The 44214-nt window shown below is 43.8% G+C and carries 37 protein-coding genes and 1 pseudogene; 28 read left to right on the forward strand and 10 right to left on the reverse strand.

Annotated elements, in window-relative coordinates; translation table 11 throughout:
• The first annotated feature begins 125 nt into the window (after nt 1-125).
• On the forward strand, nt 126-1142 hold the full coding sequence (locus AB5026_RS11535; RefSeq protein ID WP_114002018.1) for a glycosyltransferase: 1017 nt from the start codon (nt 126-128) through the stop codon (nt 1140-1142).
• Nucleotides 1143-1168: 26 nt separating this feature from the next.
• Here the strand turns inward: AB5026_RS11535 and AB5026_RS11540 are convergent, their stop codons facing one another.
• Nucleotides 1169-1858, reverse strand: a complete 690-nt coding sequence (locus tag AB5026_RS11540) for a phosphatase PAP2 family protein (RefSeq protein ID WP_237971362.1) — start codon at nt 1856-1858, stop codon at nt 1169-1171.
• Between the two features lie 73 nt (nt 1859-1931).
• Nucleotides 1932-2864, reverse strand: a complete 933-nt coding sequence (locus AB5026_RS11545) for a diacylglycerol kinase family protein (RefSeq protein WP_368213357.1) — start codon at nt 2862-2864, stop codon at nt 1932-1934.
• A gap of 180 nt (nt 2865-3044) precedes the next feature.
• Here AB5026_RS11545 and AB5026_RS11550 point away from each other — a divergent pair, with 180 nt between their 5' ends.
• From AB5026_RS11550 to AB5026_RS11575, 6 genes are all read left to right on the forward strand, one after another.
• Complete coding sequence (locus AB5026_RS11550; RefSeq protein WP_118752572.1) at nt 3045-3719, forward strand: response regulator transcription factor; 675 nt, start codon at nt 3045-3047, stop codon at nt 3717-3719.
• 154 nt (nt 3720-3873) lie between these two features.
• Entirely contained in the window at nt 3874-6069 is a 2196-nt protein-coding gene (locus AB5026_RS11555) for a DNA topoisomerase 3 (protein WP_368213358.1), read from the forward strand.
• A gap of 48 nt (nt 6070-6117) precedes the next feature.
• Nucleotides 6118-6564 carry a DUF6483 family protein gene (locus AB5026_RS11560; protein WP_015527020.1) on the forward strand — a complete coding sequence of 149 codons (447 nt, stop codon included), beginning with the start codon at nt 6118-6120 and terminating at the stop codon, nt 6562-6564.
• Nucleotides 6564-7235: a YkgJ family cysteine cluster protein gene (locus tag AB5026_RS11565; protein ID WP_118752570.1), complete on the forward strand. Its 672-nt coding sequence runs from the start codon at nt 6564-6566 to the stop codon at nt 7233-7235. Before AB5026_RS11560 ends, AB5026_RS11565 begins: the two co-directional genes overlap by 1 nt.
• 79 nt (nt 7236-7314) lie before the next feature.
• Nucleotides 7315-8214, forward strand: coding sequence for a LysR family transcriptional regulator (locus AB5026_RS11570; protein WP_015527022.1), 900 nt, complete (start codon nt 7315-7317; stop codon nt 8212-8214).
• Between the two features lie 326 nt (nt 8215-8540).
• Nucleotides 8541-9329, forward strand: a complete 789-nt coding sequence (locus AB5026_RS11575) for a shikimate kinase (RefSeq protein ID WP_021652296.1) — start codon at nt 8541-8543, stop codon at nt 9327-9329.
• A gap of 141 nt (nt 9330-9470) precedes the next feature.
• Here the strand turns inward: AB5026_RS11575 and AB5026_RS11580 are convergent, their stop codons facing one another.
• A complete protein-coding gene (locus tag AB5026_RS11580) occupies nt 9471-10379 on the reverse strand; it encodes a LysR family transcriptional regulator (RefSeq protein ID WP_021652297.1) in 909 nt (302 codons plus the stop codon).
• 286 nt (nt 10380-10665) lie between these two features.
• Between AB5026_RS11580 and AB5026_RS11585 the strand changes: the two genes are divergently transcribed.
• The 5 genes from AB5026_RS11585 (at nt 10666) to AB5026_RS11605 (ending at nt 17360) form a co-directional block, all read left to right on the forward strand.
• Complete coding sequence (locus AB5026_RS11585) at nt 10666-11505, forward strand: sugar phosphate isomerase/epimerase (protein ID WP_147603350.1); 840 nt, start codon at nt 10666-10668, stop codon at nt 11503-11505.
• A gap of 113 nt (nt 11506-11618) precedes the next feature.
• On the forward strand, nt 11619-13544 hold the full coding sequence (locus AB5026_RS11590) for an FAD-dependent oxidoreductase (protein ID WP_015527026.1): 1926 nt from the start codon (nt 11619-11621) through the stop codon (nt 13542-13544).
• A 114-nt stretch (nt 13545-13658) separates the two neighbouring features.
• Nucleotides 13659-14540 carry a shikimate dehydrogenase gene (gene aroE / locus AB5026_RS11595; protein WP_015527027.1) on the forward strand — a complete coding sequence of 294 codons (882 nt, stop codon included), beginning with the start codon at nt 13659-13661 and terminating at the stop codon, nt 14538-14540.
• A gap of 5 nt (nt 14541-14545) precedes the next feature.
• Nucleotides 14546-15745 carry an MFS transporter gene (locus tag AB5026_RS11600; protein ID WP_021652301.1) on the forward strand — a complete coding sequence of 400 codons (1200 nt, stop codon included), beginning with the start codon at nt 14546-14548 and terminating at the stop codon, nt 15743-15745.
• Nucleotides 15746-15977: 232 nt separating this feature from the next.
• Nucleotides 15978-17360, forward strand: coding sequence for a hypothetical protein (locus AB5026_RS11605; RefSeq protein ID WP_368213361.1), 1383 nt, complete (start codon nt 15978-15980; stop codon nt 17358-17360).
• 236 nt (nt 17361-17596) lie between these two features.
• Here AB5026_RS11605 and aroD read toward each other — a convergent pair whose 3' ends face one another.
• The 3 genes from aroD to AB5026_RS11620 form a co-directional block, all read right to left on the reverse strand.
• Nucleotides 17597-18358, reverse strand: a complete 762-nt coding sequence (aroD, locus tag AB5026_RS11610) for a type I 3-dehydroquinate dehydratase (protein WP_015527030.1) — start codon at nt 18356-18358, stop codon at nt 17597-17599.
• Between the two features lie 37 nt (nt 18359-18395).
• A complete protein-coding gene (locus AB5026_RS11615; protein ID WP_161208694.1) occupies nt 18396-19274 on the reverse strand; it encodes a shikimate dehydrogenase in 879 nt (292 codons plus the stop codon).
• 222 nt (nt 19275-19496) lie between these two features.
• On the reverse strand, nt 19497-21494 hold the full coding sequence (locus AB5026_RS11620; RefSeq protein ID WP_368213362.1) for an FAD-dependent oxidoreductase: 1998 nt from the start codon (nt 21492-21494) through the stop codon (nt 19497-19499).
• A 386-nt stretch (nt 21495-21880) separates the two neighbouring features.
• Between AB5026_RS11620 and AB5026_RS11625 the strand changes: the two genes are divergently transcribed.
• The 10 genes and pseudogenes from AB5026_RS11625 (at nt 21881) to AB5026_RS11670 (ending at nt 30099) form a co-directional block, all read left to right on the forward strand.
• Nucleotides 21881-22384, forward strand: coding sequence for an NUDIX domain-containing protein (locus tag AB5026_RS11625; protein WP_059086843.1), 504 nt, complete (start codon nt 21881-21883; stop codon nt 22382-22384).
• Nucleotides 22385-22694: 310 nt separating this feature from the next.
• Nucleotides 22695-23060, forward strand: a complete 366-nt coding sequence (locus AB5026_RS11630) for a BMC domain-containing protein (RefSeq protein ID WP_015527035.1) — start codon at nt 22695-22697, stop codon at nt 23058-23060.
• Between the two features lie 11 nt (nt 23061-23071).
• Nucleotides 23072-23503 carry a BMC domain-containing protein gene (locus tag AB5026_RS11635; RefSeq protein ID WP_265191207.1) on the forward strand — a complete coding sequence of 144 codons (432 nt, stop codon included), beginning with the start codon at nt 23072-23074 and terminating at the stop codon, nt 23501-23503.
• An 18-nt stretch (nt 23504-23521) separates the two neighbouring features.
• Entirely contained in the window at nt 23522-24052 is a 531-nt protein-coding gene (locus AB5026_RS11640; protein WP_021652307.1) for a EutP/PduV family microcompartment system protein, read from the forward strand.
• Between the two features lie 129 nt (nt 24053-24181).
• Complete coding sequence (locus AB5026_RS11645; protein WP_015527038.1) at nt 24182-24364, forward strand: hypothetical protein; 183 nt, start codon at nt 24182-24184, stop codon at nt 24362-24364.
• A complete protein-coding gene (locus tag AB5026_RS11650; RefSeq protein ID WP_265191208.1) occupies nt 24357-25808 on the forward strand; it encodes a sodium:alanine symporter family protein in 1452 nt (483 codons plus the stop codon). Before AB5026_RS11645 ends, AB5026_RS11650 begins: the two co-directional genes overlap by 8 nt.
• Nucleotides 25809-25811: 3 nt before the next feature.
• Complete coding sequence (locus AB5026_RS11655) at nt 25812-27422, forward strand: amidohydrolase (RefSeq protein WP_021652309.1); 1611 nt, start codon at nt 25812-25814, stop codon at nt 27420-27422.
• A 230-nt stretch (nt 27423-27652) separates the two neighbouring features.
• A pseudogene (locus tag AB5026_RS11660) lies at nt 27653-27922 on the forward strand (DEAD/DEAH box helicase family protein); the annotation flags it as partial.
• 449 nt (nt 27923-28371) lie between these two features.
• Entirely contained in the window at nt 28372-28788 is a 417-nt protein-coding gene (gene tnpA / locus AB5026_RS11665; RefSeq protein ID WP_110925733.1) for an IS200/IS605 family transposase, read from the forward strand.
• 54 nt (nt 28789-28842) lie between these two features.
• Complete coding sequence (locus AB5026_RS11670; RefSeq protein WP_368213364.1) at nt 28843-30099, forward strand: RNA-guided endonuclease InsQ/TnpB family protein; 1257 nt, start codon at nt 28843-28845, stop codon at nt 30097-30099.
• Between the two features lie 121 nt (nt 30100-30220).
• On the opposite strand, the gene AB5026_RS11675 is transcribed toward AB5026_RS11670, so the two are convergent.
• A complete protein-coding gene (locus AB5026_RS11675; protein ID WP_044961974.1) occupies nt 30221-31084 on the reverse strand; it encodes an AraC family transcriptional regulator in 864 nt (287 codons plus the stop codon).
• Between the two features lie 201 nt (nt 31085-31285).
• On the opposite strand from AB5026_RS11675, the gene AB5026_RS11680 reads away from it, so the two are divergent.
• The 6 genes from AB5026_RS11680 to uvrB all read left to right on the forward strand — a co-directional run bounded on the left by AB5026_RS11680 (nt 31286) and on the right by uvrB (nt 41153).
• A complete protein-coding gene (locus AB5026_RS11680; RefSeq protein WP_110102506.1) occupies nt 31286-34324 on the forward strand; it encodes a glycoside hydrolase family 2 TIM barrel-domain containing protein in 3039 nt (1012 codons plus the stop codon).
• 169 nt (nt 34325-34493) lie between these two features.
• Nucleotides 34494-35891: an MFS transporter gene (locus tag AB5026_RS11685; protein WP_110102505.1), complete on the forward strand. Its 1398-nt coding sequence runs from the start codon at nt 34494-34496 to the stop codon at nt 35889-35891.
• A gap of 351 nt (nt 35892-36242) precedes the next feature.
• Nucleotides 36243-37043, forward strand: a complete 801-nt coding sequence (locus AB5026_RS11690) for an AraC family transcriptional regulator (protein WP_015527044.1) — start codon at nt 36243-36245, stop codon at nt 37041-37043.
• Between the two features lie 161 nt (nt 37044-37204).
• Nucleotides 37205-38017 (forward strand): HAD-IIA family hydrolase, encoded by an 813-nt coding sequence (locus AB5026_RS11695; protein ID WP_021652318.1) that lies wholly within the window; start codon nt 37205-37207, stop codon nt 38015-38017.
• A gap of 32 nt (nt 38018-38049) precedes the next feature.
• Nucleotides 38050-38598, forward strand: a complete 549-nt coding sequence (locus AB5026_RS11700) for a hypothetical protein (protein WP_015527045.1) — start codon at nt 38050-38052, stop codon at nt 38596-38598.
• Between the two features lie 566 nt (nt 38599-39164).
• Entirely contained in the window at nt 39165-41153 is a 1989-nt protein-coding gene (gene uvrB / locus AB5026_RS11705) for an excinuclease ABC subunit UvrB (protein ID WP_138277199.1), read from the forward strand.
• A gap of 86 nt (nt 41154-41239) precedes the next feature.
• Here uvrB and AB5026_RS11710 read toward each other — a convergent pair whose 3' ends face one another.
• From AB5026_RS11710 to AB5026_RS11720, 3 genes are all read right to left on the reverse strand, one after another.
• Nucleotides 41240-41509 (reverse strand): hypothetical protein, encoded by a 270-nt coding sequence (locus AB5026_RS11710; protein WP_173739611.1) that lies wholly within the window; start codon nt 41507-41509, stop codon nt 41240-41242.
• Nucleotides 41510-41626: 117 nt separating this feature from the next.
• On the reverse strand, nt 41627-43222 hold the full coding sequence (locus AB5026_RS11715; RefSeq protein WP_243874515.1) for a response regulator: 1596 nt from the start codon (nt 43220-43222) through the stop codon (nt 41627-41629).
• A partial coding sequence (locus tag AB5026_RS11720; protein ID WP_368213367.1) for a sensor histidine kinase occupies nt 43197-44214 on the reverse strand: 1018 nt, incomplete at its 5' end. The genes AB5026_RS11715 and AB5026_RS11720, both read right to left, overlap by 26 nt.

Genomic DNA, 44214 nt, shown 5'->3' on the forward strand with positions numbered 1-44214 from the left:
GTATCCTCTCTGGAAGAAGCACCGCAGGGGGAGTTCCTGTTTGTGGATAAGAGAGAATCCGATAAAAAATATGCAATACCATCTGCGTTTCGCGCATACACCAGATATATGAAGGAGGAAAACTCATGAAACTTTTGAGCGTAGCAATACCATGCTATAATTCAGAGGCTTATATGTCAAAATGCATCAATTCCCTGCTGATCGGAGGAGAGGAAGTGGAGATCATCATTGTAGATGATGGCTCCAGTGACCGTACTGCCGAGATCGCAGATGATTATGCCGAGAAATATCCAACTATCGTAAAAGCCATACATCAGGAAAATGGCGGCCATGGACAGGCAGTCAACACAGGGATCAAAAACGCAACAGGACTTTATTTCAAGGTTGTGGACAGTGATGACTGGGTAAATCAGGACGCCTACTATGAGGTCCTGAAAACACTTTATGAACTGACACGTGGGGCTGAGACCGTGGATCTTCTCATCAGTAATTTCGTTTATGAGAAGCAGGGAGCTACCCGCAAAAAGATCATGCAGTACAGACACTGTTTTCCGACAAACCAGATTTTCGGATGGGATGAGGTACGCCACATGAAAAAAGGCCAGTATCTCCTTATGCATTCCATGATATACCGTACAAAACTTCTCCATGACTGTGGAATGGAGCTTCCGAAGCATACGTTCTACGTAGATAACCTGTTTGCGTTTGAGCCGCTTCCCTATGTAAAAAATCTCTATTATCTGGATGTAAATTTCTATCGATATTTTATTGGAAGAGATGATCAGTCTGTCAATGAGAAAGTGATGATCAAGCGTATCGATCAGCAGATCCGTGTAAACAAACTGATGGTGGACGCCTATCTGAAGGCTAATGTGAGCAACCGCAGACTTCGTGCTTATATGTTCAGCTATCTGGATATCATCACAACCGTTTCTTCGATCATGCTGGTAAGAGCTGCAACGCAGGAATGCCTGGATAAAAAACAGGAGCTGCAGGATTACATCAAAGACCAGAATATGGGACTGTACCGGAAGCTTCGGAGAAGTCTCTTCGGAAGGGTGTCCAATCTTCCCGGAAGAGGTGGAAGAAAGATGTTTGTGGCAGCCTATAAGATCTGTCAGAAGTTTTATGGATTTAATTAAAAAAAAGCCCCCAACGGGGCTTTTTTTTATAAATTCTGTTCCGGCTTCTTCTTACGCATATGGGATAGAGAACGCTGTTCCTCGTAATCATCCACTCTCTGTGGATAGAACAGGAGATGTCCGAACAGTGCCAGTGTGGTGCCAAGACATACATCGATCACAGAATGCTGCTTGATAAACATGGTGGACAGGATGATCAGAACAGAAAGGATCAAAGCTCCTCGCTGAAGCCATTTCCTGTCTTTTAGTGCCTGGCAGTGATGAATGGCAAAATAAACAGCCAGGGAATTAAATACATGGATACTTGGCAGGATATTGGTGGGAGTATCTGTCCGATAGATCTCAGCCACCAGTCGTGTAAAGATGTTGCTTCTGGGGAATACCGCAGGGCGGAGATACTGAACGTTCGGATAGATGTAGGAAACAACAAGGAAAACCGTCATTCCCATCATCAGGTTGAAGATCAGCTGGAAATATTCCTTTTTATTCTTATTGCGAAACAGGAAATACACAACCGTCATTACCACATATGGAAACCATAAAAGGTACGGAATAATAAAAATCTCGCAGAACGGGATCATATCATCAAAAACAGTATGTACAACATGGTAGGCTCGTACAGGCCGCTGCTCCAGATATCCAAACAGGATAAGATAGGCAACGAAATAGATCGCTATGATAAAACCGTGCCTGTATTTTTTTATTTTACTCAACATTTTGCCGCTCCTTTTCTTGAGGTATGGCTGATGTCAGCCTTAAGCTTCTTTTTTGTTAAGTATCTACCTGCTACTATAACACAGGCATTATGATTTTTAAAGGTTTCTTTTCAATGGTCACAGAAAATTCACGCTGGATTCCGCCGGATTCTCCGTCTTTATGCACAGGAAGGGAATGGGCACTTGTAATATGTACGTTCCTGCACTGTAAAATATGTACACCGCGAATGCGGGTATGTTTTCCCCAGAGAGCGCTCGGCAGGCAGAACAGCATTTTCAGCTTGGAGATTCCTTCAATAACGATCACATCCAGTAAACCATCCTCCGGACTGGCGTTTGGACAGAATTTAAAGCCTCCGCCTTCATATTTCTGGTTCATTACAGCCGCAAACCAAGTCCTGCTGAAGGTTTGTGGCTTGTTCCCGTCAAGTGTTATCGTGACCGGGGACGGAGTAAGGAAGAGAAATTGCTTCAGTGCCACCATAAGGTAGATGAGTTTACCCATATGGAGACGGTTGAGAAATTTTTTGCCAGGTGTGATCAGGACTTCCTGACAGATTGCCGCATCGTAGCCCATTCCTGCACTGATGCCGAAACGGTAGGAATGGCTGCCAAGGTGGAGAACAGGAACATCCATGAAAATGGTCCGTCTGTTCTCAAGAATAGAGCGAAGCGCTTCAAAAGGATCAAAGGGCAGGCCCATACTGCGGCAGAAATCGTTGCCGGACCCGACCGGGATAAATCCGAAAACAACCGAAGACAGATCGATGATCCCGGTAAGTACTTCATAAATAGTGCCGTCACCGCCTACTGTTACCAGAGTTACCGGATTCTCCGGTGTTCCGGCAACACTGATCCTTCGTGCCAGTACTGTGGCGTGTCCCACATATTCTGTGAGAAAATACTGATATGAGATCCCCTGACTTTCCATGATGCTGCGAAGCCGGTTCCAGACATTACGTCCCTCACCGGATCTTGAATTGGGATTCACAATAAAAGAATACATAATAAAAAACCTCCAAACAACTCTCTGCTTTATCATAACATTGACGTTCGGCTTTTACAAATTAAAATTTCTTAAGGATTTCTATATTTTACATAAACTTAACCTTTTTTCTATGTTGGATTTTACGAATGCACTTTATACTTGCACGTATCAGATGAAAAATGAAGCTGGAGGAAAATTATGATATATCTTGTGGAAGATGATGAAAGTATCCGTGAACTTGTTGTATATACATTAAACAGTCAGGGTCTGGAGGCACAGGGTTTTGAACGGCCATCACTTTTCTGGAAAGCGCTGGAAAAAGAACTGCCTTCACTGGTGCTTCTGGACATTATGCTTCCGGAGGAAGACGGACTGTCTATTTTAAAAAAAATCCGTATCCGTCCGGATGTGCGGAAACTTCCGGTGATCATGCTTACTGCAAAAGGAAGTGAGTTTGATACCGTGGTAGGTCTGGACAGCGGTGCAGATGATTACATTCCGAAGCCGTTCCGCATGATGGAACTGATCTCCAGGGTACGTGCCCTTCTTCGGAGAGCAGAGGACAATGGCGCAGAGGAGTATCGTATGGAAAATCTTTATGTATGTCCGGGAAGACATGAGGTAACTGTTGATCAGGAGCCTGTGAATCTGACACTGAAAGAATACGAGATGCTTTGTCTCCTTTTGAAAAACAGTGGTACGGTTCTTTCCAGAACACAGCTTTTAAATCAGATCTGGGGATATGAATTCGATGGGGAGAGCAGAACCGTAGATGTACATATCCGTACCCTTCGCCAGAAGCTTGGCCCGGCAGGAGATCTGGTGGAAACAGTTCGTGGAGTGGGCTATAAGATCAGTGGAAAATGTGCATGAACAGCTGCTGAGAGTAATATGAAAGTAAAGAGCATTTCGACGGAAAAAGGCTTCGGCCCTTTTCTGGACGAAGTGCTTTTTTCATGCTATAATAGTTGAACCCCGGAGCCATTAGGAAACAGGCTCCAAAGAGTAAGAGGTGAAAGAAAAAAATATGAAATCATTAGTAATTGCGGAGAAGCCATCCGTTGCCAGAGACATTGCCAGAGTCCTCCACTGCAGTCAGAAGGGGAACGGAACCCTGGAAGGAAAAGCCTATGTAGTGACCTGGGCCCTGGGACATCTGGTAACACTGGCAGATCCGGAAGAATACGATAAAAAATATACCAAATGGGAGCTTTCCACGCTTCCCATGATGCCGGAGAAAATGAAACTGGTGGTGATACGCCAGACCTCCAAGCAGTACAATGCGGTGAAAACCCAGCTTTACAGGAAGGATATCGGGGAGATCATCATTGCCACAGATGCCGGACGTGAGGGAGAACTGGTAGCAAGGTGGATCCTTGCAAAGGCAGACTGCCATAAACCTATTAAGCGTCTGTGGATCTCATCCGTAACGGACAAAGCAATCCGTGACGGCTTTGCCCACCTTAAAAACGGCCATGATTATGATGATCTTTACCGTGCGGCACAGGCCAGGGCGGAGGCGGACTGGCTGGTGGGAATGAACGGGACCAGAGCGCTGACCTGTAAATATAATGCCCAGCTTTCCTGCGGACGTGTGCAGACCCCCACCCTTGCCATGATCGCAAGAAGAGAGCAGGAAATCCGGGAATTTAAGCCGGAGGATTATTACGGGATCACTCTGCAGGCGGGAAATGTACGCTGGACCTGGCGTGACGGAAAAAGCGGAAGCCTCCGCACCTTTAAGAAGGAGCGTGCCCAGGAGATCCAGACAAAGGCAGGAAAAAGCAACCTTACCATAACAAAGGTTTCCAGAAAGCCGAAGAAGACCTATGCGCCGGGGCTTTATGACCTGACCACTCTTCAGAGAGAAGCCAATCAGAAATACGGCTTTTCTGCAAAGGAAACTCTGAATATCATGCAGAGGCTCTACGAGAACCACAAAGTCCTTACCTACCCAAGAACGGATTCCAGATATATAGGAAAAGATGTAGTTCCTACCATTAAAGAGCGTCTTCAGGCATGCGGGACAGGTCCTTATCGAAAACTTGCCGGTGCGCTGGTCAATAAACCGATCCAGATCAGTGCTGGCTTTGTGGATGACAAAAAAGTCAGTGACCATCATGCCATCATTCCTACAGAACAGTTTGTACAGCTGGATCATATGACCAACGAGGAACGGAAGATTTACGATATGGTAGTACGCCGTTTCCTGAGCGTGCTGTATCCGCCGGCTGTATATGAGCAGGTAAGCATGGAAGGAACTGCAGCAGGAGAAACTTTCGCTGCAAGCGGACGTATTATAAAAAGTGCAGGGTGGAGAGAGGTTTATGAAGGCGGCTGGCAGGATGAGGATGAAGAGGAATCCGGTGATAAGCTGAAAGACCAGAAGCTTCCGGAGCTTACGGAAGGTCAGATACTTACAGTGGAAGGAGCAGCTCTTACAGCAGGCAAAACAAAACCACCGGCCAGATTTACAGAGGCCACACTTCTTGGTGCCATGGAAAATCCGGTTCATTTTATGGAAAGCCACGACAAAAAAGCGGCAAAAACCCTTGGTGAGACCGGTGGACTTGGAACGGTAGCCACAAGAGCGGACATCATCGAGAAGCTTTTCAACAGCTTTATGATGGAAAAAAGAGGCAATGAGATCTACATTACCTCCAAGGCGAAACAGCTTCTGGAGCTGGTTCCGGAAGAACTGAAAAAGCCGGAGCTTACCGCAGACTGGGAGATGAAGCTCAGTGATATTGCAAACGGAAAGCTCCGTCAGGATAAATTCCTCACAGGGATCCGTAAATATGCTTGTGAGATCGTAGATGAGATCAAAGGCGGACAGGGAACCTTCCGCCATGACAATATGACAAACAAGAAGTGCCCTAACTGCGGCAAACATCTCCTGGCAGTCAACGGAAAGAATGCCAAAATGCTGGTGTGCGAGGACCGGGAATGCGGATACAGAGAGACAGTATCCAGGACCACCAATGCGCGCTGTCCGAAATGCCATAAGCGTATGGAGATGCTTCTGAAGGGAAAAGAAGAGACCTTTGTATGTCAGTGCGGCTATAAAGAAAAGCTTTCATCCTTCCAGGCAAGACGAGCCAAAGAGGGTGCAGGTGTGAATAAGCGTGATGTGCAGCGTTATCTTAAGAAACAGCAGAAAGAGGCCAATGAGCCGGTGAACAATGCATTTGCACAGGCGTTGTCAGGAATTAAACTGGATTAAATAAATTGCCTGTCCAGATATCCGGGGTTCGGATGAGCGGAGGACCGGATGCAGATACGTCGGTCGGAGAAATGTGTCTGGCAGAACAGGACAGCAGAAAGAGAGGAAAACGATTTGGGATTACAGGATGACAGAATGTCAGGAAATATTCAGGATATCGCAAGACTGATCACAAGACTTCTTCTTAAGGGAGATATGCCGCAGTATACACTTCCTGCAGCAGAGGCAGATTATACAGAGGCAGACCAGCTTTTTAAGAAGGTTATCGGACTTGCTGATGAGGGTGACATCAACGGAGCGGAAAATGAGCTTCTTATGAACATGGAGGAAGATGATCCGGATTATCTGGAGCTTGCCCTTACCTTTTATCTGCATCTCAATGATATGGACGTAGATTACCTGGATGATCACGATTATTCCAGGGAGGAGATCCTGGACGGGTTGAAAAGCCTGGCTGAGGACTGGGGAGTTACAGGACTGGAGGCACTTGTCTAATGCGGCGGGAGGTTACACTGGAGGAAATTTCCGACGGTCGTTTATACGAGGCAAATGACATGGTAAAGGCAGACTGTCAGGACTGTAAGGGCTGTTTTGACTGCTGTACGGGAATGGGAGATTCTGTTGTACTGGATCCGCTGGATGTATGGCGGTTAAGTCAGGGACTTCACTTAAGTGTGGACCAGCTGCTTGCCGGAAAAATAGAGCTTGGCGTCACAGACGGAAATATTCTGCCGCATCTTAGGATGACAGGGGCAGAGGAACGATGCGTATTTCTGAATGGCAACGGAAGATGCTCCATCCACAGTTTCCGTCCGGGCTTCTGCCGTTTGTTCCCGCTGGGAAGATACTATGAGGACGGTGGTTTTAAATACATCCTTCAGATCCACGAGTGCAAAAAGACCAGCCGCAGTAAGATCAAGGTCCGGAAATGGGTAGATACTCCGGATTTTCGAAATTACGAAAAATTTGTCTGTGACTGGCATTATTTTCTTCTGGATGTCCAGTCGGTTCTCTATGAGAGCGAGGACAGTGATCTGATCCGAAACCTGAACATGTATGTGGTAAACCAGTTTTACAGGAAGCCTTATGATGAGAAGCGGGATTTTTATGAGCAGTTTTATGAGAGACTTGCGGCGGGAAAAGAACTCCTGAGCCTTGGAGTGTGAAACAGACCAGGCAGCGAGGTGTCTGAGCTTACCTGCCTGAAAGTCTCTCGCGCGGAGGAAAGAAAGGATTTTTTGACATATGAACTTAAATCAGCTCACATATTTTGTGACTCTTGCCCAGATCGAAAATTATACCAGAGCAGCCAAGCGGTTGGATATAACCCAGCCAAGTCTGAGCCATGCGATCTCCAACCTTGAAAAGGAACTGCAGGTTCCACTTTTTGAGCGTCACGGAAGAAATGTGACCATGACCAAATACGGGGAAATGTTTCTGAAATATGTGCAGGACTCCTTACATATCCTGAATCTTGGTGTGGAGAGGATACAGGAAGCGGCAAGGATTCCGGGAGGAAGTATTTCCATCGGGTATATCCATACCCAGGGACGCAGATTTATCCCGGAGCTTGTCCGGGGCTTCCTTAATGAACAGGAGGGGAAGAAGATTGATTTCCGTTTTCAGAATGCAGCTACCGGAAGTCTGATCCGGGGTCTGAAAGAAGAGAAATTCGACGTGATCTTCTGTTCCCGGGCAGAGGGTGAGAAGGAGATCAGCTTTGTGCCGGTGTCAGAAGAAAAGCTGGTGGCTGTAGTGCCTGAGAACCATGCTCTTGCAGACCGAAATTCAGTGACCATAAAAGAGCTGGGGCAGTATCCGCAGGTGACCTTTACCCCTGCAAGCGGACTGTATTTTGTGATCCGGGAGCTTTTCGAAAAGGAAGGACTTTCACCGGAGACGGCCTTTGAGGTAGAAGAGGATGGTGCACTGGCAGGTATGGTGGCGGAGGAATTTGGTGTAGGCATTGTGCCGGATGTACCGGTGATCCATACACTTCCTGTGAAAATCTTAAATATTGAGAATCTGCACTGCCGTCGTTACATATACATGGGAATGATGAAAAACCGGTATCCAAGTGCGCTTGTGGAGCAGTTCCGGGATTATATATACAAGCATTACCGGATCTATGAAGTGATACAGTAGAATCTTGGTGATAAAATTTCTGTAAAAAATCTCTGCTTCTATAATAGGGCGGAGATTTTTTTGACACAGATCCTGGCGTGAATACTATAGCAATTCCATAAATTACTGCAAACAATCCAGTCCATCATAGCGTGAAGTCCTGCGTCAGATATCTTTGCCGTGCCTAAAAATTATAAAAATAATCTATAGATCACATGCGTAAATTCAATGAAAATTTGGGTTGAGATAAAAATGACCAGTTGGTATAATAAGGACAGATACTTGATTTAAAGTGATAAAGTGATGACGGAAATCCGTAATAAAATGAACGAAGTAAAGGAGATATTATGAACCAGTTAGAAGTATTAAGAGAAAGCCTTGGACAGTGCGATGAGATCATCCTGGACGCACTCCTTATGAGAAACAGGATCGTAGAGGACATCATGGTATACAAGGAAGCTAACGATCTTCCGGTACTTCAGCCGGAACAGGAGGCGAAGCAGAAAGGATGGCTGGAAGCCAGAATGGAAGGCAGACGTCATAAGAAAGAGGTCAATGATGTTTTTGCAAGCATCACACAGAACAGTAAAAGGATCCAGTCCAGAAATCTTTTCAATTATAATATCTTCCTGATCGGATTTATGGGAGCTGGTAAATCTACGATCTCCGATTATCTGAAGAATGTTCTTGCCATGGATGTTGTGGAGATGGATCAGTGTATCGTGGAGAGACAGGGAATGAGCATTTCCGATATCTTTGAGACTTACGGTGAAGAGTATTTCCGTGAGCTCGAGACAAATCTTCTGATCGAGATGCAGTCCAGATCGAATGTTGTAGTATCCTGTGGCGGTGGTGTTCCGATGCGGGAGCGCAATGTTACCGAGATGAAAAAAAATGGCCGTGTTGTACTTCTGACTGCAAAGCCGGAAACTATTCTGGAACGTGTAAAGGATAATCATGACCGTCCTTTACTTGAGAACAACAAAAATGTTTCATTTATCGCTGATCTGTTGGAAAAACGTCGCGCGAAATATGAGGCAGCAGCAGATATAGTTGTTGAGACAGACGGAAAGAGTGAGCTTGAGATCTGCGAGGAGCTGATCCACAGACTTCGTGAGGCAGAGGCAAATAAATAACTGCTGATCATAAAACAGAATAGTTTTACATATAAAAGGGACAGCTGTCCGATAAACCGTACAGAAACAGAACGGAGATCGGACAGCTGTCCTTTATGATATAAAAGATCCGGACCATATATTTGCAGATGAACAGATCGTTTAATTGGTCTTATAAAAAATCTCCCTCGAGGTTTCCTCGATCACAAATTTCTTAAAGGCTTCCACGACCGGCGGATGGTATACATCCTTCAGCATGGCCATGTAGAAATTCCGCTGCCAGCTTGGAGAGACAAGGGGCAGGATCTTAAGGTTCAGAGAGTGCAGGATCGGGATATCCGGTGCAATGCAGATGCCGAAATCATTGGCAACAAACCCTGCGGCAACCTGATCCTCATCGATCTCAAAAGCCACATCCGGGTACTGACCAATGCTCTTAAATAACTGGTCAATGATCTGGCGGAGACCGCTTCTCTTCTTGAAGATGATCTGCTTGTATGGAAGCGTTTCCTCCAGATGGATCTCGGATTTCTCAGCAAGAGGATGTTCCGGCGGAACGATGACGACCAGATCCTGCTTGGCAACCGGAATAAATTCGATCAGTGGTTCGTCGTCAAATTTGGAACAGAAGCCGATATCGTATTTCTTCTCTTTCAGTCCGGTGAGGATATCGCCGGTAAGAACCTTATCACAGAACAGATTGAAATGGATCTGTTTTCCCTTATTGGCATTAAGAAAGCTGCGGATGATCTTTGGCATAAAGTCAACACCCAGAGTTCTGAGAAAAGCCACATCGATCTGTCCTTCTCCCTTTCCTGCAAGCTGGAGACCGTTTACGGAGGAATCCAGCCGGTTCAGGGTTTGTTCCACATCCTCCAGAAAAGACTTGCCATATTTGGTGAGAGAAACATTCCGTCCGTTTTTTTCAAATAATTTCACTCCAAGCTCTTCCTCCAGAGAAGAGATCGCGTGACTTAGGCTGGGCTGTGTGATGGCCAGAACATCCGCAGCTTTTGTATAATGTTCCAGATGAGCCAGTGTCACGAAATAGCGAAGATGATACAGATTCATTTTTTAATACTCCTTTCGTAAGTTTATCTGAATGTTTTACTTCGAACAGATCCCCGGTAAGTCTGACAGACATAAGAGATTTGCCGGGCCGTATGCAGTGACGGCGGCAATACGGCTGAATATGTTTTATATAGTATAACATGATATATTGATAAAATCTATGGATTCTCCTGGTACAATCAATTTGTTTTGTATTTAACAAAGTTATATAATGCTTATAGAAAAAAGATACAAAATAATTTAAAAAAAACAAATAAAATTATTTAAATTTTCAGGAGGAATTATCATGTCAAAAGAATTTCCAATCACAATCAGTTCCTGGACAATGGGAGATCAGTGCAAATTTGAGGACCGTGTAAAAGCTGCCAAAGAGGCTGGCTATGAGGGAATCGGCCTGAGAGCAGAAACCTACGTAGATGCCCTGAATGAGGGACTTTTCGACGAGGATATCCTGGCAATCCTGGATAAATATGACATGAAGGTAACAGAGGTTGAGTACATCGTGCAGTGGGCAGAGGAGCATCGTTCCTATGAGCAGAAATACAAAGAACAGCTCTGCTTCCATATGTGTGAATTATTTAACGTAAAACAGATCAACTGCGGACTGATGGAGAACTATTCCGTAGAGTACACAGCACAGAAGCTTCGTGAGCTTTGCCACAGAGCAGGCAAATACATCATCGGTGTTGAGCCAATGCCATACAGCGGAATCCCGGATGTGAAAAAGGGCTGGGCTGTTGTAAAAGCTGCTGACTGCGAGAATGCGAAACTGATCCTTGATACATGGCACTGGGTAAGAGCAAACCAGCCGATCGAGCTTTCCGTACTTGAGGGAATCCCGGCAGACAAGATCGTATCCATCCAGATCAACGATGTATGGGAAAGACCATATGCAACAACGATCTTAAGAGATGAGTCCATGCATGACCGTCTTGCTCCTGGAACAGGAATCGGAACAACAGTACCGTTCGTAAAAATGATCAAAGAAAAAGGCATCAGACCAAATGCCATCGGCGTAGAGGTTATCAGCGATGCAAACCTTGAAAAAGGTATCGAGTATGCTGCAAAACATACATATGAGAACACAAAGAAGGTACTGGAAGAGGCTTGGCCGGAAGTACTGTAATTAATATAAGAAACTAATATTTCAGACGGGCCCCTGTTTCCGACGTCATACCGGTGACAGGGCGTTACCGTGAAAGAAACAAAAAGATTGTTTCAAAGGAAAGGAGAACGCATATGAAATTCAATGCGATGTTTCAGCCGATCGAGATCGGTCCTATGACAGTAAAGAATCGTTTTGTTGTTCCGCCAATGGGAAATAACTTTGCAAACACAGACGGAACAATGAGTGAGCAGTCCGCTGCATATTACAGAGAAAGAGCAAAAGGCGGATTTGGTCTGATCACCATCGAGGCTACTGTAGTTCACAAGGGCGCAAAGGGCGGCCCGCGTAAACCATGTCTTTATGACGACTCTACGATCGAGAGCTTCCGCAAGGTTATCGACGGATGTCATGCAGAAGGAGCAAAGGTGTCCATCCAGCTTCAGAACGCAGGTCCGGAAGGAAATGCAAAGAACGCAGGAGCACCGATCACAGCAGCAACCAGTATCCCGTCAGTGTGCGGCCGTGATATTCCGAAGCAGCTTACAACTGAGGAAGTTTATGAGCTGATCAAAGGCTACGGTGAGGCAGCAAGAAGAGCAATGGAAGCAGGAGCAGATGCTGTTGAGATCCATATGGCACACGGTTATCTGGTAAGTACCTTCCTTTCTCCGAGAACAAACAAGAGAGTGGATGAGTTTGGCGGATGCTTTGAGAACCGTATGCGTTTCTCCCGTCTGATCATCGAGGAAGTTAAAAAAGCAACACAGGGAAAAATTGCAGTTCTTGCAAGAATCAACTGTGCAGACGAGGTTCCGGGCGGACTTGATGTCCACGACAGTGCAGCGATCGCAGCATATCTGGAAAGCTGCGGACTGGACGGACTCCATGTATCCCGTGCCGTTCATATCAAGGATGAGTTTATGTGGGCACCGACTGTTATCCACGGTGGATTCTCTGCAGCAGAGGTTGAGGAGATCAAACGTGCGGTAAATATTCCGGTGATCACAGTTGGACGTTATACAGAGCCACAGTTCGCAGAGCTGATGGTAAAAGAAGGAAGAGCAGACCTTGTAGCATTCGGACGTCAGAGCCTTGCAGATCCGGCTATGCCGAAGAAAGCACAGGAAGAGCGTCTTGAGGATATGACTCCTTGTATCGCCTGTCTTCAGGGCTGTGTTGCAAACATGTATGCAGGAAATCCGGTATGCTGTCTGACAAACCCATTCCTGGGTCATGAGGCAGAGCCGCTTGAGAAAGCGGAAGAGCCGAAGAAGGTTATGGTTATCGGTGGCGGTGTTGCAGGACTTTCCGCTGCATTTATCGCAAAAGAGAGAGGACATGAGGTAACGCTTTATGAGGCAGGAGATGTTCTCGGCGGAAACATGAGACTTGCTGCATATCCGCCGGGAAAAGGTGACATCACAAACATGATCCGTAGCTACATCCATCGCTGCCAGAAGGATGGCGTTAAGATCGTGATGAACTGTGAGGTAACTCCGGAGCTTATCAAAGAAGAGAAGCCGGACAGCGTGATCATTGCCACCGGTTCCAAGACTCTGATCCTTCCGATCGAGGGAATCGACAATCCGGCTATCATCCACGGCTCTGACCTTCTGGATGGCAAGAGAGCAGCAGGCAAAAAGGTTCTCGTTGTCGGCGGTGGAATGGTTGGATGCGAGACAGCTGCATTTTTAGGCGAGCAGGAGCATGATGTAACTGTTATCGAGTTCCGTGATACCGTAGGTGCAGACGTGATCCACGAGCACAGAGTATATCTGATGAAGGATTTCGAGGACTACGGAATCAAGGAGATCACCGGAGCAAAGGTATGCAAATTCTATGAAGACGGGGTAGAATATGAGACCGCTGACGGAGTACGTCACGAGTCAAGAGGATATGATTCTGTGATCCTTTCCATGGGATTCCGCAACTACAATCCTCTGGAAGAGAAGATCAAAGACCTTGTACCTGAGACACATGTGATCGGAGATGCTATCCGTGCAAGACGTGCACTGGATGCAACAAAAGAGGCTTATGAGGTAGCTTCCAGGATCTGATCTGCCAATCTATCCAATAAACCGGACAGTACAAAAATTAAAAAGATGACCTGTCAGACACCGGAGAAAATATATCCGGTGTCTGACAGGGGAAAATGCAGGAGGTAAAAAGAAATGGAACAGAGAATTAAAGGAACAACTGGTTTACTTGCACTGATCGGAAGCCCTGTAGGACATTCCGGATCCCCGGCTATGTACAACTTCAGCTTCCAGTACCATAACCTGGACTATGCTTACATGGCATTTGATATCAAAGAGGATCAGGTTCCGGCAGCTCTTGATGCAATGCGTCTGTTCAAAATGAGAGGCTGCAATGTAACCATGCCTTGCAAGAACAAAGTAGCTCAGTGTGTAGACGAGCTTTCACCGGCAGCAAAGATCATCGGTGCTGTAAACACCATCGTAAATGAGGATGGAAAACTTGTTGGACATATCACAGACGGTATCGGATTTGTCCGCAACCTGAAAGAGCACGGTGTTGATGTAAAGGGCAAAAAGATGGTAGTCCTCGGAGCAGGCGGAGCAGCTACAGCTCTGACTGTACAGTGTGCCCTTGACGGAGCAGCATCCATCGCGATCTTCAACCCTGACGATCCATTCCTTGACAGAGCAAAAGGAACTGCTGAGAAGCTTGCAAAAGAAGTACCGGACTGCAAAGTAAGCGTATATTGCCTTGACGATCAGGATAAACTGAGAGAAGAGATCGCAAACGCAGATATCCTCGCGAACGGAACACTTGCAGGAATGAAACCACATGATGACATCACACTGGTTGATAAATCCATGTTCCATAAGGATCTTGTTGTTGCTGACTGCGTATACAATCCGGCCGAGACAAAGATGGTAAAAGAAGCAAAAGAAGCAGGCGTGAAGCTTGCGGTAGGCGGAAAAGGAATGCTTCTGTGGCAGGGTGCAGCATCTTACAAGCTTTACACAGGTCTTGAGATGCCGACAGATGAGTACCAGAAATTCCAGGCTGAGAACGAAGGGAAATAAGAAAAATGAGCCAGACAGGTAAGAAAAATTTAGTGATTACTTCTATCGCACTGTATTTTACATATTTCATCCATGGAATCGGAGCTTCCATCATGGGTCAGTACAAGCCGGAGCTTGCGGCTCACTGGGGAGCAAAGGCTTTAAGTGATGGAACTATGGATGTCAGCATGGTAGTATCTGTAATTGCCGCACTTGGACTTGGAAGACTGATCTCTCTTCCGTTTTCCGGTCCCCTGTCCGACAAATTCGGACGCAGATTAAGCGGAATCATCGGCGTGATCTGTTATGCAGCATACTTTATGGGAATCGCATTTGCTCCGTCTATGGGAGTTGCCTACGCCTTTGCCATTGTAGGCGGTATCGCAAACTCCTTCCTGGACACCTGCGTAAGCCCGACATGTATGGAGATTTATGTAAACAATCCTTCTGTAGCGAACCTGTTTACAAAATTCTCCATGTGTATCAGCCAGTTTCTGCTTCCTTTCCTCATCGGATTTGTAGCAGCGGCGAATATGTCCTACAGAACCATTTTTATTGTTGCAGGTGCTGCGATCTTTATCGATGGAATCCTGATTCTGTTCCTGCCATTCCCGGAGAGAAATACAGCAGGTACAGTAAAGAAAGAAAAAGCAAAATTAAAGATCACTCCTGCAGCTCTTGCAGCAATCCTCATCGGATTTACAAGCTCTTCTACATTCATGCTGTGGCTGAACTGTAACCAGGAGCTCGGAAAGCTTTATAACTTAAGTGATCCTTCCAAAATCCAGTCATTCTATGCAGTAGGAACCTTTGCAGCAATCCTGTGTTCCTCTGTATTTATCAAAAAAGGACTGAAGGAGATCAATATCCTGATCATTTATCCACTGATCTCTTTCATCATGCTGGGACTTTGCTACTTTATCCAGAATCCGACAATCTGTCTTATCGGTGGATTTGTGATCGGTTTTGCAGGCGCAGGCGGTGTGCTTCAGCTGGCTGTTTCCACAACTGCGGAGTTCTTCCCGGAAAACAAGGGAACTGCAACATCCATGGTCATGATCGCATCCAGCGTTGCGAACTACACCATTCTGACACTGGCCGGCTACATTACAAAGACTGCCGGAACCAGTGCTCCGAGAATGATCCTGCTTCTCAATATGGCAGTGACATTCATAGGAATCCTTCTTGCACTGTTCGTTAAGATGAACCGTGGAAAAGAGGCTTGACTGAATCAAGGAAATCCCTTGGGGTGAATATCCGTTTGACTACAGTAAAAAAAGTGAATCATTGTATGGATACAGACAAAGATGACTGAATCTGTGCAAAACAAAGTTCCAATTCGGGAACAATTCCCGGATTGGACTTTACCGTTTTTGAAAATGTTTGTTAATTAACAAACTTACAAAATAAAAGATACTATATATGTATTATCAAAAAAAACGACAAAGGAGAATCGTTATGGCACGTGCAGCAAGACAGCGAAGAGAAAACGAACTGCCCTACATTCCGTTTGGGCCATTTCAGATTCGTTTTCCGTTTATTCACTATAAAATTGAGTCCGTAGAGTTTATCCAGGGCCTGATCCTCGGGGTTACGGCACTGGCGGCGGTTCCTTATCTGGAACAATATCTGGGATTGCCTTATGAGCTGGCATGGAGCTGTGTGATCATAGAGACCATGCTGTATATGCTACACAGCTTACTTGGTGATCCGGTTGTACCGGGATGGATCACACCGACCCTTCCGCTGACGATCGTATTCCTGGAAGGCTTCCCTATGGGAAAAGAACGTATCCAGGCAATGATCGCCCTGCAGATGCTGGTTGGTCTCGTGTTCATATTTATGGGCATCACCAAGCTTGCGGATAAATTTGTCCATGCAGTACCAAATTCTGTTAAGGGTGGTATCCTTCTTGCTGCGCCGGTGACGGTTATGGCAGGACAGCTGGGAGAGGGCGGCAACATGCATAAGTATCCGCTGGCGATCGTTGCCGGTGTAGGCCTTCTGATCCTGATCAGCTTTTCAGATAAATATCAGGAGAAGAGAAAGAACAACAAATTCCTGGATCTTGTTGCCAGGTATGGAAACCTTTTCCCGTATCTGATCGCCATGGTGGTAGGTCTTCTTGTAGGAGAACTGGATGCGCCTGGTTTGGAGCTGGGAACCTTTATCAAGATCCCACAGTTCAAAGAGATCATCTCACAGGTAAGTATCTTTGGTGTGGGAATCCCGCCGGTCTCCATGTTTGTCAAAGCGCTTCCTCTGGCACTTGTATGCTATGTTATCGCATTTGGTGATTTTGTTACCACAGAGACACTGGTTACAGAGGCACGCCAGTCCAGAGATGATGAGTACATTGATTTCAATTCCAGCCGCTCCAACCTGGTCAGCGGCATCAGGAACCTGATCCTTTCCGTCATTGCCCCGTTCCCGCCGCTTTCCGGTCCGTTATGGGTTGGAATGACAGTATCTGTTTCCATTCGTTACAAAGAGGGAAAGAAAGCTATGAAGTCTCTGATCGGCGGTATGGCATCCTTCCGTATTGCAACGTTTTTAAGTGTGCTGATCATTCCGGTTGTAAGCTTCTTCCGTCCGATCTTCGGAGTCGGTTCCTCCATTACTCTGATGTTCCAGGCCTTTGTCTGTGCAAGGATCGGTATGGATTACTGCAGAACAGACCGTGACAAGATGATCGCAGGTGTTATGGCAGCTGTGCTTGCAACCCAGGGAACTGCATGGGCATCCGCATGGGCCCTGGCTTTAGGCTTCGGTCTGAATATCTTCCTTTCAAACTGGGATCCCAGAAAGAAAGAGGAGAATGCCATCGAGGATAAAAATTGATCAGAGGAAGAACAAAGATATAAAAAACAGAAAAAGAAGAAGTGTGCTGGATGGGTCAGCACACTTCTTCTTTTTGTCATGAGATTTGTTGTTTTTAATTATTATTTTAATAGATTTGCTATTATGGGATTAAAATTGCAAAAATTTGTTACATCAATTGGGTTTAAAAACTGGTTTATAATTCGCGTTCTGTTACAAAAATCTACCGTAGATCCTTTTTATGGGAGGTTACAGGATCATAGGCTTTTGTGGATAATGTCAAGAACCTGTGCAAGCTCGTTGACATTGATCTGTCCCGGTGCGGAAGCTTTGGTAGCTGCACCGAAGGTAAGGGCGGAACCGAAGGTTTCGCCAGCGAGACGGCTGACAACACCTGTACCTGCCATGGACATGGTAATGATCGGGCGGTCGGCGAACTGCTCGGACATTTCCAGCGTGGCACTTAAGAGTGTAAGCACGTCCTGTTTGTTTCTTGGCATAACAGCCATTTTCGGGATATCTGCGCCATAGTCCTGCATCATGCGAAGACGGCGCACGATCTCATCTTTCTCAGGAGTTGCGTCAAAATCATGGTTGGAAGCGATGACCTTTACGCCATAGCTGTGTGCTTCCTGGATCATGCTTTTTACGATCTCCTCACCTGTGAAGGCTTCTACATCAATGAGATCTACATAGCCGCTTTTTGCGACAGCCATGTTGAGTGCTTTGTAAGCTTCGTTGGAGATCGCTTTTTCTCCGCCTTCTTTTGCAGTACGGAAGGTGAAGAGAATCGGAGTGTCCTTTAAAACGGTCTGGAGATCTTTTGCCACATCCAGAACCTTGTCTGTGTCAAAAACGTCCTCAAACCAGTCAACACGCCATTCCACAACGTCTACGGGGATCCTTGCGAAGGTCCCTGCCTCAAGGAGGATATCATCCTTTGTCTGTCCCACGATCGGGACACAGATCTTCGGTCTTCCCTCTCCGAGTGTGATATTTCTTACCTGAACTGTTTTCATAATGGTCCTTTCTGATACGACAGGAACAGATAGCAGTTTAGTCGTCGTATCTGATGTTAAGAATCTCTTTCATATGTTCGATCGGCATCGGTTCGCCGGTCCACAGTTCAAATGCAGCGGAGCCCTGGAAAAGCATCATGCCAAGGCCGTTCATTGTCTTGCAGCCAACTTCCTTTGCCATAGAACGCATAGCAGTTTCAAGAGGGGAGTAAGGCACGTCAACAACGATAAGCTCCGGGCGGAAGTAAGACTTGTCCGGAACAACGGACTGACCTTCCAGTGGTTTCATTCCAACACCTGTCGCATTTACGAAAATATAACTGTCAGCCATTTCTTTTTTCAGCTGGTCAAGATCTGCCAGATCATAGAGAACAGCATGGCTTGAAGTTCTGGTGTTGATCTTTTCTACCGTAGATACTGCACGGCCCCAGAATTCATCTTTGCGGTTGAAGATCACGATCTCGCCTACACCGTCAAGTGCTGCCTGGATCTCGATAGCAGTTGCGGCACCACCTGCACCTACGATGGTCATTTTCTTTCCGATAGCGTCGATGTTATTGTCTTTCAGTGCTGCCATAAATCCGATACCGTCTGTGATATGGCCTGTAAGATGACCATGATCATTAACGATGGTGTTTACAGCGCCGCACATTTCTGCTGCCGGTGAAAGCTCGTCAAGGTACTGGCCTACCAGAGTTTTGTTCGGCATGGAAACGTTGGAACCTCTCATTTTCAGAGTACGGATTGCTTTTACAGCATCCTCGATCTCGTCTGCACCAACCTCAAATGCAAGATATGCATAATCATAGCCAAGCTTTGCAAAAGCTTCATTCTGCATGGCAGGAGAGCTGGAGTGGCGGATCGGATATGCCATAAGACCAATCAGTTCGGTATGTCCTGTGATTCTTTCTGACATGGTAATAACTCCTCTCATTGGTAAAATCTGGATGAAGATTTGTCTTTTTTAAACCTCCCACCACATAGATCTGAAGAAGTTGCGGACATTCTCCGGACGGCTGCGGGGGAGGAAGACGTGGAAAATCTATGTTACGGATCACCGAGTGAACTGTAACAGATCTATATACACTTTCCGGGAGAAGGATTGAAATGTTCCCAGAAAGGGTATAGCGGAAAAATATTAAAGGTATCCCTTCTGCTCAAGAACGGTAAGGACATTGCGTCCTTCCTGGGTACCGTCAATGATTCGTCTTGCTCTCTGGCTGTCGCCGATGTTTATGATCTCAACATCCTCAGAAGAAAATTCCTCTGTGAGGTTCTGGTAAAGCTGTCCCTGAGCTCTCATTCCGAGACATACGAAGCCGTACTCAAATGGAAGCTCATAAGGCTCACCGTCGCCCCTGACAAGGAAGGAAGAATCCTTAACCTCAAGGAGAGCAGTTTTTGTAAGCTGATGTACATTGTGTTTTTTCATCATGGTCTTTGTGTCATTTTTGCTTACCGGGTCAAGATCACGTCCGATCTGATCCATCATCTCAACGATAGAGATGTCTGCGTTTCTGTCAGCAAAGAATTCCACAACATCAAGACCTACAGCACCGCCGCCTACAACTACAACCTTTTTGCCTTCCAGATCCTTCGGAAAATCATTAATGTGGCTGATCATACCAAGAATAGAATAAATATTATGGTTCTCGTTGTCAATACGATCCTTCAGTCCTGCGATCGGAGGCAGAAGCGGAGCGGAGCCGGTGGAGCTTACGATGATATTCGGATGGAACTTGCGGATGTTTTCCGGTGTTCCTTCTGTGTTTTTGAAGATGTAAAGATTATCAAGCTGTTCTGCACGATGCATGAGATAGTGCGGGAAATCAGCAAGACGGTTCTTTGCAGGGATCTTTGAGATCAGAGATGCAAGTCCGCCAAGCTCATTGCTTTTTTCCAGAAGGAAGGTATTGCATCCAACCTCTGCGGTTGTACAGGCAGCTTCCAGTCCGGCAGTGCCACCGCCGATAACGACCACGTTGCAGTTTTTATTTACATGTTTTTTCTTATATACATCGCCCTCAAGAACCGATGGGTTTACAGTACAGCGGATCGGACGGTTTACACCGATACGGTTTCCGGCACAGCCAACGTTACAGGAGATACATTTGCGGAGGTCACACTCATGACCTGTGGCAACCTTGTTTACCCATGCAGGGTCTGCGATCAGACCACGGCCCATACCGATCAGGTCTGCATCACCGTCAGCCAGGATACGCTCAGCAACCTTCGGGTCACGGACATTACCCATGGAGATACATGGCTTGTTGAATTTTTCTCTTACGGCCTTTGCCATGTAGGAACGCCATCCGTCCGGGAGATAATTTGCATCGATCTGGTACTGGATGGAACCGTTAAGTCCGCAGGAAACATCGAAGATATCAACCTCTTCCTGAAGATAATCCAGGTATTCCAGAGTATCCTCCAGTGTATTTCCGCCTTCCATCAGCTCATCCGCACTGAGACGGAGCATGATCGGGAAGAAAGGTCCTACCTGTTTCCTTACCTCATCGATGACCATACGGCAGAAACGGGTACGGTTCTCAACAGATCCGCCGAACTCATCGGTACGCTTGTTTGTGATCGGGGAGAGGAACTGACTGATCAGATAGGAGTGTCCTGCATGGATCTCTACCGCGTCAAAGCCAGCTGTCTGTGCACGTTTTGCAGCCTCACCGTATTTTTTTACGATGTGAAGGATCTCGTCTTTGGAAAGAGGACGCGGGATCTCGCCGCCTTCTTTGGATGGAACGTCAGATGCGGAAACCGGCTGCATGTTGGTCCTGGAAGAAACAGCGGAAGCTCCGGCATGGTTGATCTGGATCGCAATCTTTGTTCCGTATCTATGAATATTTTCACAGAATTTGAAAAGACGTGGCAGATAGTTGTCATGATCGATGCGCAGCTGTGTGGTTCCGTTGGAGCCCTGCGGGGAATCGATGCTTGCGTTCTCTACGATGATGAGACCTGTGCCACCCTTTGCACGCTGCTCATAATAATTGATATGAAGAAAACTCATTTCGCCGTTCTGTTCACCGTAGTTGGTGCCCATCGGCATCATAACAATACGGTTCTTGATAGTCATATTTTTAACGGTTAATGGGGAAAAAATATGCGGATAATCATTCTTCATCTGAAAAAAACCTCCCTGGTTATTTTAAATAGAATCGTTTGTTTGTGTTAATTATATAACAGAATAATCTATAAAACTAATTCATAATACGAGCGATATAATAAAAATAATCTATAGATTTTTGCATATCATCTTTCAGGCTGCAGGTACTTGCATGTTTATAATGTGAAAAAAACAGATGTAGAAGGGTAACTGGTTACTGAGAACGGAGTGAACGGTAACGCTAACTGGAAAATGGTATCGGATCCAGGGGTTTACATATATGATTTTAACGTGTTATCATAACAAATAAAAAAGATACAGAAAACGGAGAAACGGGCAGGCTGAAACGGATCAAATGTAAGACTGTATTTCCGCGTTCTGTAAAAAGACAGGAGATAGATAAAATGGAATTCTGGGATATTTACGATGCAGATAAGAAACCGACAGGACGAACTATGAAGCGCAATGACTGGTGTTTAAAGGATGGAGAGTATCATCTGACAGTTTTGGGCGTGGTAGCAAGACCGGACAAGACCTTTCTTATTACCAAACGTGTGATGACAAAGGCCTGGGCTCCGGGCTGGTGGGAGGTTTCCGGCGGTGCAGCCCAGGCAGGAGAGGCTTCCCGTGATGCAGTACTCCGTGAGGTGAAAGAGGAGACCGGACTGGACGCCAGTGAGGCAGAGGGCGGATACCTTTTTACATATAAAAGAGAGAATCCTGGGGAAGGAGATAATTACTTTGTGGATGTGTACCGTTTTGTCATGGATGTGGAGGATAAGGATCTGAAGCTTCAGATGGAAGAGACAGACGGATATATGTTTGCAACCCTGGAGCAGATCCGGGCGTTTGCCGCAGAGGGAAAATTCCTACATTATGACAGTATTAAGAAGGTGTTTGAGTTTTGAGCAGATTCCTGACTGGTTTTCCGCGAGGATTTGAAAATAAATGTTGTTTTTTGTGGATTTCTATTTTTAAAAACGTTGTTTTTTGACTTGTTTTCGAAGAATTGTCTTGACATTAAAATTGGTAAATAGTAAAATTAAATCAGATGAACTGCCAGACTGTTTTTTGACCATGAGCAGGTAGCAGAGCGGATTTCAAAGATCTGCCTGACTTTAGGAAGCTGTAAGCCGGATGAATGAAATCCGGCTTATAAAATTATCCAATATTATCAGATCGAGAATAATATAAAATTTTGAAAGCGAGGAATCATCAATGGCGGATGAACATAGAGATCAGATCAGAATCGTACAGGAAACCGTAGCCGGTAAGGAGATCACATTTGCCCATATCATGGGTGGTCCGGCACCAATCATATATCAGAAGCTTGGACTGAATCCGCAGGTGGACTATGGATCATCTGCAATTGGTATCATGAACATGACACCTTCCGAGTCTGCTGTGATCGCATCCGATATTGCTGTGAAGAGCGGTAATGTGTATCTTGGATTTGCAGACCGTTTTACAGGAACACTGATCATAACAGGAGAGATTTCCGATGTGCAGACTGCAATGGAGGAGATCGTGGATTATTTCCGTGATACTCTGGGATATGTAGTATGCAATATCACCAAGAGATAAGGAAGTGTACCATGGAAGAACGGATAACAAAGGAAGAACTGCTGGAGAGGCTGTTTCATGATGATTATGAGAACCTTAAGGGAAGAAGACTTCGGCTGACCCGGGTGAGAGTACCTGGAAAGGAGCTTTCCTTTGCACATGTTTTTACACCAAATGACAGATCGATATATGAGAATCTTGCGTTACATATCGGTGTTCATGAAGGTGAAGATCACAGAGGAGATGCCATCGGCATAGTCCGTGTCACACCCTGGGAGGCAATCGTGGTTGCGGCAGATGTTGCAGTGAAGGCAGCTCATGTGGAAGTAGGATTTATGGATCGTTTCTGTGGGACGCTGATCCTGACAGGCGGTTTTACGGAAGTGATGACAGCTGTGGAGGAAGTGGTACGATTTTTCCATGAGACATTGAAATTCGATGTTTGTAAGATCCACAGAAGCTGAGGCAGGACGGGATAAAAAATGAAAAAAATTTTTCTGATGGGTCGAAGTGAAGCCGGCAAAACATCCCTGACACAGGCGCTTAAAGGGGAAGAGCTTCATTATCATAAGACTCAGTATACCAATACAAATGAAGATACTATTGATTCACCGGGAGAATATGCGGAATCCAAGCATTTCAGCGTAGGACTGGCCTGCTTTTCCTTTGAGGCGGATGTGATCGCCATTGTACAGGCAGCCAATGAGCCCTTTAACCTGTTTAGTGACGGCAGCAGGAATTTTCTACTACGGCCGCTGATCGGGATCATCACCAAGGTGGATTCTCCCCATGCCAACATTCCCATGGTCAGACAGTGGATGGAGAACATGGGTTGTGAACGGATCTTCATGGTAAATAACAAGACCAGGGAAGGCATCAGTGAGCTGATGGATTATCTGCAGGATGATCTCCCGAAGCTTACGCTTGAACAGGCGAAATTCAAGCAGAGCCTTGGCCTTAACGAATGGGATTCCATGCCGGAAGGGGTGGAGTATCCGGAATCCATACGGTAAAATAGTAATATTCACGAAAAATGAATAAAAATACAAAATTCAAACAGAAAAAGTAGAAATTCCTCCGGAACTGTGATATACTGTCATTGTTTGGAAGATTCGTGGGCTGAAATGTAAGATCCCCAGAGCATGAAGGATAAAGAGGATAGAAACGGGGCTCGCAGATATATGGCAGAAGAGCTGTATGTCGGGAACACCGGGTATCCGTATCTGCCTTCATGTTCCGGGGATTTTTTATATTCTATACACAGATTTTCCGAATGGATGCAAAAGACAAAAAATAAGAAGGACAGGAGAGGAAAAGATGTTTGAATTATTTGAAAATCTGACCAACTGGCTCTGGGGACTGCCGTTGCTGATCACGATCCTCGCTACAGGCGTATATCTGACAGTACGTTCCGGTTTCTTCCAGTTCCGCCATTTTGGTTGCATTGTGAAAAACATGTTCAGTAAAGAACGTCGCCAGGAAGGCGGAGATGACGGAAAGAGCCTGACACCGTTCCAGGCTATTTCCATTGCGATCGGAGGTACTGTTGGTGTATCCAATATGTCCGGTGTTGCAACGGCTATTGCAACAGGAGGACCTGGGGCATTATTTTGGCTCTGGATCGCAGCGCTTCTTGCCATGGTCATCAAGATGGCAGAGGTAACACTTGCTGTATACTACAGAGAGAAACAGCCAAACGGTGAGTACCAAGGAGGCCCGACCTACTACATGCAGAAGGGTCTTGGCGGAGAGAAAAAGCTTCCCTTCTGGAAACTTTTTGCAGTACTGTTCGGCGGCTGTATTTTCATGACATGGTTCATTACTTTGCAGAATTATACAGTATCAGAGGCTGTCGGAAGTACCTTCCACCTGCCGTACATCGTACCGTCACTTTTGTATGTGGCAGCGATCTATCTGATCATCATCGGCGGTGTAAAGAAAGTCGGCGTGATCTCTTCCTATATGACACCGATCATGTGCATGCTTTACATTGTAGGCTCTCTCGCAATACTGGTAGTGAATTTTGACAAGCTGCCGGAAACCTTTGGACTGATCTTCAAGGGTGCATTTACAACACAGGCGGCAGTCGGCGGATTTATGGGAGCCGGTGTTGCAACAGCAATGCGTCTTGGCTTTGCCCGTTCCGTATACAGCAACGAGGCAGGCTGGGGAACATCTCCTATGATCCATGCTTCTGCAAAGACAGACCATCCTGTAAAACAGGGACTGATGGGAGCATTTGAGGTATTTGCAGACACCATCGTAGTCTGCTCCATGACAGGTCTTGTTGTTATCATCACCGGCTACTGGAATTCAGGACTTCAGGGATCAGAGCTGACACTGACAGCATTTGAGTCTGGAATGGGCTCCATTGCGAGAGCACTGATCGCAATCAGTATTTTTCTTTTTGGATTAACAACATCAACCGGATGGTTCACCTACTACAGCGTGATCCTGAAGCACTGGCTGAAAAATAATCAGAAGGTTCTGAAGATCGCAGAGAAGGTTTTTATCCTTGGAACACCATTATGGGGTCTTCTGGTCACAGTGCTTACTCTTTACGGAAACGGAACACCGGCGCAGCTGTGGGTAATTGCAGACTTTACAACCGTATTCCCTACATTTGTAAATGTTGCCACATTATTTATCTTAAGTGGTACTTTCTTTAAACTGCTGAAGGATTACAAGGCGCGTTACATGGGAATCGGAAAGGTAGACAAGGATATGGCACTTTTCTACGAGGATAAAAAAGAAAAAGAGGAAAAATAAACAGTGGATACAATTTTTTTTAACGGATGTATAAGAACACTGGATGACAGTGAAAAAGTGGCAGAGGCTGTGGGAATCGAAAATGGTCGGATCGTTTTTGTGGGAACTGATAAAGAAGCAGAAGCTTTTTCCTGCAAAAAGCGGATCGACCTAAAGGGAAGGCTGATGCTGCCCGGTTTTGTGGATACACATATGCATATGCTGCATTATGCATTTGTGGAAAGATCTGTAAAACTGTTTGACTGCACAAGTGTTGAGGAAATGCTTGCCGCAGCAAAAAAAAGACTGGAGGAGAGCAAAGGTCAGAAGCTGACCTGGCTCTACTGCAGAGGCTGGAATGAGGAGCATTTTGATAAGCCACGCTATCCGCACAAGGATGAGCTGGATGCGCTCTCAACGGAAATCCCCATCATTATGGTGCGTGTCTGCGGGCATGTGGCTGTGTGCAACAGCTGCGGTCTGGAGCTTCTGAAAAAAATCCCGGAGTTCCCGGAGATTGAGAAGGAGGTTGACCTGGATACCGGACTTCTGAAGGAGAATGCAGTACAGTTTTATTCTTCCGTATTGGAAGCACCATCCCAGGAAGAAGTGGAAGACTACATCAAATACAGTGCGAAGAAGCTGAATGAATGTGGATTTACAGGTGTACAGTCCGATGATCTTGCCTCCCTTCCGGGGAAAAACTGGCGTCGGATCATGGCCTCCTATAAGGCACTGGATGCCAGAGGAGAGCTGAGTATCCGCCATTATGAGCAGTGCCTTTTTGAGCGGGCGGAGGATGCGAAGGCTTTTATTGAGGAAGGATATCGTACCGGACAGAGGGAGGATCACTTTACTGTCGGACCGATGAAGCTGATCCAGGATGGTTCCCTTGGTGCAAGAACAGCGGCCATGAATGAGCCTTACGAGGATTCGCCGGGAAATACCGGGATCATCACATTCAGTCAGGAGGAGCTTGACGATCTGTTTGCTTTTTTTGACCGGCATCAGATGCAGGCAGCGGTACACTGTATTGGCGATCGTGCCATGGATATGGTCATTGAGGCAGCTGCGAAATCTCCTTACCGGAAGGATAATAAAAAGGGCAGACATGGTATCGTACATTGCCAGATCACCAATCCGCGTATTTTGCAGGGGATGAAAGACCAGGATCTTCTGGCATATATCCAGCCGGTATTTATCGATCTGGATATGAACACAGTGGAACCTGCCATCGGCGCACACCGTATGGATAAGGTGTATGCATGGAAGAGTATGCTGGATATGGGAATCCATACGTCCGGTGGTTCGGATGCTCCTGTGGTAAGCTTTGATGCCATGGAGAATATTTATTTTGCAGTCACCCGCAAAAATATCAGTGGTCAGCCACAGGAAGGCTGGATCCCATCCGAAAAAATGTCTGTAGATGAGGCGGTGAAGCTTTTTACAAAAAACGCAGCTTACGCTTCCTATACAGAAGACGAGAACGGAACCATCGAAGTGGAAAAAAATGCAGACTTCGTAGTTCTAGAGAAAGATATTTATAAGATTGATCCGGATGAGATCAAGACCACGAAAGTGGATATGACAGTTCTTGGCGGTGAGATCGTTTATGAGAGAAAAGTAGAAGAATGACGGCAGTATAAAAAGAAAAAAGTGAGAGGCAGAGTCTGAGTGGAGCAGGCGCTGCCTTTTTGTGTGGTGCAGTAAAAAGTATAGAACAAATATTCGGTTGACCTATACTTTTTTTACGCTGAACGATATACTGTAAAAGCAACAATAATAAAGATAAAAGCACTCTCTTTACATATAGTAACAGGCAGTATTTACATATCCACAAATTTCAGAACAACAAGGAGAACCGTATGGATCATTTCAAATTACACTCCGAATATCAACCCACAGGCGACCAGCCTCAGGCTATCGAAAAACTGGTCAAGGGTTTTAAGGAAGGCAACCAGTTCGAGACTTTGCTGGGTGTCACCGGTTCCGGTAAGACCTTCACCATGGCGAATGTCATTGCCCAGTTAAACAAGCCAACTTTGGTACTTGCGCACAATAAAACACTTGTGGCTCAGTTATATGGTGAGTTTAAGGAATTCTTCCCTGAGAACGCAGTGGAATACTTTGTCTCTTAGCAGGGAATATTATGGAAGATCAGCAACGACTATTGAAAACAAATGCAAGATAGAGTATGGAACAGAGCAAGGATTAGCAGCACTGATTTATGGAGAAAAAGGGTTAAGCTCGTTGCCAATACAGGATATTGCAGGGGAGCATATAGATACAGATAATGAGTACATGTATTACTATTCGATTGAATTTATAAAATAGCACTAATAAAAAGAAGAGGATGTCACGTAATCTGCTTTGATTCGTTGGCATCCTTTTTTGACATTTAGGACAATAAGCGGGAATCCTCGGCAATTCAATTACCGAGATGAAAGCGCAGGATTGTGCATATCTGCACATTGAAATAATATAATAATCTCCCAATCCCTTGGTATTAATGCCGTAACCGGCATATAATCAATCGAAAATATGTTTGTTTTTTATTGTGTATTTCTACTTGTTATGTTATACTATATGTATGAAAGAAAATCTAATACATTACAGGACTTGTGTGTGTAATATTAATTACCATATGGTGTGGTCGGTGAAATACCGGCGGAAGATATTAGACCCAGAAATTGAGGAATACCTAAAGGAACTGGTGCAGCAGATTGCTGAGGATAAAGGTTTTACTGTTCATTTATTTGAATGTGGTGAAGGTGATCATGTCCATTGTTTTGTATCAGCTCCACCAAAACTGTCCATAACAGCGATCGTCAAGTATCTGAAGGGGATCACCGGCAGAAAACTGTTCGAACGTTTTCCGGAAATAAGAGACCAGCTATGGAAGGGAGAGCTGTGGAACCATTCCTATTATGTGGAAACGATCGGATCTGTATCGGAGGAAAATATCCGCCGTTATATTGAGCATCAGAGCAAGTCGTATTAAACCAAGGTGGAGTGTAGATCTCTATCTGCATAGCTGTCCAAAGGGGGAAGAGGAATGCTGCTGTCACACAGAACATCTGTAAAGATCCGGCCGGAATATTCCAATATCATAGGGCATATGTGTTATGCAGCTTCCAAACTCTGGAATGTCTGCAACTACGAACGTCATCATTATAAAGAGCTGGGACTGGAAAAGTATCCTGACTGGTATTATCAGAAAAAAGCGCATAAAGGAGATCTGTGGTACAGGCAGCTTCCGTCACAGACAGCACAGGAGACCTGCAAGCAACTGGACAAAGCATGGAGATCTTTCTATGTCCTGAAAAAGACTGGAGGGATCAAAGATCCAAATCCGCCCCGTTTTAAACAGGATAATATCCCGGTCACATACATGCAGATGGGGATCCGGCATGAGAAAGGTTCAGACCAGCTGCGGCTGTCTCTGCCAAAGAATCTGAAAATCTATATGGAAGAAACCTATGGGATCCATGAAAGATTTCTATATCTTGAAAATAAGATTTTCAGGGACATGGATCATATAAAACAATTGCGGATCTATCCGCCGGAAAACGGAAAATGTGACCTTATCGTTATCTATGAGATCGAAGGACCAGAGCAGCTTTCCCAGAATGGACATTATTTATCTATTGATCCTGGACTTCATAATCTGATGACCTGTTATGATTCCGGAAATGGCCGGACTTTTATCCTTGGAAGGAAATATCTTTCATTGGAAAGATACTTTCATAAAAAGATCGCCAGAGTGCAGTCTGTTTGGTATGCGCAGCAATCGGAAAGAGGGATAAGATATCCAGGATCATCGAAACATATCCAGAGACTTTACAGAAAAAAGCAGAATACAGTGAAGGATTATCTTCATAAAGTGACCAGATGGATTGCAGAATACTGCAGAAAAGAAGATATCCGCTGTGTGGTTGTGGGAGATATCCGAAATATCCGTAAAGAGAAAGATATGGGGCATAAGGTCAACCAGAAGTTTCACGGACTGCCATATAACAGGCTGTATATCATGCTGGGATATAAGCTGAAACTGTATGGGATCCAATTGATAAAACAGGAGGAAAGCTATACCAGTCAGTGCAGCCCGTTATCACCGGAAGTATCAAAAAGATATGCAGAAGCAACAAACCGAAAAGAACGGGGTATGTATATAACTGACAGAGTAAGCTACAATGCAGATGCAGTAGGCGCATTTAATATCCTGCGGAAATATCTTTCCGTATCCGGAAAGCAGAAGGAACTGTCCGTAACCGGACTAAAAAATCCAGAAATAATAAAAGTAGCTGTATAGCCGAAAGGCAAGCAGTATTGGTGTCATGGACGTACCCTGAAAAAAGGCGGTATCCCGCCAGATTTCAGATGCTCTGGTAACTAAGTTGCCGAGTAGTTCACTTTTTATGACATTATAGATTTCATAACCTATTTCTTATTTTTCGGTATTCTCTCGGCGAATATCCTTTCAACTTGTGAAAAAGCCGACTGAAATAAAGCTGGTTATCATATCCGACAATCTTAGAAATCTCATGGATGGAATAAGTTGTTGTTTCAAGTAACATCTGAGCATTGTTGATGCGGATTCCCACAATGAATTGCATTGGTGTAGAACCGGTATATTTTTTGAAATTTCGGATAAACCAGCTGACACTCATGCCTCGTGAGGCAGCATAATCATCAATATTGATATTTTGATTGTAGTTTTCACTGAAAAAGGTAACAGCATTATCCATCTCATGATCAAGGTATTCATTTTTTAATATGTGCTCTCTTGTCAGTTCCCGGTGGAAACTGATCAGAAGATGACGTAGCAAAAGGACAAGCATTTCCTCATAATTGTCTTGACAGCGTTGCAGCTCGATAATGATACGTTTGAAAATTTGTTCATATTCATTAGATGTACCCACTTGAAAGACACGTTCTTTATCCGGAAACCCATATTGACGTAAGATATTTTTTACATTGCTTCCTGTGAAGTGAATCCAGTATACTTCTGTCTTATCTTCTCCGTAATATTCATATTTTTGGAGTTCTTTCGGTCTGTACAGTACAATGTTGCCGGCTGGAACAATCGTTTCATTATTTACATTATCAAAATGAAAATGCCCACAACCAGCAGTGATATATATAATCTGATAATCCAGACGACCCTTTGGACGGTAGGTCGGAAGTTTGGGATGTCTGGAAAGACGGTAAGTACCACAGCTACCTACAATCAGCGGACGACTTTTGTCTTTGAAATCCATATGTGAGTGGTTCAAATAACCGGTGTTCAAATACATAGGACAGCACCTCTTTTCGTACTTTTTATCATTGTATCATTTAGTGCATATTTTGTCTAATCCAATTCATAGACATATTTTGCGAATTAGGATAAGCTATATATATAGCATAACTAAGGAACGTAAACAAAAAGTAAAGTATAAGGTTTTCTTTAGGAAAACAAAGAACAAAAAAGTATATGTATTGGAGGAGAGCTATTTATGATCGTACCACGTTATTATGAAAATCTAAGCGTACTGCACGAAAACACAATGCCAGCCAGAGCCTATTATATTCCGGCATCCAGAAGAATGGATAACTTGGTGGAACACAGAGAAGAGTCAGATCGTATGCAGTTATTGAATGGAACTTGGAAATTCCAGTATTTTAACAGCATCTATGACATTCAGGATTCTTTCTTTGAGAAGAATTATGATACAGAAAATTTTGATGAGATTCAGGTTCCAAGTGTATGGCAGATGGCTGGATATGATACACACCAGTATACAAACATCCGGTATCCATTTCCGTTTGATCCACCATATGTGCCACAGGACATTCCGTGTGGAGTCTATGTACATACTTTTGAGTACAGTAGAGATGAGAAAGCGCCAAAATCTTTTTTGAACTTTGAAGGAGTAGACAGTTGCTTTTACGTATGGATCAATGGCTCTTACATAGGATACAGCCAGGTTTCGCATATGACCAGTGAGTTTGATGTTACCGATGTACTTCAGGATGGAACGAATACGGTGGCAGTGTTGGTAATGAAGTGGTGTGATGGTTCCTATTTGGAAGATCAGGACAAATTCCGTATGAGTGGTATTTTCCGGGATGTGTACATTTTGAAACGCCCAAAACAGGCAATCAGTGATTATCATATTAAAACAAGAATTGAGGATATGCTTGCGAAAGTAGAAATTGAAATGAAATTCTACTCTCCGTTAAATGTAAAAATTTCGATTGAAGATAGAAACGGAGCAGTTGTAGCACTAGGAAGTATTGCTGAAGAAGGAACAGCTGTATTAGAAATCGCAAGTCCGGAACTTTGGAATACAGAAAATCCATATCTATATAAACTGATTCTTGAGACAGAGAATGAAGTAATTGTAGATCACATTGCATTAAGAAAGATAGAGATTAAAGACCAGGTTATTTATTTAAATGGACAGAAGATTAAATTCCGTGGTGTCAATCGACATGATTCTGATCCGGTTACTGGATTTACAATCAATCCGGAACAGATTACAACCGATCTTACGTTAATGAAGCAGCATAATTTTAATGCGATCCGTTCCAGCCACTATCCGAACGCACCATTTTTCTATGAAATGTGTGACAAGTATGGATTCATGGTAATAGATGAAGCAGATATTGAAGCTCATGGTCCATTTATGATCTATAGAAAAGAAGACACTGATTACAATCGGTTTAAACGATGGAATGAGAAGATTGCAGATGATCCGGTATGGGAAGAGGCAATCGTTGATCGCGTAAAACTCATGGTGGAACGTGACAAAAACCGTTTCTGTATTGTTATGTGGTCAATGGGAAATGAGAGTGCTTATGGCTGCAACTTTGAAAAAGCACTGGAATGGACAAAGAATTTTGATCCAGAACGTATCACACAATATGAGAGTGCAAGATACCGTAATTATGATGAAACATATGATTACAGCAATCTGGATGTGTACAGCCGGATGTACCCAGCGCTTTCCGAAATTCAGGAATATCTGGATAAAGATGGAAGCAAACCCTTCCTTTTGGTAGAGTACTGTCACAGCATGGGAAACGGACCTGGAGATTTTGAAGATTACTTCCAGATGATTCAGGATAATGATAAAATGTGCGGCGGTTTTGTCTGGGAATGGTGTGACCATGCGATTGCTCATGGAACTGCTGAGAATGGAAAGACTATATATGCTTATGGGGGCGACCATGGCGAAGAAATTCATGATGGCAACTTCTGTATGGATGGATTAGTATATCCGGACAGAACGGTACATACAGGACTTTTGGAATACAAGAATGTTTATCGCCCGGCAAGAGTTATTTCCTATAACAAAGAAAGCGGAGAACTGGTGCTTCATAACTACATGGATTTTGATGACTTGAAAGATTATGTGAAGATTAGTTATGAGCTGACACAGGATGGTCTTGTGATCAGCAAAGGCATACTTCCGGAGTTTTCTGTGGCACCACATGGGGAAGGAAAAACAAACCTGAAGATCAATGTTCCAGAGAATGGGAAATGTTATTTAAAACTTATTTACCATCTGAAAAAAGAATTGCCACTGTTGGATAAAGACCATATTCTTGGATTTGATGAAATTGAGGTAAGTAAAGAGGATACAAAATGTAAACTTGCAGAGAAATGGATACCAAAAACAGTAGTGGACTCTGAATTACAGGTAAATGAAAATGATACACAGATTCATATCAAGGGGCGTGAATTTGCTTATACCATAGACAAACGTACTGCACTCTTTACAGAGATGAAATTCGCAGGGCGGGAATACTTGAACCATCCGATGGAATTAAATATTTGGAGAGCTCCAACAGATAACGATATGTACATCAAGTCTGAATGGAAGAAAGCCCACTATGATAAGGCTTACACAAGAGCCTATACGACAGAGGTTGTGCAGGGAAAACATGGTGTGAAGATTACAAGCCATGCTTCCGTTGTGGCAGAGACAGTACAGAAGATTCTTGATGTGACGATTACATGGAAAATAGAAGCTGCTGGAAAGATTGATGCAGATATTGCAGTAACAAAAGACGATGAATTCCCGGATCTTCCGAGATTTGGTGTGAGGATGTTCCTGGATAAAAAACTTTCAGCTGTAAGATACTTTGGAATGGGACCACAGGAAAGTTATTGTGATAAACATCAGGCTGCGAGCCACGGTTTGTACCGGGCAGATGTAGGGGATTTACATGAGGACTATATTCGTCCACAGGAAAATGGAAGCCATTATGATTGTGAATATGTAGAACTTAACAACAGCCGATATGGAATTGTGGCATCCGCAGAAAAGGCATTTTCATTCAATGCTTCTTATTATACACAGGAAGAACTTGAGAAGAAAACGCATAATTATGAACTGACAGAATCAGATAGTGTAGTATTTTGTGTTGACTATGCACTAAATGGCATTGGTTCTAACAGTTGTGGTCCAGTTGTATTGGAGCAGTACCGATTTGATGATGTATTATTCCGGTTCCAGTTTACACTGATACCGTATATAAAGGGATAATAAAGTTTCATGTAACCCGTAAACAAGGAAAGAGAGTCTGATTGTTATGTAAAGTCCGGATATACAGAGCAATCAGACAAAAACAGAGAAAAAACTAGAATTAGACATCATACTCTGTTAGACATCTTGAAATTCTAAGTGCGATGAAGATGAGGAGCAAAGAAATTCGATGGAAGAAAAAAAGTATTTGAAATGGTATAACAAAATTGGATACGGATCAGGCGATATTGCAGGTAATGTAGTCTATGCTTTCCTGACATCTTTTATGATGGTCTATCTGACGGACTCAGTAGGACTTGCTGCAGGTGTCGTAGGTACCCTGATTGCCGTATCAAAACTATTTGATGGTTTTACGGATATATTTTTTGGATCAATGATTGACAAAACACACAGTAAAATGGGAAAAGCGAAACCCTGGATGCTATACGGATACATTGGTTGTGCCATTACGCTGGTCTGCTGCTTTGCAGTACCAGTCAGCTTTGGAACAACGGCTAAATACGCATGGTTCTTTATCTCTTATACACTGTTAAATGGTGTGTTTTATACAGCAAACAATATTGCTTATTCAGCACTTACGTCACTGATTACAAAGAACAGCAAAGAGCGTGTGCAGATGGGATCTTACCGTTTTATTTTTGCGTTTTCAACAAGTCTTCTGATTCAGGCGATTACAGTTGGATTTGTAGATAAATGTGGTGGAGATGCTGCGGCATGGAGAACGGTTGCTATTATCTATGCAATCATTGGTCTTGTCATAAATACGATTTCAGCACTTTCTGTTAAGGAACTTCCTGAGGAAGAACTTAACGAAGGAGAAGTAAAGGATGATAATGAAAAGTACGGAATGGTACAGGCATTCAAGCTTCTTGTTAAAAACAAATATTACATGATGATTTGTGGAACATATATTTTACAGCAGTTATATAGTGCCATGATTGGAGCTGGCATTTATTACATGACATGGGTACTGAAAAATAAGAATTTGTTTGGACAATTTGCATGGGCAGTAAATATTCCACTGATCATTGCCCTGATTTTCACACCGACATTAGTTGGTAAGTGGAAAGGTATGTATAAACTGAACTTAAGAGGTTATGTCTTAGCAGTCATCGGTAGAGCACTTGTTGTTGTTGCCGGATATATGGGCAGTGTTCCGCTGATGATGGCATTTACAGCTCTTGCAGCCTTAGGTCAGGGACCATGGCAGGGAGATATGAATGCAGTTATCGCATCCTGCTCTGAGTACACTTATCTTACACAGGGAAAGAGAATTGACGGAACGATGTACTCTTGTACTTCTCTTGGCGTAAAAATCGGTGGAGGTATTGGAACCGCTGTTGTTGGATGGCTGCTTGAGTTCAGTGGATATATCGGAACAAATGCAACTCAGCCGCAGTCTGCACTTGATATGATGCAGTTTATGTATCTTTGGCTTCCGTTAATCTTTGATGTATTGATTATGTTTGTACTTTCAAGAATGAATGTAGAAGATGCAAATAAAAAACTGAAAGCAGAAAAAGAAATTGCTGCAGATGAAGTAACAGATGCATCAGACATAAATTAGAATTGACAGGAGAAAGCGTTGTCTGGTCGTTGCTCGATGAGACAGTGCTTTTTTCTATATATAAAGTGATTGAACTGTATTTTGAAAATAAAAAAGGACCACTTCATTTTTGTGAAATGGCCTTAAGAAAATATTCAGTTTTCACAAAATAGTCCTTTTAGTATTTATACATGGTAAGGATGCTCAAAATATTCAGTGTAGAATACTAAAAGGTCATTCAGATATTTTTTTAGGTTGCTCATTTGCAATTCCTCCTTTCCTTATTTACAAGTTGATTATAAGATAGGTGTAAAAGGATTACTTGCCAAATCGAAAGAAGATATAGACAAATGTTGCAAAGGGGAGTATTTCATGCAGTTAAAATATGTTGACACAAAAGAGGAGATTATAGCAATAAATAGGAAGTCAAAACATATTGAACCACATCTTCATAATGCACTGGAGATCGTTTGTGTAACAAGTGGATCATTAGAACTTGGTGTCGGACAGGAACTATACCATATGGAAAAAGGAGATATAGGCTTTGTATTTCCAGATGTTATTCATCACTATCAGGTACTGACACCCGGTGTAAATAAAGCGACTTATCTGATTGCATCGCCATTTACGATAGCCAAATTTGCAGATATCATGCAATCCATGGCTCCTGAATACCCAATCATCAAAGCGGAAAAGGTTGAACCGGAGGTATATAGGGTTATAAATGCAATTTTAGAGACAGAACAGTCGGATATTACTGTTGCCCAGGCATATCTTCAAATTGTGTTGGCACGCTGCATAGGAAAATTAAATTTGGTAGAAAAGAGCAGTGTGGGGAGCAACGATCTTATTTACCAGACAGTTTCCTATATATCAGCAAATTTTAAGAAGAAGTTTTCGTTGGAAGAGATGGCAAAAGACCTGGGCGTGAGCAAATATGTTTTATCCAGACTCTTTTCCAAGACATTCCATAGAAACTTTAATCAATATCTTAATGATGCAAGGCTGAACTATGCATGCCATCGTTTGGAAAATACGAGTGATTCTATTACAAATATTTGTCTGGATAGTGGATTTGAAAGTCAGAGAACGTTTAACCGAGTATTTAAAGAAAGATATAAAATATCACCAAGTGATTATCGAAGTACTTGTGTGAAAGAGATGTTGTCATAAACGGTTCTGTTGATCGAAATATTTACTTTGATTTTACAGTGCTATGTATTTGATTTCATGTGTGGATGATATAATATAAAAATATTTGTAGAAAAAAGAGTTTTATTCTATTATGAAAAGAGTAAGGTGTATTCTAAAGAAACAAGAAAGGCAGGGCGCATATGAACATGATAAAATCCATAATCGATTTTAATGAAAAAAAAGGATTCATCTGTGATATGGATGGTGTGATCTATCATGGCAATCAGATATTGCCAGGTGTTCCAGAATTCATCCAGTGGTTGCATGATGAAAAGAAAGAATATTTGTTTTTGACAAATAATAGTGGATATACACCACGAGAATTAAATCAGAAATTGGCTAGGATGGGACTTGATGTGCCAGAAGAACATTTTTATACCAGTGCATTGGCAACAGCCGCATTTTTAAAAGAACAGGCGGCAGGCTGTTCGGCATTTGTGATAGGAGAAGCCGGCCTGTTAAATGCACTTTATGATGTAGGTATCACAATGAATGATGTAAATCCGGATTATGTTGTTGTGGGAGAGGGACGCTCCTATTCATTGGATACATTAACAAAAGCAACGAATTTAGTTCTGAAAGGTGCAAAGCTGATCGGAGCAAACTCAGATGTTTCCGGACCGATTGAGAACGGCATTGCTCCTGCTTGTCGTGCATTGATTGCACCTATAGAAATGGCAACAGGTACACAGGCATATTTCTGTGGGAAACCGAATCCACTGATGATGAGAACAGGATTGAATATGCTTGGATGTCATTCAGCAGAAGCTGTAATGGTTGGGGATCGTATGGATACAGATGTGATTTCAGGAATGGAAAGTGGTATGTCTACTGTATTGGTTCTCTCTGGATGTTCAACGAAGGATACACTCAAAACTTATGCTTATCTTCCGACAATGGTATTGAATGGAGTGGGAGATATCGCCAGTATGGCAAAAGCAAAAGAGGAATAGTGTGATTAGGCAAATACCAGGAGGTAAAGTATATGATGAAACTTGATAATTTTGTAGGAATGATGACAGGACATTTTGATAATAAGGATCAATTTAATAAGATGCAGGCAGAAGGGAAAACATATCCATATGCGGAACATGTAAATACAATCTGTAATGACAAAATAAATAACCTTCCTGAAGATTTCAAAGGAAAATTTGTTGTTGAAGAGAGTTATTATGAAATTAATGGAAAACGTCATGCATCTCCACATCTTTTCCTTATCACGGAAATAGAACAGGGAATTTTACTTTCTTCTTATAAAATTCCAAAAGGAGAAGATAAAAATACATTTTCATATGATTCTATGAAGAATGTTGATTACTCTAAACTAGAAAAATCTGAAAAATTTAATCCGGCACTTTATCATGAAAAGGACGGAATCTGGGAGGGAGGCAGCACAAGCCAGTTCTCTCCGGTAATGACATTCAAACTTTGGGAAAAGTTTTCCAACAATTTTCTGGAAGTATCGGAAAGCATGGAAGTTAATGGAAAGAGAACTTTTGGATATGATGAACCAATAATTTATAAGCGTGTATAATCAAAGGTCTGCATATTGGGATGAACTTCAGTTTGTAGAGGACTCGATGAATTTGCGTAATATTGGGCGTTACATGAATGTTAATTTAAGAAAATAATATGGTAAGCAAAAGCGGGATAACTTTTCAAAGTCGCTGTTTCTTTGCGTTTACGCAAACTTATCATATTGAGTGAAGTATCGAAAGTGATTGAAATAGACTTAATCCTGGAGGAATATTTCAACGCAGCATGATAAAAAATAGAATAGTAGTGATAGAAAAAAGTACAAATAAGAATCGAACATTTGTACTTTTTTCTTGCGTTAATCTATATACTTTCAAAAATTTATTTGATATAATAGGGACTGTTACAAGAACAAACAGTAAAAATATGACAGGACCGGAGGTTAGTATTTTCAGGTATTTCCGAGTGCTGTTTTATCCGCAAATATTAGTTTTGTGACTTTTATTCGTAACGAGGTGGGAAACACATCTATTCACTATAAAAATGAGCTTTTCGTTACGAATCTGGATACGAATTTTTGGCTGATAATGATCATAGTAAAAGTCACAAATGGAGGGATTTACCATGAATGAGTTCAAATTAAAAGCCCCATACAAGCCAACCGGCGATCAGCCCCAGGCCATCGAGAAATTGGTCGAGGGATTTAAAGAAGGCAACCAGTTCGAGACTTTGCTTGGTGTTACTGGCTCCGGTAAGACTTTCACAATGGCGAATGTCATTGCCCAGTTAAATAAACCAACTCTGGTACTTGCCCACAATAAAACACTGGCGGCCCAGCTTTACGGCGAGATGAAAGAATTTTTTCCTGAGAACGCAGTGGAATATTTTGTCTCCTACTACGACTACTACCAGCCGGAGGCTTACGTTCCTTCCACAGACACCTACATCGCCAAGGATGCATCCACCAACGACGAGATCGATAAACTCCGCCTTTCTGCCACAGCGGCCTTATGTGAGCGGAAAGACGTGATCGTAGTTTCATCGGTATCCTGTATTTATGGCCTGGGTGCGCCGCAGGAATTTTTTGATATGATGATCTCACTTCGGCCGGGGATGGAGAAGGATCGTGACGAGGTTATCAAACAGCTGATCGATATCCAGTATACAAGAAATGAGATGGATTTCCACCGAGGAACATTCCGGGTGCGTGGCGATGTGCTGGAGATCTTTCCGGCTAACTCTACAGACCGGGCGGTGCGTGTGGAATTTTTTGGAGATGAGATCGAGCGGATCACAGATATCGATGTGCTTACCGGCGAAATCAAAAGTGTGGAAAGCCATGCGGCCATTTTCCCGGCGTCCCATTATGTTGTGCCTCAGGAGCAGATCCGCCGTGCTGCGGATGCCATCCTGGAAGAGATGAAGCAGCAGGTGGAATACTTTAAAAGTGAGGATAAGCTGATCGAGGCTCAGAGAATTGCGGAGCGTACCAACTTTGATGTGGAAATGATGAAGGAAACGGGATTCTGCTCCGGGATCGAGAACTACTCCAGGCACCTGACAGGGCTTGCACCGGGGCAGCCACCGTATACCCTGATGGATTACTTCGGAGATGATTTTTTACTTATTATAGATGAGTCCCATAAGACAGTTCCCCAGGTTGGCGGTATGTATGCCGGTGATCAGAGCCGTAAACAGACACTGGTGGATTACGGCTTCCGACTTCCGTCTGCTAAGGATAACCGTCCATTGAGCTTTGATGAATTCGAGAACAAGCTTGACCAGGTAATGTTTGTATCTGCGACACCGGGAGAATATGAATATGACCATGAGCTTCTCCGCGCAGAGCAGATCATCCGTCCTACAGGGCTTCTTGATCCGAAGGTGGAGGTGCGTCCGATCGAAGGACAGATCGATGATCTTGTAGCAGAAGTAAATAAGGAAATTGAAAAGAAAAATAAAGTCCTGATCACGACCCTGACCAAACGTATGGCAGAGGACCTTACCGATTATATGAAGGATCTGGGAATCCGTGTCCGATACCTTCATTCAGACATTGACACTCTGGAACGTGCGGAAATCATCCGCGATATGCGCCTGGATGTGTTTGATGTGCTAGTCGGGATCAACCTTCTGCGAGAAGGACTGGATATTCCGGAGATTACGCTGGTAGCAATCCTGGATGCAGATAAGGAAGGCTTCCTTCGTTCGGAAACATCCCTGGTACAGACTATCGGCCGTGCTGCCCGGAACAGCGAAGGCCATGTGATCATGTATGCAGATAATATGACAGAATCCATGGAAAAAGCAATCTCGGAGACAGAAAGAAGGAGAGCGATACAGGAGGCTTACAACAGGGAGCATGGCATCACTCCAACCACGATCAAGAAGGCGGTCCGTGATCTGATCGCTGTTTCGAAGAAGGTGGCAGAGACAGAAGTGAAGCTTAAAAAGGATCCGGAATCCATGAACCGAAAAGAACTGACGAAGGTGATCGCTCAGGTAGAGAAGCAGATGCGTGCTGCGGCAGCAGACCTGAATTTCGAGCAGGCTGCTGAGCTGAGAGACAAGATGCTCGAATTAAAAAAGAATCTGGAAGAATTAACGGAATAGGCTGCAAAGCAGCTGACAGTACAAAACCCCTGGCTGTAATAGCCAGGGGTTTTGTCGGGTATGCTCGATCTGTTTTTGGGAAAAGCTTATTTTGTAGTTGAAAAGCCCAGGGAGCGCAGGGTGATGCCGGAGCCCTTGAGAAGATCAGTCCAATATGGAATAGCCATATCCAGAGTGTCGTTGGCAAGCTCGGAAGCATCTTTTTGTGTCAGAATCTGCCTTAGCTTGGAAGAACTAATCCTGGGAGCGGCCTCTGTAACACAGACTGTGCCAGGCAGAATTGCCGATTCTGCCGGAAGCATGGTCAGTACAAAGACTGTTATCAGAGATATCAGGATTTTTTTCCATTTTTTCATAGCGATCCCTCCTTCGAAAAAATATGATGGTTCTCTTTATTGATTGATTATAAGTAAAATTCCGGAGAAGGGCACTGGCATTTGTGCCAGTAACTTTGTTATAAAGAAGAGAAGAAGTTATGTATTCTGTTCCCGATAGGCGGAAGGTGTGATCCCCATTTTCTTTTTGAAGCTGGTGCTGAAATAATATTGATTGGCATAACCACATTTCAGGCTGATCTCCTTCAGACTCATAGTAGTCGTAGTCAGGTAACGGGCGGCTGCGGAAATTCGCTGAGATGTGATAAAGTCACTGAGACTGATTCCCTGATTTTTTTTGAAAAGAGCACTTAAATAAGCAGGGCTTACATTGGCAGAGGCAGCAATATCATTGAGGCAGAGCGTATTGTCAGTGTAGTGTTCGTTGATATAGGAAATCACCAGTTCACAGAGCTTCTGGTGATAATCATTCATGGAGGAATCAAGCTTCCGGCATAAAAGATGGCACAGATCCTTCAGCCATTGACATAGCTCTTCCGTATTATGAAACTCATTTATGTGGTTGTAAACATACAAAATTTTAGTTTCAAGGTCATGCGTATCCAGATTTAATTCATAGAAAAATTTCAGGATCCGGCCAAGAAGAGAATAAATCTGTATGAAAGCGAAATTCTTTGTGCGAAATTTCTGAGTGAGCCAGTCGGAAAAATTCTGAAACCAGAGATCTATGGCAGCGGTATCCTTTTTGCAGAGAAGCCGGATCAGTTCATCCTCCTTTGTATCTGAAAAATCTGCAACAGACAGATCGGAACCCAGAGCCTCTCTTCCGTCAAAGATATTCTGATGCGGGAAAAAGAATCTGTATTCCAGTGCATGTACGGCGCTTTTATAAGAATGGTTCAGGTTCCAAAAATCCTGGACAATTGTTCCAATGCCTGCGTTGAGAGAAAGTCCCAGTGGCTGGCAGGCATCTGCGATTGAGGAAATAAGTCCGCTGGTAAGCTGGCGGAAGCTGTTGGACTGACAGCCGCTGTGTCCCAGAATGCACAGATAGCCATCCATATCCGGGAGAAGATACACAAAATCAAGAGAAGCGGTTTCCTCAGTTATCAGATCCTGAAGGTTGAAAAGCTCCATCTGAAACTTTTCAATCCCGTAAACAGCTTTTAGATCCGGAGCATTTTCAAGCTCCAGAATAACAACTGTATAAAAATCATAATTCAGCTCCAGGTTCAGATACTTAAGATAAGGCTTCAGTCGGTAGGCTGCTTCAGAAGACGGAAGGTGTGTGATCTCGCGGAAAAATTTTTCCGTAAGAAGAGGCCTGCTTTGTTTCAGAAGCTGGAGATTTTTCTGTTCCTTTTCCATCAGTGCAAAAGCGTTTTTTACCTTCTGGATAAGATAGGCATAATCCAGAGGCTTTTCGATATAATCCAGAGCACCGAGGAGCAGAGCACGTCTTGCATATTCAAATTTATCATAGGCACTGATCAGGATGATCTTCACCATAGGATTGATCTCAAGAGCTTGACGGCTCATGGAAATGCCGTCAAGATCAGGCATTTCAATGTCAGAAATGATCAGATCTGCCGGTTCTTTTTTCATGGCTTCGATAGCAGAGGTTCCATTGTAGCAGACATGGATGATCTCTGCATTCAGTGTTTCCCAGTCTATGTTTTTTTCGATACCTTCTGCAGATAAGTAATTATCATCTACGATCATTATTTTTTTCATCGATATCTTCCTCCATCTGTTCGAATTCAATGGTGACGTATGTGCCGTTTCCGGGGTTGCTGCGGATCCTTACGGAACCGTTTCCGTATAATGGGTTGGAAATACGGGAACTTACGTTGGAAATTCCAAAATGCTTCTCATAATCAATAACATTATGCTCAATAGCATGGCGCAGCTGTGCAAGGGTTTCGGAGTCCATGCCGGCACCGTTGTCCTCAATGGAGATCACAACCGTATCATCGCCATAAAGAACATGGATCGAAATGAAAACAGCTGGTGTGCCCGAAGAAATCCCGTGCAGAATGGAATTTTCGAGAAATGGCTGAAGTGTAAACTTGCAGATCAGGAAATTTTCGATTCCATCTTCTGCTTCGATCTCCCAGTCCAGATTATCTTTATGACAGAGCTTTTCCATTTCCAGATAAAGCCGGGCAATTTCCAATTCATCTTTAATAGGAATAAGTTCCTTTGATTTACGCAGGGTAAGACGGTAAAAGGCAGTCAGATTTGCAATCATCTGATCAGCAATGTCAAGCTTTCCAAGGGACTGGCAGGTACGGATCGATCCCAGGATATTGTAAAGAAAATGCGGATTGATCTGTGACTGGAGCAGCTGGTATTTCAGACGTTCTTCGTTTACGGAAAGATTTACAATGGACTTCAGGTTTCCGGCTATTGTGTGCTGCATATCTTCAAAGGTGATGCCCAGTCTGTCAATCTCATCATACCTGGAAGGATCATCCGGGTGGGGAACAGTAACGATAGATAGATGTTCCGGGTCATATCCCAGCTGAAAGGCTTCCATTGCATAGGAAAGTGCAGTGATCTTCCGGGTAAGATTTTCGGAAAACAGGATAACGATGATAACAGTAAGGAGCAAGAAAATAAGGACAGTGATCAGTAAGGCACGGATCAGGATGTGCGTGTTGCCCTGAATATAGCTTTCCGGGATTTCGGTAACATGAAGCCAGCCATTGCTTAAGGTGCAGCAG

Source organism: Blautia sp. RTP21359st1_E11_RTP21359_211015, assembly GCF_040910705.1.
In the GTDB taxonomy this organism is placed as follows: Bacteria; Bacillota; Clostridia; order Lachnospirales; family Lachnospiraceae; genus Blautia_A; species Blautia_A fusiformis.

What these genes read in the sequence shown, in the direction of transcription:
- AB5026_RS11535 (WP_114002018.1), top strand. Translation starts at nt 126, where the DNA reads ATGAAACTTTTGAGCGTAGCAATACCATGCTATAATTCAGAGGCTTAT.
- AB5026_RS11540 (WP_237971362.1), bottom strand. Translation starts at nt 1,858, where the DNA reads ATGTTGAGTAAAATAAAAAAATACAGGCACGGTTTTATCATAGCGATC.
- AB5026_RS11545 (WP_368213357.1), bottom strand. Translation starts at nt 2,864, where the DNA reads ATGTATTCTTTTATTGTGAATCCCAATTCAAGATCCGGTGAGGGACGT.
- AB5026_RS11550 (WP_118752572.1), top strand. Translation starts at nt 3,045, where the DNA reads ATGATATATCTTGTGGAAGATGATGAAAGTATCCGTGAACTTGTTGTA.
- AB5026_RS11555 (WP_368213358.1), top strand. Translation starts at nt 3,874, where the DNA reads ATGAAATCATTAGTAATTGCGGAGAAGCCATCCGTTGCCAGAGACATT.
- AB5026_RS11560 (WP_015527020.1), top strand. Translation starts at nt 6,118, where the DNA reads ATGCAGATACGTCGGTCGGAGAAATGTGTCTGGCAGAACAGGACAGCA.
- AB5026_RS11565 (WP_118752570.1), top strand. Translation starts at nt 6,564, where the DNA reads ATGCGGCGGGAGGTTACACTGGAGGAAATTTCCGACGGTCGTTTATAC.
- AB5026_RS11570 (WP_015527022.1), top strand. Translation starts at nt 7,315, where the DNA reads ATGAACTTAAATCAGCTCACATATTTTGTGACTCTTGCCCAGATCGAA.
- AB5026_RS11575 (WP_021652296.1), top strand. Translation starts at nt 8,541, where the DNA reads ATGAACCAGTTAGAAGTATTAAGAGAAAGCCTTGGACAGTGCGATGAG.
- AB5026_RS11580 (WP_021652297.1), bottom strand. Translation starts at nt 10,379, where the DNA reads ATGAATCTGTATCATCTTCGCTATTTCGTGACACTGGCTCATCTGGAA.
- AB5026_RS11585 (WP_147603350.1), top strand. Translation starts at nt 10,666, where the DNA reads ATGTCAAAAGAATTTCCAATCACAATCAGTTCCTGGACAATGGGAGAT.
- AB5026_RS11590 (WP_015527026.1), top strand. Translation starts at nt 11,619, where the DNA reads ATGAAATTCAATGCGATGTTTCAGCCGATCGAGATCGGTCCTATGACA.
- aroE (WP_015527027.1), top strand. Translation starts at nt 13,659, where the DNA reads ATGGAACAGAGAATTAAAGGAACAACTGGTTTACTTGCACTGATCGGA.
- AB5026_RS11600 (WP_021652301.1), top strand. Translation starts at nt 14,546, where the DNA reads ATGAGCCAGACAGGTAAGAAAAATTTAGTGATTACTTCTATCGCACTG.
- AB5026_RS11605 (WP_368213361.1), top strand. Translation starts at nt 15,978, where the DNA reads ATGGCACGTGCAGCAAGACAGCGAAGAGAAAACGAACTGCCCTACATT.
- aroD (WP_015527030.1), bottom strand. Translation starts at nt 18,358, where the DNA reads ATGAAAACAGTTCAGGTAAGAAATATCACACTCGGAGAGGGAAGACCG.
- AB5026_RS11615 (WP_161208694.1), bottom strand. Translation starts at nt 19,274, where the DNA reads ATGTCAGAAAGAATCACAGGACATACCGAACTGATTGGTCTTATGGCA.
- AB5026_RS11620 (WP_368213362.1), bottom strand. Translation starts at nt 21,494, where the DNA reads ATGAAGAATGATTATCCGCATATTTTTTCCCCATTAACCGTTAAAAAT.
- AB5026_RS11625 (WP_059086843.1), top strand. Translation starts at nt 21,881, where the DNA reads ATGGAATTCTGGGATATTTACGATGCAGATAAGAAACCGACAGGACGA.
- AB5026_RS11630 (WP_015527035.1), top strand. Translation starts at nt 22,695, where the DNA reads ATGGCGGATGAACATAGAGATCAGATCAGAATCGTACAGGAAACCGTA.
- AB5026_RS11635 (WP_265191207.1), top strand. Translation starts at nt 23,072, where the DNA reads ATGGAAGAACGGATAACAAAGGAAGAACTGCTGGAGAGGCTGTTTCAT.
- AB5026_RS11640 (WP_021652307.1), top strand. Translation starts at nt 23,522, where the DNA reads ATGAAAAAAATTTTTCTGATGGGTCGAAGTGAAGCCGGCAAAACATCC.
- AB5026_RS11645 (WP_015527038.1), top strand. Translation starts at nt 24,182, where the DNA reads ATGAAGGATAAAGAGGATAGAAACGGGGCTCGCAGATATATGGCAGAA.
- AB5026_RS11650 (WP_265191208.1), top strand. Translation starts at nt 24,357, where the DNA reads ATGTTTGAATTATTTGAAAATCTGACCAACTGGCTCTGGGGACTGCCG.
- AB5026_RS11670 (WP_368213364.1), top strand. Translation starts at nt 28,843, where the DNA reads ATGCTGCTGTCACACAGAACATCTGTAAAGATCCGGCCGGAATATTCC.
- AB5026_RS11675 (WP_044961974.1), bottom strand. Translation starts at nt 31,084, where the DNA reads ATGTATTTGAACACCGGTTATTTGAACCACTCACATATGGATTTCAAA.
- AB5026_RS11680 (WP_110102506.1), top strand. Translation starts at nt 31,286, where the DNA reads ATGATCGTACCACGTTATTATGAAAATCTAAGCGTACTGCACGAAAAC.
- AB5026_RS11685 (WP_110102505.1), top strand. Translation starts at nt 34,494, where the DNA reads ATGGAAGAAAAAAAGTATTTGAAATGGTATAACAAAATTGGATACGGA.
- AB5026_RS11690 (WP_015527044.1), top strand. Translation starts at nt 36,243, where the DNA reads ATGCAGTTAAAATATGTTGACACAAAAGAGGAGATTATAGCAATAAAT.
- AB5026_RS11695 (WP_021652318.1), top strand. Translation starts at nt 37,205, where the DNA reads ATGAACATGATAAAATCCATAATCGATTTTAATGAAAAAAAAGGATTC.
- AB5026_RS11700 (WP_015527045.1), top strand. Translation starts at nt 38,050, where the DNA reads ATGATGAAACTTGATAATTTTGTAGGAATGATGACAGGACATTTTGAT.
- uvrB (WP_138277199.1), top strand. Translation starts at nt 39,165, where the DNA reads ATGAATGAGTTCAAATTAAAAGCCCCATACAAGCCAACCGGCGATCAG.
- AB5026_RS11710 (WP_173739611.1), bottom strand. Translation starts at nt 41,509, where the DNA reads ATGAAAAAATGGAAAAAAATCCTGATATCTCTGATAACAGTCTTTGTA.
- AB5026_RS11715 (WP_243874515.1), bottom strand. Translation starts at nt 43,222, where the DNA reads ATGAAAAAAATAATGATCGTAGATGATAATTACTTATCTGCAGAAGGT.